General features: G+C 34.3%; 35 protein-coding genes (1 of these 35 running past the window's edge). 19 read left to right on the top strand and 16 right to left on the bottom strand.

Going from position 1 to position 57671, the window contains the following annotated elements; all coding sequences use genetic code 11:
- From HNS38_RS05890 to HNS38_RS05850, 9 genes are all read right to left on the bottom strand, one after another.
- Window positions 1-443: the 5' portion of an outer membrane lipoprotein carrier protein LolA gene (locus HNS38_RS05890; protein ID WP_172280436.1), read on the bottom strand. The gene continues 199 nt to the left of window position 1, outside the view; only the first 443 of its 642 coding nucleotides appear in the window; the start codon lies at window positions 441-443; its stop codon lies beyond the left edge, outside the window.
- 57 nt (window positions 444-500) lie between these two features.
- A complete protein-coding gene (locus tag HNS38_RS05885) occupies window positions 501-3083 on the bottom strand; it encodes a DNA translocase FtsK (protein ID WP_172280438.1) in 2583 nt (860 codons plus the stop codon).
- Window positions 3084-3370: 287 nt separating this feature from the next.
- The gene (locus HNS38_RS05880) at window positions 3371-4681 is read right to left on the bottom strand and encodes a T9SS type A sorting domain-containing protein (protein WP_172280440.1); all 1311 of its coding nucleotides are present in this window, start codon (window positions 4679-4681) and stop codon (window positions 3371-3373) included.
- Between the two features lie 660 nt (window positions 4682-5341).
- The gene (locus tag HNS38_RS05875) at window positions 5342-5776 is read right to left on the bottom strand and encodes a peptidylprolyl isomerase (protein ID WP_172280442.1); all 435 of its coding nucleotides are present in this window, start codon (window positions 5774-5776) and stop codon (window positions 5342-5344) included.
- An 8-nt stretch (window positions 5777-5784) separates the two neighbouring features.
- On the bottom strand, window positions 5785-7338 hold the full coding sequence (lepB, locus tag HNS38_RS05870) for a signal peptidase I (protein ID WP_216663647.1): 1554 nt from the start codon (window positions 7336-7338) through the stop codon (window positions 5785-5787).
- A gap of 100 nt (window positions 7339-7438) precedes the next feature.
- Window positions 7439-8680 (bottom strand): DEAD/DEAH box helicase, encoded by a 1242-nt coding sequence (locus HNS38_RS05865; RefSeq protein WP_172280444.1) that lies wholly within the window; start codon window positions 8678-8680, stop codon window positions 7439-7441.
- A gap of 9 nt (window positions 8681-8689) precedes the next feature.
- On the bottom strand, window positions 8690-10645 hold the full coding sequence (locus HNS38_RS05860) for a dihydrofolate reductase (protein WP_172280447.1): 1956 nt from the start codon (window positions 10643-10645) through the stop codon (window positions 8690-8692).
- 107 nt (window positions 10646-10752) lie between these two features.
- Window positions 10753-11478 (bottom strand): 2-phosphosulfolactate phosphatase, encoded by a 726-nt coding sequence (locus HNS38_RS05855; protein WP_172280449.1) that lies wholly within the window; start codon window positions 11476-11478, stop codon window positions 10753-10755.
- Window positions 11479-11592: 114 nt separating this feature from the next.
- Entirely contained in the window at window positions 11593-13431 is a 1839-nt protein-coding gene (locus HNS38_RS05850) for an asparagine synthetase B (protein ID WP_172280451.1), read from the bottom strand.
- 78 nt (window positions 13432-13509) lie between these two features.
- Between HNS38_RS05850 and HNS38_RS05845 the strand changes: the two genes are divergently transcribed.
- The 5 genes from HNS38_RS05845 (at window position 13510) to glgP (ending at window position 23854) form a co-directional block, all read left to right on the top strand.
- On the top strand, window positions 13510-14436 hold the full coding sequence (locus HNS38_RS05845) for a glycosyltransferase family 2 protein (RefSeq protein ID WP_172280453.1): 927 nt from the start codon (window positions 13510-13512) through the stop codon (window positions 14434-14436).
- A gap of 329 nt (window positions 14437-14765) precedes the next feature.
- Window positions 14766-16718: an amylo-alpha-1,6-glucosidase gene (locus HNS38_RS05840; protein WP_172280455.1), complete on the top strand. Its 1953-nt coding sequence runs from the start codon at window positions 14766-14768 to the stop codon at window positions 16716-16718.
- Between the two features lie 17 nt (window positions 16719-16735).
- On the top strand, window positions 16736-18022 hold the full coding sequence (locus HNS38_RS05835) for a glycosyltransferase family 4 protein (protein ID WP_172280457.1): 1287 nt from the start codon (window positions 16736-16738) through the stop codon (window positions 18020-18022).
- Window positions 18023-18042: 20 nt separating this feature from the next.
- The gene (locus tag HNS38_RS05830) at window positions 18043-19509 is read left to right on the top strand and encodes a glycoside hydrolase family 57 protein (RefSeq protein WP_172280459.1); all 1467 of its coding nucleotides are present in this window, start codon (window positions 18043-18045) and stop codon (window positions 19507-19509) included.
- Window positions 19510-19618: 109 nt separating this feature from the next.
- Window positions 19619-23854, top strand: a complete 4236-nt coding sequence (glgP, locus tag HNS38_RS05825) for an alpha-glucan family phosphorylase (protein WP_172346141.1) — start codon at window positions 19619-19621, stop codon at window positions 23852-23854.
- A gap of 70 nt (window positions 23855-23924) precedes the next feature.
- Here the strand turns inward: glgP and ftcD are convergent, their stop codons facing one another.
- Window positions 23925-25619 (bottom strand): glutamate formimidoyltransferase, encoded by a 1695-nt coding sequence (gene ftcD, locus HNS38_RS05820; RefSeq protein ID WP_172280463.1) that lies wholly within the window; start codon window positions 25617-25619, stop codon window positions 23925-23927.
- Entirely contained in the window at window positions 25616-26755 is a 1140-nt protein-coding gene (locus HNS38_RS05815) for a 1-acyl-sn-glycerol-3-phosphate acyltransferase (RefSeq protein WP_172280465.1), read from the bottom strand. The genes ftcD and HNS38_RS05815 overlap by 4 nt, the downstream gene beginning before the upstream one ends.
- Before the next feature lie 282 nt (window positions 26756-27037).
- Here HNS38_RS05815 and HNS38_RS05810 point away from each other — a divergent pair, with 282 nt between their 5' ends.
- From HNS38_RS05810 to HNS38_RS05800, 3 genes are read left to right on the top strand one after another with little or no spacing between them, the layout of a single operon-like run.
- Window positions 27038-27877 (top strand): universal stress protein, encoded by an 840-nt coding sequence (locus HNS38_RS05810; protein WP_172280467.1) that lies wholly within the window; start codon window positions 27038-27040, stop codon window positions 27875-27877.
- Complete coding sequence (locus HNS38_RS05805; RefSeq protein ID WP_172280469.1) at window positions 27874-28275, top strand: SPOR domain-containing protein; 402 nt, start codon at window positions 27874-27876, stop codon at window positions 28273-28275. Before HNS38_RS05810 ends, HNS38_RS05805 begins: the two co-directional genes overlap by 4 nt.
- A gap of 42 nt (window positions 28276-28317) precedes the next feature.
- Window positions 28318-29163, top strand: coding sequence for a universal stress protein (locus tag HNS38_RS05800; protein ID WP_172280471.1), 846 nt, complete (start codon window positions 28318-28320; stop codon window positions 29161-29163).
- A 73-nt stretch (window positions 29164-29236) separates the two neighbouring features.
- Here the strand turns inward: HNS38_RS05800 and HNS38_RS05795 are convergent, their stop codons facing one another.
- Both HNS38_RS05795 and fbaA read right to left on the bottom strand, forming a co-directional pair.
- On the bottom strand, window positions 29237-29629 hold the full coding sequence (locus HNS38_RS05795; protein WP_172280473.1) for a response regulator: 393 nt from the start codon (window positions 29627-29629) through the stop codon (window positions 29237-29239).
- Between the two features lie 182 nt (window positions 29630-29811).
- Complete coding sequence (gene fbaA / locus HNS38_RS05790; protein WP_172280475.1) at window positions 29812-30891, bottom strand: class II fructose-bisphosphate aldolase; 1080 nt, start codon at window positions 30889-30891, stop codon at window positions 29812-29814.
- A gap of 162 nt (window positions 30892-31053) precedes the next feature.
- Between fbaA and HNS38_RS05785 the strand changes: the two genes are divergently transcribed.
- The 4 genes from HNS38_RS05785 (at window position 31054) to HNS38_RS05770 (ending at window position 35623) form a co-directional block, all read left to right on the top strand.
- Window positions 31054-33099, top strand: coding sequence for a histidine kinase (locus tag HNS38_RS05785; protein ID WP_172280478.1), 2046 nt, complete (start codon window positions 31054-31056; stop codon window positions 33097-33099).
- Between the two features lies 1 nt (window position 33100).
- Window positions 33101-33409 carry an MTH1187 family thiamine-binding protein gene (locus HNS38_RS05780; protein ID WP_172280480.1) on the top strand — a complete coding sequence of 103 codons (309 nt, stop codon included), beginning with the start codon at window positions 33101-33103 and terminating at the stop codon, window positions 33407-33409.
- Entirely contained in the window at window positions 33409-34305 is an 897-nt protein-coding gene (gene era, locus HNS38_RS05775; RefSeq protein ID WP_172280483.1) for a GTPase Era, read from the top strand. The genes HNS38_RS05780 and era overlap by 1 nt, the downstream gene beginning before the upstream one ends.
- 145 nt (window positions 34306-34450) lie before the next feature.
- A complete protein-coding gene (locus HNS38_RS05770) occupies window positions 34451-35623 on the top strand; it encodes a glycosyltransferase family 1 protein (RefSeq protein ID WP_172280485.1) in 1173 nt (390 codons plus the stop codon).
- Here HNS38_RS05770 and HNS38_RS05765 read toward each other — a convergent pair.
- A complete protein-coding gene (locus tag HNS38_RS05765) occupies window positions 35620-36471 on the bottom strand; it encodes a sulfite exporter TauE/SafE family protein (protein ID WP_172280487.1) in 852 nt (283 codons plus the stop codon). The genes HNS38_RS05770 and HNS38_RS05765 overlap by 4 nt on opposite strands.
- A gap of 81 nt (window positions 36472-36552) precedes the next feature.
- On the opposite strand from HNS38_RS05765, the gene HNS38_RS05760 reads away from it, so the two are divergent.
- From HNS38_RS05760 to HNS38_RS05750, 3 genes are read left to right on the top strand one after another with little or no spacing between them, the layout of a single operon-like run.
- Window positions 36553-39384: a TIM-barrel domain-containing protein gene (locus tag HNS38_RS05760; RefSeq protein ID WP_172280489.1), complete on the top strand. Its 2832-nt coding sequence runs from the start codon at window positions 36553-36555 to the stop codon at window positions 39382-39384.
- Between the two features lie 42 nt (window positions 39385-39426).
- Complete coding sequence (locus HNS38_RS05755) at window positions 39427-39882, top strand: methylglyoxal synthase (protein WP_172280491.1); 456 nt, start codon at window positions 39427-39429, stop codon at window positions 39880-39882.
- 13 nt (window positions 39883-39895) lie between these two features.
- Window positions 39896-41251 (top strand): alpha-amylase family glycosyl hydrolase, encoded by a 1356-nt coding sequence (locus HNS38_RS05750; RefSeq protein ID WP_172280493.1) that lies wholly within the window; start codon window positions 39896-39898, stop codon window positions 41249-41251.
- A 72-nt stretch (window positions 41252-41323) separates the two neighbouring features.
- Here the strand turns inward: HNS38_RS05750 and HNS38_RS05745 are convergent, their stop codons facing one another.
- Window positions 41324-42418: a response regulator gene (locus HNS38_RS05745; protein ID WP_172346140.1), complete on the bottom strand. Its 1095-nt coding sequence runs from the start codon at window positions 42416-42418 to the stop codon at window positions 41324-41326.
- Window positions 42419-42536: 118 nt separating this feature from the next.
- The gene (locus HNS38_RS05740) at window positions 42537-43301 is read right to left on the bottom strand and encodes a LytTR family DNA-binding domain-containing protein (RefSeq protein WP_172346139.1); all 765 of its coding nucleotides are present in this window, start codon (window positions 43299-43301) and stop codon (window positions 42537-42539) included.
- Between the two features lie 345 nt (window positions 43302-43646).
- On the opposite strand from HNS38_RS05740, the gene HNS38_RS05735 reads away from it, so the two are divergent.
- The 4 genes from HNS38_RS05735 to HNS38_RS05720 all read left to right on the top strand — a co-directional run.
- Entirely contained in the window at window positions 43647-51536 is a 7890-nt protein-coding gene (locus tag HNS38_RS05735; RefSeq protein WP_172346138.1) for a T9SS type A sorting domain-containing protein, read from the top strand.
- 116 nt (window positions 51537-51652) lie between these two features.
- Entirely contained in the window at window positions 51653-52492 is an 840-nt protein-coding gene (locus HNS38_RS05730; RefSeq protein WP_172280314.1) for a protein-glutamate O-methyltransferase CheR, read from the top strand.
- Window positions 52493-52519: 27 nt separating this feature from the next.
- Entirely contained in the window at window positions 52520-56587 is a 4068-nt protein-coding gene (locus tag HNS38_RS05725; RefSeq protein ID WP_172346137.1) for a response regulator, read from the top strand.
- 122 nt (window positions 56588-56709) lie between these two features.
- A partial coding sequence (locus HNS38_RS05720; RefSeq protein WP_172346136.1) for a PAS domain S-box protein occupies window positions 56710-57671 on the top strand: 962 nt, incomplete at its 3' end.

The raw sequence follows: 57671 nt of genomic DNA, 5'->3' as shown, positions 1-57671 counted from the left end.
TTATCTTTTGGTTTAAGATTTAATTGATAAAAAGATACGCCTTCTTTAATAATGTCATCTCCTAGTTTTGAGGTATAGTCATCATTATAGCTCGATAATAGTTTAGTAGGGCTGAAGCCTTCGTCATCACTAACTTCATTGACTTGTACTTCTTCGCTGTCTGCTAGATAAGTCCAAAGGGTTTCTCCGTCGCATATAACTTCTTGTCCGGCTATATTTAAATGGTATTTGTTACCTGCTACAATTAATGTTCCATTGGTAGTCTCGTCAATCTCCGCTTCTAAATTCACCATTTTATAAGCAAAACTGGTTTTAATATTTTTATAGGAGTTAGTTTTTGTACTAAGCTCCTCAAGAATATCTTCTGCTTTTTGAGCAAAACTCATGTTCATGAAACTTAAGCTAATGGCAAGTATGATCATGTATTGAATACCTTTTTTCATTGTAATAGTATTAGGATAATTTATTAAATAGCGAGCAAAAGTACAATAATTCAATTATTATTCTAGCTCTTTAGCATAAAGGTCTTTCAAAAACTGTTCCAAAGCCATTTCATTGGCCACACGAACTTCTCTTGCTTTACTTCCTTCAAACTGTCCTACAATGCCAACGGACTCTAATTGATCTATAATTCTGCCTGCCCTATTATATCCCAGTTTAAGTTTCCTTTGAATTAAAGAAGTTGAACCTTGTTGAGCATTTACTATTACTCTTGCAGCATCTTCAAATAATTCATCTCTATCGGCAATGGTAATTTCAGAACCTTGGTCTCCTATGTCACTTTCGCTTTCTGGCAGAATATATGCTGAAGTATAGGCTCTTTGGCTTCCAATAAATTCAGTAATGCTATCAACTTCAGGCGTATCAATAAAGGCACATTGTATTCTGACCATATCGTTACCAGTTGACATTAACATATCTCCACGACCAATTAATTGATCTGCTCCTCCTGAATCAAGGATAGTTCGAGAATCGATTCTTGATGTTACTCTAAAAGCAATGCGAGCTGGGAAGTTGGCTTTAATAATACCAGTAATAACATTTACTGATGGACGTTGAGTGGCAATGATTAAGTGAATTCCGATGGCACGAGCCAACTGGGCCAAACGAGCAATTGGTCCTTCAACTTCCTTACCTGCCGTCATCATTAAATCAGCAAACTCATCCACAACCAATACTATATATGGCATGTATTTGTGGCCGTTATTTGGATTTAATCGACGAGCAATAAACTTGGCATTATATTCTTTAATATTTCTTACTTGAGCATCTTTTAATAAATCATAGCGGTTATCCATTTCCTTCACTAAGGAGTATAGTGTTTGAACAACAGCTTGTGTATCTGTTATGATTGCCTCTTCGCTATCCGGAAGTTTGGCTAAGAAATGCCTTTCAATTTTGCTAAATAAAGTAAGTTCTACTTTTTTAGGATCAACCATAACAAATTTTAATTGTGCTGGATGTTTTTTATAAAGTAGTGAGGTAATGATAGCATTTAAGCCTACAGATTTACCTTGCCCTGTAGCACCCGCCATAAGAAGGTGAGGCATTTTGGCTAGATCGAAAATGTAACTTTCATTGCTAATGGTTTTTCCCATTACTACTGGTAGTTCATAAGTTGAATCCTGAAATATTTTGGATTGAATGACAGCACGCATGGGAACAATTTCGGGTTTGCTATTTGGTACTTCAATTCCAATGGAACCTTTTCCAGGAATTGGAGCAATAATTCTAATTCCGAGAGCAGAAAGACTCAAAGCAATATCATCCTCTAAGTTTCTGATTTTAGAAATCCTAACTCCTGGTGCAGGAACAATTTCATAGAGGGTGACTGTTGGTCCAACAGTAGCTTTTATCTTTTGAATCTTAATATTATAGTGATTCAAAGTCTCAACAATTCTGTTTTTGTTGGCTTCTAATTCTTCTTTATAAATATTAATTTTATCCGAACCATGATCTTCAAGAATATCAATCTGAGGGAGTTGATAGTCAGATAAATCCTCAGTAGGATCATAAGGTGTATCAATACTGTGAGATTTGGTTTCCTCAACCACTTCTTCTTTCCCGATGGACACATTCATGCCTGTTACACTTTCTGTTTCAATATCACTAATAGACTCAGATATATGTGATGAAGATTCAGTTATTGTATTTTCAATTATATCAATTGGCATTGACTCGTCTAATTCCAAATCTAAATTGGGGTTGTTCTTCTTTTTTAGTTTTGTTTCCTCTTCGTGAACAAGGGTTATTGGCCCAGAGTTATCTTCTTCCTTTATAATGACGGGTTCTGGTGTTGGAACAGAATCCTGCCATTCCTTGTCATCTTCTGTTTTTTCTATTTCCTTTACAGCATATTCGTTGGTATTGTATTTGTCGCCATTATTATTTTCATCAAAATTGGTAGTCGTTTCATCCTTATCCTGGATGTTGTTTTTGCTTTTTTGAGCATAAAATCTATTAAACCATTTCATAGGAAAGTTAAAATGGACAATAAGAAACGAAATGAGGCTAAATGCAAGAATGATTATTAGTCCTGTCATGCCCATAAGACCTTGAATCCATGAAGAAACTTGATGTCCGAAAGTGCCTCCTAAAATAGCTAAAGCGGAATGGTGGAAAATACTTCCAAAGAAAACAGCAGACCAAAGCATGGTTACAAATGAAATTTTGAGTGTTTTCTTGAAAGGAAGAAAACTTATTCTAAGGGTAAGATTGCTTCCCATTAAAAAGAAGATAAGGATGAAAAGAAAGGAAGCGATACCAAACATTTTGTAAATAAAAAGATGTCCCAGCCAAGCCCCTAAATATCCTCCCCAATTATTTACAGGGACGGTCCCACTTAAATCGGACCATTCAAAATTATAAACTTTATCGTAGTCGGCCGTCCAATAAAATAAATAAGACAGAAAAGAAAAAGTCATGTAAATGGAAAGAAGAAGAAGAAATATTCCCAGACTCAACTTGAATTTATCCGATTGAATAAATGACAGGGAAGGAGCTTTTATTGAGCTTTTCTTCTTGGTTTTTGTTGAGCTTTTTTTAGGGCTTTCTGGTTTTGTTTTGTTTGTCTTCTTTGCCATCCGGATATACTATGTTTAATACAAAAATAGGGTAAAATTAGGAGGAGGGTAGAAGGATGCCGTAAAGTTGTTAAAAGGGAATTGTGCACAAAATATCCATTTCTACCACATGTTCTGATAAGATAATTAGGAGATTGAGGTTGGGTTTATTGCATGTGAAGTCATTTTCTAGGTTTTAAACCCAAAATAATGGTGCTATTTTTGGATGGTAAGGCTTCAAAAATAAAGAGACTAAATCCAATAAAGGAAATAGCCTCTTTTCAAAGTGAAATGAATGAGATGTGTTTTTATTGTTTCACAACTTTTACAGAATGCTGAGCATTTAAAGTTTCTACTTCTACAAAGTAAACACCGTTTTTTAGGCCTGCCATTTCAATGGTCATATAAGCATCTGTTCCTTGAATTCTATTTACTATCTGACCAACAAAATTAAGAATACGAACTTCTTTAATTTGCTCTTGAGATTGCACTTGTAATAAATTGTTAGTAGGGTTTGGGAAGCATGTAATGTTTTGTTTTGCATCCATTTCCTCTACTTTCACATAGGTCCCATTATACTTGTAAATACCACCGCTACCATCTGCACCGGTGAATCCACCGCTCCATCCTTGGTGGTTTTCATTAAGAGCTATAAAAGTGTGTTGGTCAACATCTCCATCATTTACATTCCATGTGATACCTCCATCTTGTGTCCAGGCAGAACCTGAGTTATCAGTAGCAGCACCAGTGGCTACAGCAAACAAAGTTCCATCAACGAAATCTAAACCACTCATAAAAATAGTTCCTGTAGTATTTAACTCAGTCCATGTTTCTCCACCATTTTCAGTGTTCCATACACTTCCAGTATTGTTGATGAGTAAACCATAGTTATTATCTGAAAAAGCAATGTTTCCACTTGATGTTGCACTACCGAAATCTGAAATGGGACTCTGGAAAGCTTCCCAGTTGAAACCTTTGTCAGTCGATCTGAAAATTCTTCCTTTATTTGTTGTATACCAAATAGAATTTGCTGTACTATAAATTTGGCCGACATAACCATATTCACCAGAAATGGGAGTAGGAATATTAGCTTCAGGAACACGTGTCCAATTAGCACCATAGTCATTAGTTGTATAGTTTTCATAGTAGCCATCAATTGGGTCACCTTGACAAAAACCATTACCATCAATATCCATCCAAACAACGTTTGAGAAAGAAGATGCTGCAGTGTAAGAAGCCGATTCCTGACGTGCCCAAGTTACTCCTCCATCAGAAGTATGGAAAATGCCACCTTGCCCTGAGGTGTTAGGGTATCCAACAGCCCATGCTTTATCTACGTCAATGGCTGTAATCATTGCAATATCTACGGTTGAAGATCCAACATCAATCATACCAGCAGTCCATGTGGTACCACCATCAATAGTTTTGCTGAAATTTTGTCGATGTTCGCTAGATGCAGAACCATCATAAGCAGAGATCCATACAATATCATCGTTAACAATGCTGATGTGTTTTACTCCTGTTGATTCATCAGGGAAATTTGGACTTTGAATCATCCATTGTGCTTGCACACTAATAGTAAGTACAAGACTCATTAAAAAAAGTAATGTTTTTTTCATAGAAATATTTTTAAATTATTAAAATCTGTGTACTTCAAATTTAGATAATAGTTAAGTTCTATTTTATGAATGTTTCTAAGTGATTTTCACGAATGGCATGCTTTATTGGATATTCAGAAACAAAAATTAGGATATTTACATATGTAGTAACATGCCGTTTAGCTTGAGGTGGAAATTGTTTATTGCTTATTTAATTTAATTGATCAGCCATTAATGCTCCATATTGGGATTGGATTGTTATTTTTCGGATTCACCCAGTCGAAGTGTAAAAATTAGATTAAGAATGGTTTATGAATCTCTAAACATCAGTGAAGGCAGTTGTTTGCAGATAATTTTGCATGTCTTTTGTTTTTGTGTTGGTATCATGGAATTCCAAGGTATTAATAGAAAGGAGATATTTAGTGGCCAATAGAAGAATAATTAGGTTCCTATTGAAAAACTATAAATGGGCTGAGATTAATAATTATTAGGTGTTTTTCTGAAGGTTACTGTTGTTATGTAGGGCTAATGTTTGTAGGCTTTGTAGGGGATTATACTTAGGGTTGGTTTTTTGATAAATCTGATTTATAGCCATCATGTAAATATATGGATGATATAAACATAAAAAAGCCTTAAATCATATGATGAAATAAGGCTTTCTTGTATTGTAAAAATGTATGGTTAGTCGATAATTATAACTTCTTCCATTTTATCACCAGCTTGAATTTGATCAACGATATCAACGTTTTCAATTACTTTTCCAAAGCAAGTATGGTTTCGATCTAAATGAGCAGTGTTTTCACGGCTGTGGCAAATGAAAAACTGAGATCCACCAGTATTTCTTCCTGCGTGAGCCATACTTAATACACCACGATCGTGACGTTGGTTTTCTCCACTTAATTCACAATTGATTGTGTAACCAGGTCCACCCATTCCTGTTCCATCAGGGCATCCGCCTTGAACTACGAAATCAGGAATGACTCTATGGAAGGTTAATCCGTTATAATAGCCATCTTTAGCTAATTTGATAAAATTTTCTACAGTTTTTGGGGCATCGTTTTCGTAAAACTCCACCTTCATAACACCATGTTTGGTTTTAATTTCTGCTGTTGCCATTTCTATGATTATTTTATTGTTCTAAATATTTTATTCCATCTAATTTTGCCATCACTTAAACTTTTGTTGGGGTCTAATGATAACCAAACAAATACTGCTTTGCCCACTACATGATCCTCAGGAACAAATCCCCAGTATCTTGAATCTGCTGAATTGTGGCGGTTGTCGCCCATCATCCAATAATAATCTTGTTTAAAAGTATATGTTGTAGCCAATTCTCCATTAATATAGATTTTATCACCTTTTATTTCAAAATCATTATCCTCATACTTCATGATGATTTTTTTGTAAAGTGCAATATTGTTGAGGCTTATATTTATATTTTCTCCTGCTTTAGGAATGGTTAATGGACCAAAGTTATCTTGGTTCCATTGGAAGTTCTTAGTGTCGTGTGGGAAAATAGGGGAGTAGATTTCTCCTTTTGCTTGAATTCTTGGAGTAATCTTCTTTACATTTGGATATTTCTCTAAGACTTTTAATTTATCCTCACTCAATGGCAATACATAATGACTATTATTCATTCTTCCACCTTCTGTAATGTCTAATTTGTCAATGGTTTTTTTGTTAAAACCAGTTCCATTTGTGTAAACATCATACATGAATTGCATATTCTCTGGATTATCAGCCATTTCACCATTTACAAATAATTGGCGGTCTTTTATTTCGATAACATCACCCGCAATGGCTACACAGCGTTTGATATAATTCTCTCTTTTATCAACGGGTCTATCTGTAACGTGATAAGCTTTCCAGATGGCTTTTCTTCCCATTCCTGGTTTGTATTTGTCGCCATATCTTTCTGCTAATTCAAGTTCTTTATCTCTAACTATTTGATAGTAATCTTCGTTTTGTCTTTCTAGAACCACAGTATCACCACTTGGATAATTGAAAACCACTACATCATTATTTTTTACCACATCAAATCCTGGATATCTGTGATAAGGCAGTTCCAACCATTCAACATAGGACTTGGTGATTTTGGTCATTGGGAGCGTGTGGTGAACAAACGGAAAAGCAATTGGAGTTTGTGGGGATTTTGGCCCGAAAGCCATTTTGCTTACAAATAGATAATCTCCAACCAATAAGCTTTTTTCCATAGAAGAAGTAGGTATTGTATAGGCTTCCATAAGGAATATTCTGATGATACTTGCTGCGATAACTGCAAAAACAATGGCATCTGTCCATTCTCTAATAGTAGACTTTTTAATCTTAGGACGATCTTCTGGGGCAATCCATTTTAGTTCATTTTTAGTTCCTAGCCAGGGCATATATACAAAAGGGAACAGGGCTACTAAAACCTGATCTAATGGTTTGTTTTTCTCAAATCCTTTAATGAGTTCAATGCATAATAGCATGAATGTGAATACATTGATAAATGGTATGATCAACCATAGGTACCACCAATAAGATTTCTCAACTAACTTTACCCAAATAAAGAAATTATAAAAGGGGATCAGTGCTTTCCAACCTGGTATTCCTGCTTTCTCAAATAAAGGATATGCAAAAGCTGCTGGAATAGTTAGCAAAACTGGAATACTCAGAACAAAGAATAATAAACTCATGTGGTTTTAGATTAATTTTATGCAAATGTGCTTTTTTCAAAGATGAAATAAAAATTTTTGGACTTAAAATTTGTTAAGCTTTTAGGTCATTTAAATTTCTTTAATCTTTTTTAATATTAGGCTTCTTATTGAATTTTTTGTTTCCAGGTTTCTTATTGAATTTACCTTTGGGTGAAAATTTCCGGCCTCCTCCTTTTGATGTGTATTCAGGCCCTGCTGGAAAATCTGCTGGTAATGGTATCTTATGAATAACTCTATCGATGAGTTTTTCTATTTGTTGAAATTTGTAAACATCATCAGAGTTGATCAAGCTGATGGCTAAACCAGACCTTTTTGCTCTGGCGGTTCGTCCCACTCTATGCACATAATCTTCAGCATCGCTAGGGGACTCAAAATTTAATATCAGGTCAATATCATCAACATCAATTCCCCTACTTACAATATCCGTAGCAATGAGGACTTTGGTTTTTCCACTTCTAAAATTGAGCATGATTTCTTCACGATCTTTTTGATCAAATCCACTGTGAAAGGCTTGTACTCCAAGTTTTAAATCTTTTAGGTTTTTTGCAATATTGTCTACTGTAATTTTACTTCCAGCAAACACAATCATCTTTTGCTCCGTTTTATCTTTGAGCAAATGTTTAAGGAGTCTGATTTTTTCAGAATCATGGACTAGATATGCTGCTTGGATAACTCCTTCAGCAGGTTTGGACATGGCGATGTTAATCTCTTTGGGATTGTTTAAAAGAGATTTGGCCAGGGTTCTAATTTTGGGATTCATTGTAGCTGAAAACAATAGGTTTTGCTGTTTACCAGATAACTGTTTTTTAATCTCTAGGATATCAGGAAGGAATCCCATATCTAACATTTTATCTGCTTCATCAAGAACTAGAAATTCTAATTTTGACAAATCTACGTATCCCATTTTTAAGTGGCTTAGGAATCTTCCAGGAGTGGCAATAATAATGCTGGCCCCTCTCTCTAATGCCTTTTTTTCTTGGCTAAAATCTTTTCCGTCGCCTCCTCCATATATAGCTAAAGAATCAATTGGAGTGTAATAGGCCATACCTTGTAACTGCTGGTCTATTTGTCCAGCAAGTTCACGAGTTGGTGCAATGATGAGGGCTTTAGTATAGGCTTCATCGGCATAATCCAGGAGGATGTCCACCATGGGAAGTAGAAAAGCAGCTGTTTTTCCTGTTCCTGTTTGAGCAAATGCCATCAGGTCAGAACCTTCTAGAATAATGGGGATGCTTTGTTCCTGAATTGGAGTGGCGTCTTTATAACCCATTGCATCTATTGCATCGAGAATATCACCAGATAGTTTTAAATCTTTGAACATATTTTTCTTTTAAAGGGCGCTATAGTTTTGCCCGTAATATAGCATTTGTTTGGTGAAATTGTCAGGGTATCTAATAATAACATCCTCTATTTTTCCATCTTTTTCTAATAAATCATATTGAGGATTGATGAAACCTGCATAGGGTGCAATTTTTAGTTTCTCCCAGCGGTGTAACACTTCTTTATGAATCACTGTATCAACTTTTACACCATAGTTTTCCACTAGGTTTTGTGCAGCTTCATAATCTCCTTCTGACTTTATCCTCTGGACTTCTTTTAGGAGTTGTCCAAAGATTTTCTGAAGGCCAAGATAATCATTTATCACAAAATAGGTTTTATTATTTTTTTGGACCTTCTCTACAATCTTTTTATCTTTTCCTTGCTCAAATGCCCATTTGGCAATGAGTTGACGATTTCTCATATGAGACTCCTCAATAACTTTACCTTCTTCTACTCTAACCAACTGTGTCATTAGGCCTCCACGTATATAACTATTGTATTCACAATAGCCTACTTCAATACTTGGCATTAAGCCCCATTTTATTAATTGTTCGTCCAATGCAAAATATAGTGCTACCAAATCGGCTCTTGCTTCTTCTATTGTTGAAGCATAGCTTTTTAAAGTCTCAGAAGGATCTGAAACTCCCTCAGCCAATTTCCCGCTTCCATGGCCTACAATTTCGTGTAAGTCAACATGAAGCTTGGAGGCAATGCCACTATATTTATTATGGATTTCAATTTCTTTCTCATTGAAAGCAAATTCATTGATACTACCATTCCCTTTTGAAGCTTCGTCATAAGCATCTATAATATTGGAGATGGTAACCGATTTAGAACCGTATTCTGCTCTTATCCAATCTGCATTGGGGAGGTTGATTCCAATGGGAGTAGCAGGGGAGCAGTCACCAGCTTCCATCACAACATGTACAGCTCTTGCATTTACTCCTTTTACTTCTTTTTTCTTGAAGGCTTGGTCTGTACTACTGTTGTGCTCAAACCAACTGGCATTATCGCTTATGGTTTTTGCTCTTTTAGAAGCCTCCTCGTCAATAATGGAAATAAGTGATTCGTAGCTGGCTTTTTTTCCTAAAGGGTCGCCATATACTTCAATAAACCCATGAATGATATCTACAGTGGAGTTGATGTCTTTTAGCCAAAGAATACAATAATCATCAAAAGTTTGAAGGTCTCCAGTTTCATAATACTGGATTAATTTATCAAGAGCTTGCTTTTGTTCTTCGTTTTCGCCTAAAGAAACCGCTTTTTTTAGCCAAAAAATCATTTTCTCAATAACATCAGAATATTTACCACCCAACTTCCAGACTTCTTCTTTTACTTGTCCGTCCTTTTTAATCAAAGTAGAGTTTATACCCCATGATAATTTTGAATTACCTTTTTGTAGTTTAGAATAAAAAGATTCGGCCTCTGCTTGATTTACGTTATCGTAGTAGTGACAAGCACTATCTTCTACTAAATCACCAGAAGTATCCAAACTCACCCTTTTTTGAAATTCTAATTTATCATATATAATATTTGTAATATCATAGCTGAACTGCTGTAAAGACTGATTCATGTTTATAGGGAATCCTTCTTTATTGGAGTTCTCAATTAAAGACTCGAAATAAGCTCTATCACAAAGTGGAAAGAATTTGTCCATAGAATAATGATGATGAATTCCATTGGAGAAAAATACCTTTTTTGCATAGTCTTCAAATTCTTGAAACTGATTAGAGCTTTTATCACCTTTATAAGTTGAAATGATATGCTCCAAAGTTTTTCGAATTTTTATGTTGTGTTTGAAATTCTGATCCCAAATAAGGTCTCGTCCCCAAAGAGCAGCTTGAGATAAATAATAGATGAGTAGTTTTTTATTTAGAGTTAAATTTTCGAAACCTGGTACTTGGTATCTGAGGATTCTAATGTCTGCAAATTGTTCAGTTTGTATCTTAAAATTATCGATAATCATTTATATGAAAATGTATTTTGTTTAGTAATCATTTTTGCAAAAATACTATATTTATGCTAGGTTATGACTATGCTTTATTCATAAGAGAAAATGAAGTGAATCGACTTCTATTTATAGGAGATGGCAGTGATGTGATTGAAATGTAGGGTAGGTATAGATTGAGAAGAGTCTAGAGTAAATGTATAGTCCATGACTTTTTGATTGATTAAATTTGGATTGTTCTTGAGTTGGTTGAGCTTTTTAATATAGCTGAATAAGTCATTTTTGGCTTCATTCCAAACACTCATACTTGATATTAAACTGTCACAAGAATGATCAAACTGCCCAGATTCCATTAATTTTTCTCCCAAAGCTCCTGCAAAAAGTTGATCTTCTAGTGCCATCATATTCTTTTCACCTGCACACACAAGTACGACGTTTTTGTTTTGTTCAACTAGGAATTTAGATAATACACTTAAATTCGGGAAACCACCGATAACAACTTTGTCAGATTCTTCTCTTGTAAGGCGAAATGCTTTAGTTCCATTTCCCGTACTGTAGACAATCTCCTTTCCGATAATGTCATCCCTCCAGAATTCATCAGCAGAATTTCCAAAATCAGCAAAATCAAATTTTCGTCCATCTTCTTCACCGGCTAATAAATATCCTTCATGTTTCATGACTTCTGCTTCGGCTTTTGAGCTCACGGGAATAATACTTTTAACGCCATGATCTAATGCGGCTATAATAGAAGTGGTAGAACGAAGTATATCAATAACGACAGCTATACTGTTCTTCCTCACCAATCGGTGATGAAAAAGGGGCATACTTAATACTACTTCAATTTCCTTCATATAGTCTTCATTTCTTGAGGCAAAGAATCTGATGGTAAAAGTACATTATCTTTTACCGCTCTGATTAGTCTTTACGAATAATTATTCTCCGAAGATTGTTAATAAATTGAGCTCTTACCCAGTATAATCAGATAGTTTCTCTTTATAGTTATTATTCATAAATACTTCCCACCAAATACTGAGGACTAGTAGGTTAATAAGTCTGTTGGCCATGGTTTGTTTATACCAAAACCAATATTCTCCTTTAAGACTTTTGTCATAAGCTTCCAAGAATTTTTGAAGATGCTTTTTATTAAGATAGGTTTTGCTGATGTCGCTTCTTAATACGAACTCATACATTTTTCTTCTTTTTAAATCATCACTAAAGAAAATCTGTAGTGGAGAGAATCCGCCTTGTTTCTTTCTGCTGGTTACGGCTTCTGGTAATTTGGGCTTAATGAGTGCTTTTAGTAAATATTTGCTAATTCCTTTTCCAGCAGCTAAATCATCCACATTTCCTTTAGCTTTTAGTTGCCTTGGCAATGCTTTTACAAATTTTACAATGTCTTCGTCAATATAGGTGAAAGCAAGATTTACTCCATATAATTGAGAGATTCTACTGGCTTTAAATAAGATGACTTCAGTAGAGTTTTGTTTAATATCTACAAAGAAATTTCTGGTATTGAATAATTCATCGAAATTTTTAAAACTTTTTGGAATAGCATCTAAGGCTGGATGAGGATTAAAATGAGTTCCCATTAATTCCTTCACCTGATATTTTCTAAATCCAAAATGGTCAGGAGCTAGGATGTTTAAAATTTTATCATTATGGAAACGGGCTTTAAAGAGGAGGTTGTCGTTTTCGAACATGCTGTTTTCGGCCATTGCCCCAAATATTTTTTGCGCAGGAGCTAACATTTTCTTCTTAAATTTATACCTATAAGCAATCTCTCTTAGTGCAGCAGTAAATAACTGGTCGCTACCATCACCACCTAAAACTACAGGCAGGTTTTTATCATGAACTAATTTCATGGCTGAATTATTGAGCATCCAACCCGACTCCGAGAACGGATCTCCCAAGTTTCTAACTAAAAAGGGGAGGTCTTCAATTTCACTGCCATCCATAAGGTATTCGTTATGTTGGGCTCCATTTTCTTCCGCCATCATTCTGGCATATGGTAGCTCTGAAAAGGGGTTGTCTTTAAAACCAATACTATACGATTTTATAGGGCCTTTAAAGACATCAGGAATAGTACATATATTTCCGCCTGAATCGTACCCACCAGATAATAATGCTCCCACAGTTTCGTGATCGCCAATTCTTCTTTTTATAGATTGTTTGAATAGTCTGTCATATTCTTCTAAGGCCTCATGTTCATCAATTTGCATCCTCTCCTCGGTGAACTCTTCAAATGTAAACAAGTTTTCGGTTTTTATTCCATTTTGAGTTTTTATTAAAACATCACCGCCATGTAGTTTGCTTACCCCAACTGTAGAAGTAAGAGGGGAGGGAATATAGCTATACATGAGGTAGTTTCCTAAGGCATCTGTATTAGGTTGGTATTCGAAACCCTTAAAATTTTTTAACTGCCAAAATTGATTGGTAAAAACCTCATTATTATAGAAAAACATAGGTCCTTGGCCGTATCTATCTCGAGCCACAATTAATTCATTATCCCTTTGAACAAGGATTAAAAACTTACCATTTATCCTTTTAAATCCTTGGTAGGATTCCTTTCGGAAAATATCTAAAAGGATTTCGGGGTCTGTGGCTTGCTTTAAACCAGTAAAATCTAATAATTCTTTTCTATTATAAATAATACCATTAAACACCAAAGCGGAGTCGGATGTATTAATATATTCGAAATTTGAAAAAGCAAGGTTTTTAATATTTCCACTTTCTATTTGAATGTTGAGTTCGTTTGTGATTTCATTATTGGATTTAAAAGTTCCATAAAGATAGGTTTCAAACATGGCTGTTGTTTTAATAATTAATTTCTATTATAAAGATAATAAAAAAAATTAAATTTGTGCAAGGATTAAGACACAACAATGACAAAATTAGATTATTACCCCTTGGTTTCAATTATTACAGTGAATTATAATCATTCTGAAACTACATTAGAGTTGCTGGAATCAATTTCTAAAATCAGCTATTCAAACATTGAGATTATTGTAGTAGATAACGCCTCCCCAAATGATAATCCTCAGCTTATTAAGGAGAAATATCCTTCAGTTATTCTGATTGAAAGTGTCATCAATTATGGTTTTGCTGGGGGTAATAATTTGGGTATCATGAGAGCTCGAGGTGATTATATTTTATTATTGAATAATGACGTAATCGTTCCTGAAGATTTTTTAGAGCCTTTAGTGTTGAAGTTCCAAAAAAATCCAGATTATGGAGCTATTAGCCCTAAAATCATGTACTATCATACCATCAATACCATTCAATATGCCGGTTTTACAAATATTGATACCAAGACTGTAAGAAATAAAACCATTGGAAAAGGTGAAATAGACAATGGGCAATACGATGAAGATTATGAAACGGCTTATGCTCATGGAGCTGCTATGATGGTACCCATGGAAGTAGTGAAGCATGTGGGGATGATGAGTTATGAATTTTTCTTGTATTATGAGGAAGCAGATTGGTGTAATCGTATTCGAAATCATGGTTATAAAATTGGCTATGTTCATAATTCTAAAGTATTTCATAAAGAGTCTGTAACTACCGGTAAGATAAGTGTGTTAAAAGTATATTACCTCACTAGAAATAGGTTGGTTTATATGAGAAGAAATATTCATGGAAAAGATTTTGTCATTAGTATGATTTATCAAATTTTTGTGGCTATTGGAAAGAATGCAATATCATTTCTTTTAAGGGGTAACCTTAAAATGTTTTGGGCTTATGTAGATGGTTTGTTTTGGAATGTAAAAAATGCATTCAATGTTGAGATTCATGATAATCCATATCTCTAAATATTTTGTTTTGAAAATGTATTTACGCATTTCGAATCCTCATTTTTCATATTTTATAATGATGTTCATAAGATATGATTAGATTGTGAATGTGAAATAGTAATATTATGTTTTCGTTCCTGTTTTAAGATTTTGATATTCAGTGGTATGCATATGTCGTTATTTGCAAATTAAAGAATTGTTAAGACCTCTTAATTTTCCTTGTTCATTGATAGAAATTGGAATATCTTTGTTGCGTTATTTACTGAGGATAAATAAGTCCAATACGTATTGTGATAAATGAACATGTAAATGATTTTAGAACCAAATAATAACTTCATTAAATACATATGAGTTATATAGAAATAGATAAAGGTCAATTGACCAATTTAGAGTATGCCTTAAAGTTAGAGTTGATGAGAACCAATAGAGGAGGTTCATATGCTAGTTCTACTATTATAGGCTGTAATACTAGAAAATACCATGGATTATTAGTGGTTCCTCAAGAAAATTTTGGCGGAATAAATCATGTTTTGTTGGCAAATGCTGATGTAACTGTGATGCAACGAGATGCTGAATTCAATTTAGGAATCCACAAATATAAAGGAGGTGGATATTCACCTAAAGGCCATAAGTATATTAGAAGTTTTCAATCTGATCCTATTCCAAAACTAACTTACAGAGTTGGCGGAGTTTTATTATCAGTGGAAAGAATCTTCAGTGAATCATTGGCACGTATCTTTATCAGATATACTTTGGAAGATGCCCATTCTCCAACTACTTTAAAAGTTCGTCCATTTTTAGCTTTCAGAAGTATACATGAGTTAACCAAAGAGAATTCTCATGCAAATACCGATTGCAATCCAGCCAAGAATGGTGTAATGATGAATCTTTATCCTGGTTTCACTCCACTTTATATGCAGTTTAGTAAAAAGGTGAAATATAAGCATGATCCTGTTTGGCATAAAGACATAGAGTATATGAAAGAAGCTAGCCGAGGATATGAAGCGAATGAAGATTTGCTGGTTTCAGGTCATTTTGAATTCACTATTAAGAAAGGTGAGTCTGTTATTTTTCAAGCTGCTATTGAAGAAGGTAACCCTGGTACCTTCCTAAGAAGTTTTAATAATGAGATTTCTAAAAGGATTCCCAGAGATAGTTTTGAGCATAACTTAGCCAATGCTGCACAGCAGTTTGTGATTAAAAAAGGTAGGAATACAGAATTAGCATCTGGATTACCTTGGTTTGGTAGATGGGGAAGGGATACTTTAATTAGTTTGGCTGGTATTACACTTATACAAGGTGATGTTGCGCTATACAAATCGGTCCTCGATACTCTAATTAAAGAAATGGAAGATAACCTGTTTCCCAATAAGGGAACAGGAAAGGATAAAAACTTTTTGTCATCAGATACTTCACTATGGTTTTTCCGATCCTTGCAACAGTATATTGAATTTACTGGTGACGAAGAATGGGTTTGGAAGAAGCATGGTAAATTGATGAAAGATATCCTAAACCGCTATCGTAATGGCATTGAAGAATTAGGTCTATATGTAGATGAGAAAGGTTTGGTTTATGCTGAAAAAGAGAATACTCCATTAACTTGGATGGATGCTGTACTTCATGGAAAACCAGTAACACAGCGGCCTGGATTCGCTGTAGAGGTAAATGCACTTTGGTATAATGCTGTAGCTTTCGTTATGAATTTAGCCACGAAAAACAAGGACGTTCAATTTGTGATAGGATGGAACCCCGTTCAAAGAACTATAGATTCGGCTTTTTTAGAGAAATTTACACATCCAGAAAAAGCATTAATTTGTGATTATGTTGCCAAAGACCATTGTAATTGGGATGTTAGACCCAATATGTTATTTGCTGCATCTTTACCCTATTCTCCACTTAATAACGAGCAAAAGAAAAAAATTCTAGATATAGTAAGAAAAGAATTATTAACCCCAAGAGGAATTAGAACTCTATCACCTAAAAATGCCTATTATAAATCGGTGTATGAGGGTAATATTGAAGCGAGAGATTCTGCTTATCATCAAGGTACAGCATGGCCATGGCTTTTAGGAGCTTATGCCGAAGCTTATTTGAAACTTCATGGTAAATCAGGATTGGCAGAGATTAAGAACTTAGTGAAAGGCTTCGAGGAGGAAATGAAACTTCATGGTTTAGGTACTATCTCTGAGCTGTATAATGGAGACCCTCCTCACCATGGTAAAGGAGCTATTTCACAAGCTTGGAGTGTGGCCGAGATGAGAAGAATCATTTGGTTGATAGAGAAAACAGAAAAAGATTAATAAAAAACGCAAAACGAATGAAAGTATTGATGTTTGGTTGGGAGTTTCCTCCTCATATCACTGGCGGATTAGGTACTGCATCTTATGGTCTTACTAAAGGATTAGTAAAACATAATGTGGATATCATTTTCGTGGTTCCCAAAGCTTATGGCGATGAGGATCAGAGGGCTGCTAGAATTGTAAATGCCAGCGAAATTCCAGTAAATTATAAGAGCAAAGAAATTCAAGAGTTTTATCATAGAATGACTTATCTAGAAGTAGGAAGCAGTATTATGCCTTATATTGACCCTTTAGAGTTTGAAAATCTTCATCAAGAGGAAGGAAAACTTCTTAAAGAGAAAGAACATTTAGTATTAGGCGAAAAATATGACTTCTCGGGTAAATATGGTTCAAACCTAATGGAAGAGGTAGCTCGATATGCTTTAGTTGGAGCCAGCATTGCCAAACAATTCGATTTTGACGTTATCCATGCACACGATTGGTTGACCTATTCCGCTGGTGTTGCAGCCAAAGAATTAACAGGAAAGCCTCTAGTAGTTCATATGCATGCCACAGAGTATGATAGAAGTGGTGAAGGACGTGTGAATTCCAATGTTTTCGATTTGGAGAAAATGGGAATGGAAAAAGCAGATTTGGTTATTCCTGTGAGTAACCTTACTAGAAAGACTGTGATAAATAAATATGGTATAGATCCTGCAAAAGTTATCACTGTGCATAATGCTATTGAACCAGTTGAACAAGCTGATTTAAAAGTGAAAAAAGCAGTAAAAGAAAAAGTCGTTACCTTTTTGGGGAGATTAACATTCCAAAAAGGGCCAGAGTATTTTGTGGAAGCGGCTAAAAAAATCTTGGAGAAAGATAATAATGTCCGTTTTGTAATGGCAGGAAATGGCGATATGATGAATCAATTGATTCGTCGGGTAGCGCAATTGAAAATTGCAGATCGTTTTCATTTTACAGGCTTCCTAAAAGGGGAGGATGTAGACAAAATGTTTTTGTTAAGTGATGTTTTCGTAATGCCTTCAGTATCGGAACCCTTTGGTTTGGTTCCACTAGAAGCCATGAGAAGTAATGTTCCAGTTGTGATAAGTAAACAATCTGGTGTAGCAGAAGTTCTAAAGCATGCCTTGAAAGTTGATTTTTGGGATGTGGATGGAATGGCAGATGCTATCTATGGATTATTACACTACGAGTCTTTATCCAATATGTTTAAAGTAGAAGGAAAAGAAGAAGTAGAGAATCTGAAGTGGGAACATGCTGCAGAAAAAATCAAAGAATTATACCAAAAGGTAATATCAAATTAGAAATCTTAAAAAAAATATATATGCGCTCCATTTGTTTTTATTTTCAGGTACATCAGCCTTATCGCATAAAGGATTATCGTTTTTTTAACATGGGAAACGACCATTATTATGATGATGAATACCTAAATAAATCTATTGTAGAAAGAGTAGCTCAAAAGAGTTATTTACCCATGAATAATTTGTTGCTCGATTTAATCGGGAAACACGGCGAAGACTTTAAAGTTAGTTTTTCGATTTCAGGATTAGCTTTAGATCAGTTTGAGCAATATACTCCAGAAGTATTAGAGAGTTTTAAGAAATTAGCAGCTACTGGTCAGGTCGAGTTTTTGGCGGAAACCTATGCCCATTCATTAGTATCTTTGAAAAATGATGTTGAATTCAAGCGTCAGGTTGAAATGCATAAAAGCAAGATTAAAGAGTTATTTGGAATAGAGCCTGTGACTTTTCGAAATACGGAGCTTATTTATTCTGACGAGGTTGGAACTAAAGTAGCTGAACTTGGCTTCGAGACTATGTTAACAGAAGGAGCTAAACATGTTTTAGGTTGGAAAAGCCCAAATTATCTTTACCATCACCCAGAGCATAAAAACTTGAAGTTATTATTAAAGAACTTTCGTTTGAGTGATGATGTAGCTTTCCGTTTCTCTTCTCAATCATGGTCTGAATGGCCATTAACTACTGATAAATATTTGCATTGGTTGAAGCAAGTAGAGAAGGACGAGCAAGTGGTCAATCTATTTATGGATTATGAAACTTTTGGTGAGCATCAATGGGCTGAGAGTGGAATATTTGAGTTTATGAGAATCTTACCAACTAAGATTATTGAGGATGGTGAATTTGATTTTAAAACACCTTCGGAAATTGCAAAAGAAGCAAAAGTCGTATCTGAGTTGCACGTGCCTTACCCTATTTCTTGGGCAGATGAAGAGCGTGATGTTACAGCTTGGTTAGGTAATGAAATGCAAGATGAAGCTTTCGATAAACTTTATGCTCTGGCAGATAAAATGAAAGGGGCCACAGACCCAAAATTACAAACCGATTGGTTGAAACTACAAGCCTCAGATCATTTTTATTATATGTGTACCAAATGGTTTGCTGATAGCGATGTTCATGAATATTTTAATCCATATCCATCACCCTATGAAGCCTTCATCAATTATATGAATGTGCTTTCAGATTTCCAAATCCGGGTAAACGAAATGGTGGAGCAAAAGGGAGATGTTGTTCAATTAGAGGAGGGTAAACTAAGCATTGATTTCTCTGAATTGCAAAAAATGACTGCCGCTCAATTAAAGAAGTTTTTAGCTGAAATAGATGTAGAAGATTTAGCCAAAGTACGAGCAATTGTGAGTAATGACCTAAACGAGAAAATAGAGAAGTATTTAGGCAAAAGAAAACAAAAAGCTTTAGCCGATTTAGAGGATGTAAAATCCTTCTCTAAAGATCAATTAGATAAAACCAAGAAATTAATTCAGCGCTTTTTATAAGCAGCTGATTTAATGATAAATGATTATAGTATTTGGGTTTGTTATTGTATGTCATGATTTTTCATTTTCATTCACTAACAAACCTTCACTTATTTTAAAATGATAAGAAATGCAAACAAAAGTTAAACCAGATTATATTTTTGAAGTATCGTGGGAAGTGTGTAATAAAGTTGGAGGAATCCATACTGTTATTGCTACCAAATTGAAAAGCATTCAACCTGAATATGGCGATAAGTATATGTTTATCGGACCCGAGTTGAATAAGGATACACAGGGGAATACTGAATTTATTGAAGATAAAAACCTAATGGCCGATTGGAAAGACCAAATGGCTATGGAAGGTGTTATTATAAGAATTGGTAGGTGGAAGATTGAAGGTTCTCCCATAGCAATCCTTATCGATTTTACAGCTTTATTCCCTAAGAAGAACGAGATATTAGCAGAGCTATGGGAGCGCTACCAGCTAGATAGTTTAAGTGGGCAATGGGATTATGTAGAACCTGCTTTGTTTGGCTATGCAGCTGGTAAAGTTATAGAATCCTATTATAGTTATTTCCTGAACTTTGGATCTCGAGTTGCCGCTCACTTCCATGAATGGATGACAGGTGCTGGAGTTCTATACCTTGAATCTAATGCACCACAGATTGCAAGGGCATTCACAACACATGCTACTGTTTTAGGTCGTTCCATTGCAGGTAATGGATTGAATCTTTACGACGATATGGAAGCCTATAATCCCGAAGTAGTTTCTACAGAATTTAATTTGCGATCCAAATATTCTTTAGAAAAAAAAGCAGCTGAACATGCACATGTATTTACAACCGTAAGTGATGTTACTTCTCGCGAGTGTGAAGTTTTTATTGGAAAAAAACCAGATATCATTACTCCAAATGGATTCGACGACACTTTGGTTCCGAAAGGAAAGTCTTATCATACCATAAGAGAAAAAGCCAGAAAAAAAATGATTTCTGTTGCAGCGGCTCTCAGTGGAAAGGATTTAAAAGATGATACATTTATCACTATTACAAGTGGTAGATATGAATATAGAAATAAAGGGCTTGATATTTATTTAGAGACACTCAAAACGCTAAAACCTCAAATAGAACAAGGAAAAAATGTTTTGGCATTCATTACCGTTCCAACGGCTCACTTTGGTCCTGATGTAAACCTTGTGAAAAGATTAGAAGGAAAGACTACAGAAATTACAGATGCTAGGTTGACACATAATCTGATAGATTATGATCAAGATCCAATTATAGAATTTTGTAATCAGCATGGTTTAAATAATCTTGGGGGCAGTGGATTAACCGTAGTTTTTGTTCCTGCTTATCTAAGAGGGGATGATGGGGTATTTAATATGGATTATTATGATCTTCTTATGGGGTGTGATTTGAGTATCTTCCCTTCGTATTACGAACCATGGGGCTACACCCCTCTTGAAAGTTTGGCTTTTGCAATTCCTACCGTTACTACTGATTTGGCTGGTTTTGGCAAATGGGTACAAAAGGAATCTAAACCATCAGCAAATGGAATTACTGTTTTAGAAAGAAATGACGAGAATAGTGATGAGGTTGAAGCTCAATTGATGGATTTGATACTGAAAATGTCTCATGCATCTGCAACTGATAAAGATAAATCATCAAAAGAAGCTAAAAAGATTAGTAAGACAGCACAATGGGAGAATCTTGTAAAATATTATTTTGAAGCTTACGAATTTGCTTTTGCAAAGGTTTCTACAAGTTCTGATGAGATGAGCCCAGTGATTAAAACAATCTTAAAGAAGACAAACAATTTGACTATCCAACAGAAGCCAGATTGGAAAAAGGTTTTAATAAAGCCTGTATTACCAAAAGAAATTAAAGGATTAGATGTTCTTGCCAAAAATATGTGGTGGACTTGGAATATTGATGCTCGTGAACTATTCTGTTCAATTGACCCTGAATTATGGAATCAAATGGAGCAAAACCCAATTTCTTTATTGGAGGAAATCTCCTCTGATCGTCTTCAAAAATTAGTGAAAGATCCTCAATTTATGGTTGCCTATCATTCAGTTATTGATAAATTCAATACATACATGGCTGAGCCTACTCAAAACAAAGAAGATCTGACAGCATACTTCAGTATGGAGTTTGGTATTGATGATACTTTGAAGATATTTAGTGGAGGTCTTGGTATATTGGCAGGTGATTATTTAAAACAAGCTAGTGATAGTAATGTGAGTATGGTGGGTATTGGATTGCTCTATCGTTATGGTTATTTCAAGCAGCAAATTTCAGGTTTTGGAGTCCAAATAGACAAGTATTATCCACAGAAATTCTCTCATCTTCCAATTCGCCCTGTCCGTGATGCAAATGGCGATTGGCAAAAAGTTTCTATCTCTTTGCCTGGTAGAAATATGACTGCAAAAATATGGCGTGTTGATGTAGGAAGAATCCCATTGTATTTAATGGATACAGATATTGAAGAAAATCAACATCAAGATAGAGAGGTTACACATAAGTTATATGGTGGTGATTGGGAAAATCGATTAAAGCAGGAGTTGTTATTAGGAGTTGGAGGAATCAGGCTACTAAATACAATTGGTGTTAAGCCTTCAATATTTCATGCTAATGAAGGGCACGCTGCTTTTAATAGCATTGAACGCTTGAATAATTTGATGAACGTTTATAAACTCAACTTCGATGATGCGGTTGAGGTAGTTCGTTCAACAACTCTATTTACTACGCATACACCTGTTCCTGCTGGTCACGATAGCTTTGACGAAGAATTAATGAGAAGATATATCCCTCATTATCCTCATCGTTTACATATTAGTTGGGAGCGTTTTATGAACCTAGGTCGTTGGGTAGAAAACCAAGGGAATCAGAAGTTCTCTATGAGTGTTTTGGCAGCTAAGCTTTCACAGGAAATGAATGGTGTGAGTCAGATTCATGGTAAAGTATCTCAAGATATGTTCAAAGGGCTTTATCCTGGTTATTATCCCGATGAATTGCATATAAATTATGTAACCAATGGAGTTCATTATCCAACATGGGCTGCTAAAGAGTGGCAAGATTTTCATTATGAAATTTTCGGGAAGGACTTCTTAAGTAAGCAAGATGATTTTGATGTTTGGAAAAAGATTTTTGATGTGCCAGATAAGAAAATCTGGGAGCTTCATAATATTCAGAAAAAGAGATTGTTCGATTACTTAAAGAAGAGGTTGACTAGTGAAATGACTTCTCGTCAAGAAGATCCTGCTCACATATTTAATGTGTTGCAAAGTATGGACGAAAAAGCATTAACTATAGGTTTTGCTCGCCGTTTTGCTACATATAAAAGAGCACATTTACTGTTCTCTAATATCGACAGGTTGAAGAGGTTGCTAGCTAAGGTTGATAGACCTGTACAATTTATCTTTGCAGGTAAAGCACATCCACATGATAAAGCTGGACAGGACTTAATTAAGCGAATTGTGGAAATATCTAGAATGCCTGATTTTGTTGGTAAAGTGATGTTTATTGAGAATTATGATATTCACTTAGCTAAGCATTTAATTAGTGGTGTAGATGTATGGTTAAATACTCCAACACGACCATTAGAAGCTTCTGGAACTAGCGGTGAGAAAGCTATAATGAACGGAGTGATGAATTTTAGTGTTCTTGATGGTTGGTGGGCAGAAGGTTATAAACCTGGTGCTGGTTGGGCCATTGATGAGCAAAGAACATATGAGAATCAAGGTTTACAGGATATGCTGGATGCCGAAGTTATTTATAATACGCTGGAAAATGATATTACCAATTCCTACTATACAGTAGATGAGTCTGGAGTTTCAGAGTCTTGGGTAAAGCATATTAAAAATACTTTTGCTCAAATTGCTCCTAACTTCACTATGAAGAGAATGTTGGACGATTATTATAGAAAGTTCTATAATTCATTATTTGTTAGAGCTGGAAAAGTTAGAGCCAATGATTATGAATATGCTGGAAAAGTAACAGCATGGAAACGCGATATTTTGGCGCAATGGAATAATATTAAAGTGGTTTCTGAAACCCTACCCCAAACAAATCAGGAAAATAGTTTAAATACCAATGATACTTTTGAAGCTAAAATTGAATTGGATTTAAATGGATTGGCTCCTGAAGAAATTGGAGTAGAGATTTTGTTCGCTAAAAAGTATGATAATGAAGTGAAATCTATTGTTCATAAACAAGAACTTACAGTGACCTCATCAGGTGACTTACATATCTATGAATGTAATATTCCAATATATAGGGCTGGAGTTCACGATTATGTATTTAGAATTTATCCTAAATCAGATTTGATAGTTCATCCTAACTCTTTCCCATTGATTAAATGGATATAGTTTATTCTATAAAATAGAAAAACCGGAATCACATTGTGATTCCGGTTTTTTTTACTCTTGAAAATAAGAACTATTTGTTAATTTTTTCGTTTGTGATCTTTAATATTTCTTGCTCTAATTCATTGGCTTTTCTTTCAATTTCAGCACCTCTATTGAGGATGTCATCCACATAAGTTTTGTCTTCTAAATCAGCAGCATTAATTTTTACATTTAAATAGGCTCCCATAACAGCTGTACGAGCACAAAGAGCCCCAACTCCAGCATCTGAAACAGAATTTGGGTTACCATATTCAGCCATAGCTTTAATTACGTCCATGCTAGCTAATGATTTCTCCATCACCATAAATGGAACTTCAATGGCGTATTTAGAGGCCTCTTCAATCGCTTGTAAGCGTGCAGCTTTTTCAGTATCGCTTCCTTTTGGTAGTCTAATGGCATCCATAATTTTGTTAAAAGCATTAGTATCCTCATCCACTAAATGAACCAATTGATCTTTTAATTTCTGACCTTTCTCGGCTTGCTCAGAAAACTTCTCCCACTGATCTTCCCAGTTTGCACCAGGTTTGTGTGCAGAAAGATTAGCCACCATTGTTCCCAATGAAATTCCTAAAGCACCAACATAGGCAGAAATACTACCACCACCTGGAGCAGGAGACTCGCTCGCTGTTTCGTCTGCAAATGCTGCTAAATCCATGTCGATCAATTTCTTTTCATTACCATCCTCAATTAGATATTCGATGATATTCTTTCTTGGATCAAATGGTTTTAAATCGTCTAGTCCCATGGACTTCACCGCTACCTTAATCAATTCTTCGTGACTTACACCTAATGAACGATTTTGCTTGGCTAAAAAATACCTTCCAGCTTTAAGCATGGCATCCAAAGGAATAACTCCTACTAATTCAGAACCTGAAACTCTAATTCCTCTCTCTAGTGATTTTTTGAATACTTCATCATAAGCTTCGTGAACCGATGTAATTGAAATATCAGTTAAGTTCATAGAAATTTGAGCAATGCCATATTCTTCAATAAACCAACCTATGGCTTTTACAGATTTCAATGAGCCAGGAATCATAATTTGTTCACCATTCTCATCTATAGCCGGTTTCCCAGTAATAGGGTGTCCGGTTCTTTTAACGCGACCTCTTTCTCTAACATCAAATGCAATAGCATTAGCTCTGCGAGTAGAGGTGGTGTTTAGGTTTACGTTAAAAGCGACCAAGAAATTTCTGGCACTAATAGCTGTAGCACCCGATTTAGGGCAGAATCTAGCCGGACCAAAATCAGGTTTCCATTGTTTTTCTTTTAACTTATTTTCTAAAGCTTCATATTCACCAGAGCGGACATGAGCTAAATTTTTTCTTTCTGGGCTCAGTGCAGCAAATTCGTAACAATAGATTGGGTAATCTAACTCTTCACCAGCCCTTTTGGCTAGTTGACGTGCATATTCCACGGTTTCTTCCATAGTAATGTTAGCCACAGGTACTAAAGGACATACATCAGTAGCTCCAAAACGAGGGTGTGCACCATGGTGTTTCGACATGTCAATCAGTTCTTTAGCTTTCTTCATTCCTAAGATGGCAGCATCCATAACTGGTTCTGGCTCACCAACAATGGTAACCACCGTACGGTTCGTAGCTGCACCTGGATCTACATCTAAAAGCTTAACACCATCAACGCTTTCAATAGCATCTGTAATTTGCTTAATAATGTCCATATTACGTCCTTCGCTAAAATTGGGAACGCATTCAATTAATTTTCTCATAAAATATTTTTTTCAACTTGGTTGACTACAGGGTTTGCATATATATTGAGTAAAATTCTTTTAAAAATATCGAAGCCATCTTTATCTTTTCTGGTATTTAAAATTCCATTGATGTGCTCCATAAATTTCCCTTCTTCCCAGGCATTGTATTTGTCGCTAAACTGATTGCTTTGGTTTACCAAATCATAAGCAATATAGTTTCCTGGAAATAATTTAAAATCTTTATGTATTTGAAGATCGATATGATCTGCTAATTCTTTAAAATGGTTCTGTATTTTATCAGAGCTTAAATCTAAATCATCTTTCTTAATAGGTTGACCAAATGCTAAATGAACTCTTCCTTTTTGTTGAGTGATTCCAGTGATGATGCTTTTCATATCCTCAGTGCCATCTTTCTCGTATTTACCATTAAGCTCTATTTCAGCCAATTCGTTGGCTTTTAACAAGTCGCAGCTTTCAAATTCATATGAAATACTTACAGGTACGATTTTCAAGTTTAGCAAATAATCTATTTTATTTGCATCAGCATCCATGGCAATCATTTTAAGGACACCAGGATTGGTTTTGTCATTGCCATCTTTGGTTCGTCCTTCTCTATGACTTATACAGATAGATTGTTCTTTTTCTTGTAAGACATGACCAATATACTTAGATAATAGTTTAGAGTTATTGATCATTTCTCTTGTTGGAAGATTACGGTTGACAATGAAATTCTGATTTAGTTTAACAATATCTGTTACTATCTCAGAGCTGAGGAGGTTATTCCCAATAGCTGTTTCACCTGTTTTAAATTCGTTTTGATATAGAACATAGAACAGTAAGGAACTATCCAGTACAATGTCTCTATGGTTCGAAATGAAAAGATAATTCTCGTCTCTTTTTATATTTTCGTAACCACTAACCGTAAAATTATCCATGCTTCTATCTATCCCGGCTTTGGTAGCTGGATAAATAAACTGTTCTTTGAAAGCATTAACAGTTTTTATTTTACTTAATTTCTTTGGTAGTATATCATCTTCCCAACTAGGATAAACATGATTTACAAGCTTATGAAAAACTGAGTTGTCCAAGTATTTTTGTAAAATACTATTAACTTCAGAATCTTTATATGGTCTTATTGATTGAAAAATGTCCACAAATATTTTTATTGCAAATTACGTAAAAAATATCAATACATATTTATTTAGCTTGTAGATTAATTATAAATGCTTTACAAATTTTTATAAATACGGGATTCACGTAATTGCGTGGGGTTTTGGATATATGTTGTATTTAAAAATGAATAAATGATACGAGAATAGTATTTTGTATGTATTGGTTTAATGGTCAAATGAATACTGGATATTATTAATTATATAATTAATCCTAAAGCATGCAAAAAAAATTATTATTTTAGCATCACAATAAAACAAAATGATTTGAAAAAAATTGCTGTAGGAATGGATTTTTCTCAAGGAGCTTTAAATGCCCTTGAATATGCTGTGGATGTGGCGGTTAATACGGATTCGGAAATCACACTTTTATGGGTGGAGCCGAGCTCTAGAGATAAAGTATTGCCTGGTGAAAGGAATGAGATTCGCTATGACGCAAAAGTAGAACTTGAAAATTTAGTTGAAAAGATTATACTTAAACAACCAGGACTGAAAGTGAACTTTAAGCAGAAAAGAGGTAAGGTTTATCAAGAAGTAGCTTCTTTTGCTTATCATAACCAATCCGATATTGTTATTATTGGCACTCATGGTATCAATGGTGCCGAGGAATTTTGGGTTGAAAGTAACGCTTATAAAATAATAAGTTATTGCCCTTGCCCAGTGATTAGCGTAAGAACCGATTATAGACTAGGAGGAAATATTAACAGGATTATTTTACCTATTGACGATTCATTGGATACTACAAAGAAAGTACCAATGGTTGTTGATATGGCAAAAGAGTTTGATGCTGAAATAAGAATATTGGGGGTTTACAATAGTGATTTAGCTTTTATTCGTAAGCGTACAGATAAATTTGTTAGAGAAACTCAAAAATATTTGGCTGAAAATGAGGTGAATCACAAATTTATTCATTGTACATCAAATAATATTTCTGCTTCACTCGTTAAGTATGCAGAGAATGATAAAGCGGATTTGATGGTAATCATGACAGATCAAAATAAAGCTACTTCCGATATGCTCATGGGAAGAGTAGCACAACAGATTATTAATCAATCACCAATTCCTGTTTTAAGTGTTAAACCTGATAAAATGATTTTTAATACATGATAAAATTTAAGTTGTTAGTCTCGATATTGTTTTTTTGCCCACTGTATTTATTGGCACAAACCCAGTTTATTCAGCAGGACAGTAAATTAGATAGCTTGATTATCTTGCACAAAAGAATTAATAGTTTAGATAGTTTGGTGCCTGGTTATCGGGTGCAAATATTTTTTGAAAGTGGAAATTATAGCAAAGATTTAGCTATGGCAACAGCGGAGAAGTTCCAGGAAAATTATCCAGAAATTAGATATTATCTCTCTTTTAGCGAACCTTATTATAGAATACGCGTAGGAGATTTTAGAACTATAATAGAAGCTAAAGGTTTCTTGAAGGATATTATTGATGATTATCCTGCTGCTTTTGAAGTAAAAGATAAGATCTATAATCCACCTTTGTTCGAATAAAAAAAAATTGTATATTTACGCTATCATCAAAGTACCTCATTTATGAAATCAATTGTTGTAGGAATAGATTTTCAAAACCAATCATATGCTGCCATGAAATTTGCAGTGAATATGGCAATTAAAGTAAATTGCTATGTGATGTTGGTTTTTGTGAATAAGCCAGATAAATCTAAAGATATATTTCAGCGTCCTAAAAGTAAAATTTATGAGGAGGTTGAAGCTAGATTCATTAATTTAGTTGAAAAGTACTCTGATATTTTGGATAAAAACCGTTTTAGCTATAAGATCCGTGAAGGAAAAATTCCTGAAGAACTAGATAGACAAGCTGTAGAAAGTAGAGCGGAGATGATTGTTGTTGGAACACATGGAAATACAGGTATAAAATTATTTAGTAGCTCTTTGGCTTTTGAAATTGTAGAAAAGAGTGCCATTCCAGTAGTTACTATTAAGGATGGTGCACATATTAATACAGAAATAAAAACCATTTTGGTTCCTATAGATGCAACTTTAGAGAGTCGTCAAAAGGTGCCTTTTACAGTAAGGCTCGCAAAAATTTATAATGCAGAAGTACATATGTTAGCTATGTATCATAGTAAAGTGAAAATGGTGAAGGAAAATATTATTTCTTATACTCGTCAAGCTGCAGAATATCTAGAAAGACAGCAGGTTAATTTTATTGTGAAATCTGTTGAAACAGATGATATTGTTCAGACTACTATTGATTATTCCGAAGATATTAATGCAGATTTGATTTCAAGTATGACGGTACAGGTATCTTCAGCTTCTAACCTTTGGAAAGGTACATTTGCAGAGCAATTAATAACGAAATCACATATTCCAGTTTTAAATATTCAACCTAAAGAACTTATAATGACTATGAGTCGTTAGTGACAAGTAAAAGCATAATAAAAAGGCTCTTTCAAATATTTGAAAGAGCCTTTTATGTTATATCTGTATCTATTTACTTTAAATGCTTAGCCATCACTTCTAAAAGTTCAGAAGTTCTAATTGGTTTTAGGATATAGTCATCGCTCCCGGCAGCAAAACTTTTTTCCTTCTCTCCAGCAAAAGCATAGGCAGTTTGTGTAATTATTGGAATATTCTTGCCTAGGTTTTTAATCAATCTTATCGATTTATAGCCATTCATGATAGGCATATTGATATCCATCAACACAAGATCGATTTGGGTATCAGTTTTACATGCTTCATATGCTTCTTTACCATTTTTAGCCCATAGGATACTTACTTGAGTACCTTTTATGGCATGAACAATAAACTTATAATTGTGATTTACATCCTCAACAATTAAAACCGTTTTACCTTTCCAATCGTAATTCATATTGCTATCTGTCATATCGAATATCTTTTCCTACTATTAATCTATCAAATTTAAGTATATTTTTTCAATTTGTCAATAAAAAAAACAATCAATCTTGATTTTGATTAATTCAAATATTTATAGGCCTTATCTTTTCTAAGAATAGAAAAAGAAAAAGGAGCTAAAAAAGCTCCTTTTAAATATATCATTAATTCATATTAGTTTCTGTTCATAGCATTTAAATCATCGAATGCTCTTAGAAGTCTAATTACAAAAGCCTCTTCAGCAGCTCTTAACACTTTACGAGGATCGTAATATTTTTTATTAGGAATATCGTCACCATCAGGGTTTCCAATTTGAGCTTGTAAATAATCATGATGCTTAGCTTCATATGCTCTTAAACCATCCCAAAATGCCCATTGTGTATCGGTATCAATATTCATTTTGATAACACCATAAGATATAGCTTCTCTAATTTCTTCTTGGCTTGAACCAGAACCACCATGGAAAACGAAATCAACGGGTTGTTTAGCAGTATTAAATTTCTCTTCTATAAATTTCTGAGAGTTTAATAGTATTTTCGGAGTAAGCTTAACGTTACCTGGCTTGTATACACCATGAACATTTCCAAAAGATGCAGCAATAGTGAAATTAGGGCTCACTTTTAAAAGTTCTTCATAGGCATAAGAAACTTCTTCTGGCTGGGTATAGAGTTTTGAAGTGTCTACATCAGTATTGTCTACACCATCTTCTTCACCACCTGTGATCCCAAGTTCAATTTCTAAAGTCATTCCCATTTTACTCATTCGAGCTAAATAGTCTTTACAAATGGCAATGTTTTCTTCCAAAGATTCTTCAGATAAATCAAGCATGTGAGAGCTAAATAAAGGCTTCCCATTCATTTCGAAGAAGTCTTCGCCTGCATCTAATAAACCATCAATCCAAGGTAATAATTTTTTAGCAGCATGATCTGTATGAAGGATAACGGGAACTCCATAATGTTCAGCCATCTCGTGAACATGATAAGCTGCAGCAACAGCTCCAGAAATAGCGGCCTGTTGGCCATCGTTTGATAAAGCTTTACCTGCGTAAAAACTAGCTCCACCGTTGCTCAATTGGATGATAACAGGAGAGTTTGCTTTTTTTGCAGCCTCTAAAACACCGTTAACTGAACTTGTTCCAACTACATTTACAGCTGGTAAAGCAAATTGATTCTTTTTTGCTAATTCAAATAATTTTTTGACATCCTCACCGAAAATAACACCCGGTTCCATATGATCTAAAATTTGGTCTGACATATCTCTAAATTTTTATGTTTGGTTCTCATTTTAAAGATCCAAAGATACAAATATTGGTATTTGCAAACCATATAATTATGACTATCTTTGAGATAAATTAAAAAAAAGTCCTGGAGTTGTATTTTATATTCGATAAATAGCAGGACTAACTTGATATTCTTCATGAAACGAATCATATTGAGAAATTATAATAGATATTTGGGGAAATCAATTTTATGGTTTGCCCTATGTTTTTTATTTCCCTACCCTAGCTTTTCGCAATTCATAGATATTCATTCTTTTGAATTAGATGAAGAAAAGCAGGAGTTGTTAGATAAAGCTGATAGTTTAGCACAAAATGATTTCAACCTAAGTTTATCTCTTTGTTTGGATGAAATTAATAAGCTTAAATTCTATGATAAACCTGGAATGTATAGCTCTTTATTGTCAAGAGCTGGAAGGGCTGCTTTTCATATCGGTAATCTGAGTTTGTCTGATAGTATTCATGATGTTCTAATTAATATTCCAATTAAGAATCTTCACCCTTTTGTGAAGGCTGAAATATTAAAAGACAAATATTTTATTTCCAAAGTTTACAATGAGAATTTAGCAGCACTAGAATATGCAAAGCAAGCTTACTTAATCTATCAACAAAGTGGATTTATTGATGGTCAGTTAGAACTACTTCATAAAGCATTGGTTATCAGTACGGATAATGGGGATTTGGAAAAAGCTACTAATTATGAGACCGATATCTTATCATTGATTGATGATTGTGGAAAGCCGAAAACTCAATTCTATTTGTGGTTATCCATTTCAAGATTAAATATAAAAACTCATAATTTCGGGAAAGCACTTATTTATTTAACTAAGGCAAAAGATTTAGCAAAAACTATAAACGATAATGGTGTAAATGCTCATGTTTTAGTTGCTCAAGGCCTCTTTTATTTTCACCAAAAAAACTTAAATAAAGCAAACGAATTGTTTAACGAAGCTATAATAAATTTGAGACAAACTCATGATAGAATATCTGAAAGTCATGTGACAACGCTTCAGGCCGCAGTGTCAATGAGGCAGGAACATTATAAAGATGCCTTAGGTTATAACAGAAGAGCATTGAATTTACGTAAGCGATTGGGTTCTCTTTACCTTGTTGCAAGTTCCTATACTAATATGGCAAATACATTGATTCAGATGCAACAATATGACAGTGCTCTTTATTATACAGAGTTGGGTGCAGTAAATTATATTAATTATCCTATAAAAAGAAATATTACTCGTGGACTTGAGGTAAAGCAGGAAATATTTTTAAAAAGAAATGAATTTGATAAGGCTTATCAAGCCTTGGAAGCTATTATTGAGATTGAAGATAGTATTTATTTGATGTTGAATAAGCAAAAGTTAGATCAGTTAGAGACCAATATCGAATTGGAAAAATATATGCAGCAAAAGAAAGAAATACGTGCAGAAACTTTGTTGCAAAAAAGCTTGAAAGATAGGAATATGATCATCATCAAATTTATTCTAGCTTCATTAATTCTAGTAGTAATCTCTAGTTATTTACTTTTCTTATACAATAAGAGTAAGAGTAGAAGAAGGCTAATTGGTATCTCACAAAAAATGATTTTCATACAGATGAACTCACATTTTGTGTTTAATGCATTAACAGCCATTCAAAGTCTGATTTATCAAAACCAAATTGAAACAGCTATTCATTATTTAACTGTGTTTTCTAGCTTAATTACTAAAGTACTCACCATAACTCATAAAAAATATATCACCCTTCAGGCTGAAATAAGTTTTGTTATGGAGTTTATGCAGATACAGCAGTTGCGATTTGGTGATGATATGAAGTTCATTATTGATATTAATCCTGATTTAGATTTAGTTAAAGAGAAAGTTCCGCCTATGTTGATTTATCCTTTTTTGGAATATGCAGCAGAGGAGTGTGTTCAGCAATCAGATGAAGACAATAGGATTGAAATTAATATATATAAAGAAAACTCTTTTATTATTTATGAAATCATTGATATTGGACTTGGTTTCTCTGATGAAGGGAAGTGCTATATCAAAAGATATGGAGGACAAGAGATTATTTGTGAGCAGTTGACAAAAGAAAGAATCTCATTATACAATAATATATTCCATACTAAGCTTATCTTTGTGCGCTCAAAAGTAGAACGGGATGGACAAGAATATAATGCCATACAATTTAAAATAAAGAGTTAAAATGTCAGTTTTAGTAAATTTTGCCATGTTTCCTACAGATAGCGGAACAAGTGTTAGTAAATATGTGAGTCAAATCATTAAAATGATAGATTCATCTGGTGTTTCTTATAAATTGAACCCTATGGGAACCAGTTTTGAAACTGAAACCATGCCAGAAGCATTAAAAATTATTGAGGATTCTTATGAAATGATAAAAGAACATGATAGGATATATTGTGCGGTGAATTTTGATATTCAGAAAAATAAGTCAAATAGAATAGATTCGAAAATTAAAAGTATAGAAGATAAAATTGGAGAGGTAAGCAAATAATGATTGATACAAAAGATAAGAAACATAAAGCCGGTTTTGTTAATATTATTGGTAATGCCAATGTAGGGAAATCGACTCTTATGAATGCGTTGGTAGGAGAGAAATTGAGTATTATTACCTCTAAAGCGCAAACTACACGTCACAGAATAATGGGTATCGTTAGCGGGGAGGATTTTCAGATAGTATATTCCGATACCCCTGGTGTAATAAGTCCAAGCTATAAATTGCAAGAGGGAATGATGGGTTTTGTAGATACTGCAATTATTGATGCAGATATCTTTTTATATTTAGTTGAAAGAAAAGCGGAGCTGAAAAATGAGAATTTTACTAAACGTTTAAAAACCACTTCTCAACCTCTTATTATAGCCGTTAATAAAATTGATTTGGCAAATCAAGAACTTGTAATGGATTGCATGCAATATTGGCAAAACGAATTTCCAAATGCTATTGTAATTCCAATTTCAGCCCTAGAGAAATTTAATATTGAAAAAGTTCTTGAAGTGATAGTAGAAAAGCTTCCTGAATCTCCTGCCTATTTTGATAAAGAAGATATGTCCGATAAGACAGAACGATTTTTTGTCAGCGAAATTATTAGAGAGAAAATATTGCTAAACTATCAAAAGGAGGTGCCTTATTCCACTGAAGTAGAAGTGGAAGCTTTTGTGGAGAGTGCAGGTTTAATAAAAGTAGATACCGTTATATATGTTGCTCGTCAAAGCCAAAAAGGTATTCTAATTGGTCATGAGGGAAAGATGCTGAAAAAAGTAGGTACAGAAGCTAGAAAAGACATGGAGGCTTTTTTTGGAAAGAAAATCTTTCTTAACCTTTATGTTAAAGTGATGAAAGATTGGCGAGATAATGAAAACGAGTTGAAAAAGTTTGGCTACCTAAGCTAATTCTTAAAAATTCCATTTTGTTATTTTTCTTTTATCCATTAAATAATCATTGTAATTAGTAGAAAGCTTAAGCGATTTTAAGTAAATAACATTATTAATAATGCCATATTTTTATTATATTTACAATAAATAAAATAAAAACAACATGCGAATAGGAATTGAAGGACAACGATTATTTCGAAAGGAGAAACATGGCATGGATATCGTTGCAATGGAACTCATTAAGTCTCTTCAGCTTCTGGATAGTGCGAATGAGTATTTTATTTTTGTAAAGGACGGGGATGATGACACTTGGTTTGAACCCACCAAGAACTTTCATATTATTCGTCTAAAAAAACGGCCCTATCATCTATGGGAGCAATTTACTTTGCCCAGAGCCGTGCTAAAACATAAAGTTGATATTCTTCATTGCACCAGTAATACGGCTCCGATGTTTATTACTGTTCCTTTAGTGCTAACGCTTCATGATATTATTTATCTTGAGAACTTTAAATTTATTTCTTATAAATCAACCTTATATCAATTGATCGGGAATTTTTACCGAAGATGGGTAGTCCCTAGAATATTAAAACAGTCAAAAAGAATTATTACAGTTAGTAATACTGAAAGAAGTACTATTGTTCAAAAATACCCTAAACTACGAGATAAATTGAGGGTCATTTATAACAGTTATGGGGAGTCTTTTAAAAGTAGCAAGCAAAATAATTTTAAGGCGGTAAAGGAAAAATATCAACTGCCCGATAAATATTTCTTTTGTTTGGGAAATACCAGCCCAAAGAAGAATTTAACTAATATATTGAAAGCTTATTATACATATTTAGACAATTCTGATGAAAAGGTACCATTGGTTTTAGCAGATCATTCTCCAGGAGATTTGTTTTTGTTTTTAAATTCGGCAAACTCAGATTATAAGGACTATCTAAAGTTTATAGGTTATGTAAGTAACTGGGAAATTCCATCGATTTACAAAAATAGTCAGCTTTTTATTTACCCAAGTATTCGAGAGTCCTTTGGGATTCCCATTTTGGAGGGAATGGTGATGGGAACACCAGTTATTACTTCTAATATATCTTGTATGCCAGAAATAGCAGGTGAAGGAGCTTGCTTTGTAGATCCTTTTGACTCCGACTCAATTGCGGAAGGAATAATGAAATACTCAGTGGATTCAGTAGAAAGAGACAATTTGATAGAGGCTGGATACAGGCAAGCTGAAAAATACAGTTGGCTTAAGTCAGCAAAAATGTTAAAAGCATTATATGAAGATGTTTTTCAATTAGAGATTGTTGAAAAAGGAAAAAAGCCTAAGCTTTCATTTTAAAAAATAAAATATGTGCTTTTTTCAATAAGGATAATTGTGACAAATGCAATAAAGATTTTATTTATTGTATTGTCTTTCATTTTACTACTCCATGTAATACCAAGCGGACCACCAATCACCACCCCAAAAACAATAGGAATAGCAATTGATGGGAGAATATATCCTATCTGACTTAGCCCCTCCGATTTTAAATTCGTTTCCGATAACAGGTTTTGAATACTTAATAAGAGCGAAGACAAAAATATTATAGTTAAAGAAATTAGTTTTGACTTTTTTAGGCTTTGTTTAAATTTGATTTGGAGTAATGGGATAATGATAATTCCTCCTCCAAGCCCACTTATTGCTGATATTAAGCCAGATATGCTTCCTCCAATAGCTGCTGGTAATAATGGAATTAATGAATCAGATTGTGATATCTCAGTTGTTTTTCTTGTTTTGACTATCATTTGAATAAGAATGAAAATCATTAATAAAACCACAAAACCATTGAATAATTCTTTTGAAAACCATTCGCTATGTACGATAAAATGAGTAGTGAGAAGAGAAATAATGATTGCTGGAATTCCAATCATTAAGCTTTCCTTAATATATATTTTTAATTTCTTAAATGCCGTGACCATTGAGCTTCCAGAAGCAATACAGATACCAAGTAGAGAATTAGCCACAACAAAAGCAGAGGAGTCCTCAGCAGAAATGCCATACCATTGAATGACAAATGGCAAGACCATAATATAAAATATGCCACCGCCTAAACCCAATAATCCCGCTATTAATCCCCCAACGATTCCTGAAAGGAAAAGAATGAAATATTCCATATCCAAATATAAATAATATTCATATGATGTCATTTGTTTTTTTAATTTTGCCAGAAGTATTATTTTTGTTGATGCTTAACCATTTACGAACCAATCAGTTTAATATTTGCTAAGATGAAAAACATATTTTCAATTCTTGTGCTTCTATTTGTAATTGTATTTACAACAGAAGGCCAAATTCTCACCAGCCCGCCTCAGCCAAATTTTGATGAGGAATTTGAAATCATATTCGATGCTGGAAAGGGAAATAAAGCCTTGTTTGGATATGAGGATGATGTTTTTTTTCATGCAGGATTAATCACCTCTACTTCTCAATCAGCCTCCGATTGGAAATTTGTTATTGGGGATTGGGGCAAGCCAGATCCTGAGCTAAAAATGGAAAGTTTGGGCGGAGATAAATATCGAATACAAATAAATTGGGCGGAGAGATTTGGACTTGAACCAGATATCGAAGTTCAGCAATTAGCATTAGTATTTCGAGATGTCAAAGGAGAATTGGTTGCAAAAACTGATAAAGACTCAGATTTTTTAATCCCCTTAAATGGGTTTAAACCTAAAGTTCCTATTACTGATCCATATAAATATCAAAGTAGAACCTACAGAGGGCATCAATTAAAAGACAATTACTTGTTATTATTGACCTCAGAAGGAGACTATAAATTCCAATTTTATGCTGAAGATATTATCAAAGTTACTTTTATTCCAGAAGGAGTTCAAATAAAGGATACCTCTATTTCTGTTGTTATGGAGCCTAATGTATATGTTCCAGATTTAAGATTGAATGGTGAGCATCTTATATGGACTAATGGTGATATGAGTTTGAATATTCAGAAGGAGCCCTTAGTGATTAGTTATTCCTATGCCAATCAATTATTGTTGAAAGAGGAATTGGGTTTCTTTGAAAAAGAGAATAGCATCGGAGTAAGGTTTGAACTTTCATATGATGAAATGATTTATGGTGCTGGTGAGCGCTCAGTTCCTATGAATAGAAGAGGTTATAAACTGGATTTGTTCAACAGACCAGATTATAATTATGGTATCAATGCCCGTGAACTTAATTATGGTTTGCCTGTATTGCTCTCAAATAGAAAATATTTGCTTTTCGTTGATAATCCTCAAAAAGGGTATTTAGATATAGGTGAAAAAGAAAATGATATTTTAGAATTCGGTGCCATAGGTGGTGAAATGAAATATTTCATCGTGGCCGGAAAATCCCATAGCCAAATTAGTTCTTCTTTTACTCAATTAGTGGGTCGTCAACCCATACCTCCACGTTGGGCTCTTGGTAATCTTCAATCGAGGATGGCTTATAGAACCCAATCTGAGTTGGAAGGGATTGTAGACAAGATGATTGAGAGTGATTATCCTTTAGATGCTGTTATTATTGACTTTTATTGGTTTGGCGATAGCATAAAAGGTGGCCTTGGAAATTTAAAGTGGTACGAGAAAAATTGGCCTAACCCAGAGAAAATGATTAGTGATTTTAAAAAGAAAGGGGTGAAAACAATTTTAATTACAGAGCCATTTGTAATAGATACTAGCTATTGGTTTACTCATTGCGATACTAGTCAATTATTGGCCACCAAGAAGAATGGCGATACTTATGTGATGAAAGAATTCTATTTTGGAAATGCTGGATTGATGGATATGTTCAAATCCACTACTAAGGATTGGTTTTGGGAGCAGTATCAAAAGCAAATAGAGATAGGCATAGCCGGTTGGTGGGGTGATTTAGGTGAGCCTGAAACACATCCCGAAGATATGTTCCACATTAATGGAAAAGCCTTTGAAGTTCATAATATGTATGCCCACGAATGGGAGTCAATGGTTTTTCATAAATATAAAGAGCATTACCCCGAAACAAGGTTGTTCCATTTGAATCGTTCTGGAGCAACAGGAAGTCAGCGTTTCTCCATATTTCCATGGTCAGGCGATGTGAGTAGAAGTTGGAGTGGATTGCAAGCGCAACTTCCCTTAATGCTGAATATGAGCTTATGTGGTTTGGGTTATATTTCAAGTGATTTGGGTGGATTTGCCTTAGGTGAAAAAGATGAAGAATTATATACACGTTGGTTACAAATGGGAGTATTTAATCCTGTATTCAGACCGCATGGTTCTGGAATTCCTTCGGAGCCTATTTTCTTTTCTGATAAAACTCAAGAAATTGTTAGAGCCTCCATTAAGCTTCGTTACCGACTTATGCCCTATATTTATAATGCATCTTATCAAAATACGGCATTTGGTAAGCCTATTGTGAAACCTTTGTTTTATTATCACGATCAGAATGCTTTATTGACTGATTATTCTTCGGCCTACTATTATGGTGATCAACTGATAGTTGCACCTGTTGTCAATAGAGGAGTATCTGAGAAAGACATCATTTTGCCGGAAGGAATTTGGTTTGACTTTTATACAGGAGAGAAAATGGAAGGTGGAGTATTAAAAGCTTTTCCTATTAGTATGACAGAAATTCCAGTTTTCGTTAAGTCTGGTTCTTTCATTCCAATGCTCGATGATTATCAAACAACTGATAAGTACCCAGATCAAAAAATTTATATGCATTATTATCCTGCTGAGGAAGGGAGAACCTCTTCATATGACCTTTTTGAAGATGATGGTGAAAATGCAAAGAACCTAGAGAATCAACAATATCAAATCAATCATTTCTGGTCGACTAACACTGAAGAGAGTTTGGAAATTTCAGTTGAAAAAGAGGAGTCAGATTTTGAATACCATAAAGGCAGCAGAAGGATTGTTTGGATTATTCATGATCTAGTTGATTTTCCTGAGTCTTTATTGATTGATGGAGAAGAACAGTATGTCTATAATGTTCTGCAAAAACCTGTCATAAAAAATATAGATGCTAAGTATAATAGCAAAACAAAGACACTCTCCATAAATATGCCATGGGAGAAGAATAGTTTTTCCATTGAAATTATCAAATAATTATTTTAGGAACGTACCACTATCAAATCGAAAAATGAAAATATGAAAGAAAAGAAACGAATAGCTATAGTAGCTCATGACAATAGAAAGAAAGACCTTCGGGAATGGGTGGTCTTCAATAAGATGGAATTGCGTAAGCATTTGATTACTTGCACAGGAACTACTGGGAGAATGGTTCAGGATGAATTAAATACAGATGTTCGTGGGCATGCTGTGGAAGTCCATCGTTTGTTATCAGGCCCACTTGGAGGTGATCAGCAATTAGGCGCCTTAATAGCAGAAGGGAAAATTGATTTTGTAATTTTCTTTTGGGATCCTATGGCTGCACAACCTCACGATGTTGATGTGAAAGCTCTGCTAAGATTGACAGTCCTCTATAATGTGGTGACCGCTTCTAATAGATCAACAGCCGACTTCGTTATTACTTCACCCTTATTTCATGAAGAATATGAAATGAAAATCAAAGATTATACAGAATATTTAAATCGAAAAATTTAACACACAAAAAAACATGAAAAAGAAGATTTTAAGTTTAATTGGAGTTTTTGGACTGCTTATTTTTATGAGTTGTAATAATTCAACTAATGAAAAAATGAAATTAGATCCAGATTTACTTCCTGTTAGTTGGAGCAAAAATGCTAATATCTATGAGGTTAATATTCGTCAGTATACTGAAGAAGGTACTTTTAATGCTTTTGCAAAAGAATTACCAAGGCTTAAAAAAATGGGAGTTGATATTCTTTGGATTATGCCAATTCATCCAATAGGTGAAAAAAATAGAAAAGGAAGCTTAGGTTCTTATTATTCAATTAAAGACTATAAAGCAGTAAATCCAGAATTCGGAGATTTTCAAGACTTTAAGAATTTGGTTGATAAAGCACATCAACAAGGAATGCATGTCATTATTGATTGGGTAGCCAATCATACTGCTTGGGATCACCATTGGATGAAGAGTAATCCTGAGTATTATGAATTGAATGAGCAGGGAGAGATGTTTGCACCTTATGATTGGTCCGATGTGGTTTCTTTAGAGTATAATAATAAAGAAATGAGAGCTGAAATGATAGATGCTCTTAAATATTGGGTTCGCGAAGCTGATATTGATGGTTATCGTTGTGATGTGGCTTCTGAAGTACCAACAGATTTTTGGAATGAAGTAAGAACAGAATTAGATAAAATCAAACCTGTTTTTATGTTAGCAGAATCTGAGGAATCTGATTTGCTAGAATATGCATTTGATATGAATTATGGTTGGGAATTTCATCACCTTATGAATTCTATTGCTAAGGGTGAAAAAGGAAAGAAAGAGCTTTTAGAGTATATAGATAAAGAAAAAGAGAATACTCCCCAAAGGGCATACAAAATGTATTTTATTACTAATCATGATGAAAATTCATGGAATGGTACCATTGAAGAAAGATTGGGAAGTGCACAAGATGCCCTAGCTGTTCTTACCTTTACACTGGGAGATATGCCTTTGATATATTCTGGTCAAGAGTCTTCTAATGCTAAAAGACTTGATTTCTTTGAAAAAGATTTAATCGATTGGGGAAGTTATCCAAAGTCAAGGTTGTACAAAAATTTAATTTCCATAAAGCATGATAATCCAGCATTATGGAACGGTGAGTTTGGAGGAGAGTTTAAACATATCGACACAAAAAATAAGAATGTTTTTTGTTTTACAAGAGAAAAAGATGGAAGAGAAGTATTGGTGATTATCAACTTAAGTACAAGAACCTTCGAAAATGAGGACTTAGGGGTTGATTTCTCTAAGTATGGTGTCCTTCTAACTAACAAAGTTAGAGAGAATAATGATGCAAATCTATTGAGTTTAAAACCTTGGGGTTATACAATACTTGCTAGATAAGCTTAGGCATTGCTAATAAAAAAAGGGACTCCACATGTGGAGTCCCTTTTTTTATCATTCTCTATTAGAATATTATTTCGAAACAGGGAAGCTGAAACGAACAGTGGTATCCATTCCCAAACTAGACTTGATGAGGAAACTTCCTCCGAATAACTCAACAACTTTCTTGCTATTATTTAATCCTAAACCAACACCAGATTTTCCTTCTAAGTCGTCTTGGAATTTCTGATATGCTCCAATTTTTGAGATTTGCTCCTGAGTCATACCAAGGCCTTCATCTCTTACTGTGATGATGTACTGATCACCATCTTTACCTCCAATTACCCTAACGGCAGTTCTTTTCGGCGAGTAAAGGAAGGCATTTTCAACAATTTCAGTTATTACAGCAAGAAAATAGTCAGCTGGAACTTGAAGATTGGTATCCTCCAAACTAATAATGATGTCATCAGTTCTTCTCATATCGTTTGCTACTTCTGCAACTCTGTTTTCAGCCAATGATTTGATATTCAAGGAAGACTCCTTCATTTTCTCAGCCATCTTTATTTTATCTAAAGCAAGGGCTTCTAACTGATAATATAGAAATGATTTACCAACGATACTATTCAATTTCATTCCTGCTTTATATATCAGCTGGTTGAATTCTGCCATTTCAAATTTCTCCATATTGGAGTATTCTGTCATAAGCATTTTGGAGAATCCAACAATGGCTTTAAGGGGCTCGTTAATGACTTCCGTAATTGGAGTTCCCATGTTTTTGGTAAGTTCATTGAGCTTTTCTTCTGACTTTTGAATGAATTCTTCTGATCTTTTTAATCTCATTGATACTGCTCCTAGCAATTCTTCCATAGTGAATGGCTTTGGAATATAATCATCAGCACCTAATTCCATGCCTGCTCTTTGATCTTGACGGGTATTTTTAGCTGTAAGAAAAATAAAAGGAGTTGTAGAAGTAGACACGTTTTCACGCATTTGTTTCAGCGTTTCATAACCATCCATTTCTGGCATCATAATATCACATAATACCAAGTCAGGCTGAATGTTAGCTGCAACTTCTAAACCGATTCTTCCATTCTCGGCACCATGAACTTCATAATCCTCAGTTTCTAATATCTCAATAATGTTTTCTCTAACATTTTCTGTATCCTCAATTACTAGTATCTTTTTCATGATATAATTTGTTTTAGGGGCTTTCTTTTTTCAAAGATAATCATTTATTTATAAAATAAAATCTCATCAAAAATGGATTTTAACATTGGTTTGTTAAAATAAAGGAGGTTATTATGCACTATTTCAGGCTTCTAGCGTAGTCTTTTAATTTATTCATAAAGTCCATTTTCTTTCTCACGCTAACCTCTACTTCATTGCCATTTTCCATAATCACATATCCTCCTTTACCCTTCACATATTGAATGAGGTAGCGAAGATTGATGAGGTGTTTACTATGTATTCTAATGAAATTGATATCGGATAGAAGCTTTTCGTAATTATTTAATGACTTGCTTGCAATGAGTTTTTTACCATTTTCCATAAAGAAAAGAGTGTAAACATCAGAGGCTTCACACCTGACAATATTATTTATTTTTACAATATGTAAGCCTTCAGAACTTGGGATGATTAATTTGGGTTCGTCTTGAATTAATGCATCCTTAATCTTTGTGATCTTAAGAGATACCTCATCGTCAATGTGTGTGTGTAAGAATCGATCAACAGCATCGAAAACTTCATTGGGTAAAATAGGTTTCTTTAAATAATGGATAGCACTATATTCAAATGCTTTCATGGCAAACTGGTCGTGTGAAGTGATAAATATTACTTCATAATCCAGATGATTTGTTTTATCAATAATGCTAAATCCATCTCCATCAGGAAATCCAATATCCATAAATACCAAATCGGGTTGTGTTTTCTCTATCATTTCTATGCTAGAGCTTACACTTTCTGCCATTCCTACCAAGTCTAATTGTGGGATGTTCTTTGTGATAAGGTTTTCAAGAAGAATTCTGATTTGTTTATCATCATCTAAGATGAGTGTTTTAAATTTCTTTTCCATGCGAATTAATTCTACACTAAAGATACAATTATTTTTTCAAACCTAATGGGCAAGTTTTTTTAATTATTAACCTAGAAATATTAATTACTGATATGAAAGTAGTAGATGAATACTAATAATAACTGATGAGCAGCAGTTTTGGCTTCAATGGAAACGAATATCAAAGTATGGCTATTAATTGTATGAAAATCACGGGTATAGTTCGGAAATTCGTATATTTGAAGCACACATCCCCTTTTGACCTTTTTTCACGCATTATCAAAGCATATCTCTGTATTTATTGTGTTTTTATTTTATAGGAAGGATGTTTTATCCTCCCTTATTGTGTTATTAAAGCGAAATATGATGAGAAAACCAGCTGCATTTCTTCTGCCTTTGTTAATCCTTTCTTTTATTAATATCCAAGCCCAGGTCATTTTTGAGGATGGCTTTGAATCAGGAACGCTGTCAAAATGGATAGCAAATGGTGATACATTAGTGAGCACAATATCCCCATCTGAAGGTTCTTATTGTTTTCAAGGGACAAATTCCTATCAAATGCAAAAAACAATATCCCCAATTTCTGATGATATTATTATTGAATTTGCCATGAAAGCTGCTCAAGATAATAAAGAATGTGTAGATTTTTTAGTTTATGACGAATCAAGTAATGCGCTTGCGAGGATCTATTTTGCCAATATGGGTTATATCTATTCCAAAAATGGGGTAAATGATGTGGCTTTGAAAGTTTATACTTGGGAGGTATGGTATCAAACTAAGATTATTATAGATCAGGTAAATAGAAAATACGATATAGTAATAGACGGAGACACTCTAGGACAAAATTTTGATTTTGTGGAGGGAGCAGCCTCATTTGCTAGTCGATTTTACTTTAGTGGAAGTGAATCAGAGAGCAGTGTTGGATATATTGATGATGTGAGTATATATACAGAAGCAGCAGGTGGAGGCACAGAAAGAGATGCTTTAATGGCCTTATACAACGCAACTGGTGGAGATAACTGGACTGATAATACAAATTGGAATTCGGAGGCTCCTCTAGGAGATTGGTATGGAGTGATTACTGATAATGATGGACAGGTTATAGATTTATCATTGTATGATAATAATCTCACTGGCTATCTTCCCACTGAAATTGGAGATTTATCATTTCTTGCAAAATTGGGCTTGGGAGGTAATTCCATAGGAGGCGATTTCCCAGCGAGTATTGCAAATTTAATCAATTTAGAAGATTTAATTCTAGATGAAAGTTCTATAACTGGAACCCTTTTTACCGAGATGCAAAATATGACCAACTTAAAACGTATTGGATTAACTGGTAATAATTTTAGTGGCGAAATACCAGATTGGATTGGGAATTTAACAGCATTAGAAGAATTGGGACTATCCACAAATAATTTCTCCGGTTCTATTCCAAATTCAATTGGAAATCTAAGTCAATTAGTTAAGTTAAAGTTGGATGAAAATAGTTTAACTGGTATCATTCCTACAGAAATTGGAAATTTAATAAATCTGCAAATAATAGAGTTGTATGACAATCAGTTATCTGGTGGTATTCCTATTTCTATAGGTGATATGGTTAGCCTTACTGAGTTAAATTTGAGTTCGAATCAGTTAACTGGTGAAATTCCAACAGAAATAAGTGGTTTAACAAATCTTCAAGGAATCATTTTGGTTAACAATCAATTAAGTGGATCTATTCCGGTAAGTATAGGGAATATAAGTGGTTTGTTATACTTCATGCTTTCACAGAATCAGTTCTCAGGATTTATTCCAACAGAAATTGGAAATTTGACTAACTTACAATATTTATGGTTAGATGATAACCAATTTATTGGTGAGCTGCCTGCCAGTATTGCTGGATTACAAAGTTTGGCGGAGTTTCGAGTGAACTCAAATTATATTGATGTGATTCCTTCAGCTTTTTCTTCACTACAAATTGAGTCCTCAGATTTCTCATCTAATGACTTAACTTTTGAAGATATTGAAAATCTTCCAGCTAATGCTGGATATAACCCTCAAAATACTTTTCATGCCCACGATACTACTTATCTAGAAACTGGGATCACAGGTTTAATTCAATTGGATTTTGATGGGGAAGTTATAGGTAGTGAGTATAATTGGTATAGAGAAGGTGTATATGCAGCAACTACTTCTGGAAATAGTATTCTGGCAACAGAAGGTCCCGGGATTACCTATTTTTCACTAGAAATTACAAATACAGCATATCCAGATTTTATATTAAATGTTGATTCTATAGTCGTTATAACGGAATCCCCCGATGTGGAAAAAGCGGCTTTAATGGCTTTGTATAATGCCACAGATGGAGACAACTGGACTGTAAACACCAACTGGAATTCTACTAGCCCATTATATGAATGGTATGGCGTAAGTACAGATATTGATGGACATGTGATGGAGATATTCTTAACAAATAATAATTTAACAGGGGAGCTACCAGTAGAAATTGGCGACTTAACATATTTAAAGAATCTTTACCTCTATGAAAATACAGTGGGTGGTATAATTCCTGCAGAAATTGGAAACTTAATTAACCTAGAGTTCTTTAATATGTATTTGAATACTATTGCTGGACCATTGCCAGCTGAATTAGGAAGCTTAACTTCATTAAAGGAATTAGTATTAAATCAAAATAACATTGATGGTATTATACCTCCAGAATTAGGAAACCTAAATGTTTTAGAAAAAATTTGGCTTCAGGAAAATGAATTAACAGGTAGTATTCCAATAGAATTAGGAAATATAGATTCTTTGAATTATTTAAACCTTTCCTATAACCAATTAGTTGGTGAATTACCATCTGAATTAGGTGGTTTATCTAAAATGGAAAACTTTATGTTGTCAGAGAATGGTTTTTACGGTGTTATTCCTGATGAATATGGAAACCTAAGTTTGCTGCATGATTTTCGTATTGATGGAAATAGTATTACAGGCGATATCCCTGCAACTTTTGAAAATTTGAGTAACCTTTCTTTGTTCTATTTTAATTCAAATGATATTATCAATATACCCTCTTCTATTTCAACTCTAAATATTATAGATGGAAATTCCTCAGAGAATCAACTCACATTTGAAGATGTTCAAAATTTACCAGATAATATTTATTATGCACCTCAAAAAAGGGTGTCCATAAAAGATACTATTCAATTAGTTTTTGATGAAGAGTATGAATATGTCTTAAACTTTGATCAGGGAGTTGCTGGTAATGATTATAATTGGTACCGAGATGGTGATTTTTATGAAAATAATTCTACGGGTATTATTATTATATCTGAACAGTCAAACGGATTGACTCATTATTATCATGTGAATATTAGTAATAGCATTTATCCAGATTTATATCTTGAAACAGATTCCTTGATGGTTAAAGAGGCATCTTGTAACCTATCCTTATCAGTTGAACATACAAATGTGACTTGTACTGGTTTGAATGATGGTAGTATTAATATTTCTCCTTCTAATGGCTTAGAACCATATGAGTATAGTATTGATAATGGGGATACTTGGTTTACAGATAATCTATTTAATGATCTCTTAGCAGGAGATTATCAAGTCAAGGTCCGTGATGCCAATAATTGTGAACTTACTGAATTAGTTACGGTTAGTGAGCCTAGTTCAGGAGTGGATTTTACAGAGGATGTCACAAATATTCTGTGTTTTGGAGATAATAATGGAGCAATAGTGATAACTGGAACTGGAGGAACGCCCGATTATCAATACTCCATAGATGATGGTGAAAATTTCCAAAGTTTTAATGAATTTAATGGTTTATTAGCAGGAGAATATGTTGTAGTCATACGCGATGCGAATGCTTGTAGCAATTCACATATGGTCACCATAACAGAACCATTAGCCTTTTCATTCACTACAAATACTATGGATGCCACCTGTTTTGGAGAAGCCAGCGGAAGTATGGAGTTTATCCCAGATGGCGGAGTAGGTCCATATGAGTATAGTATTGATAATGGAGATACTTGGTTTACAGATAATCTATTTAATGATCTCTTAGCAGGAGATTATCAAGTCAAGGTCCGTGATGCCAATAATTGTGAACTTACTGAATTAGTTACGGTTAGTGAGCCTAGTTCAGGAGTGGATTTTACAGAGGATGTCACAAATATTCTGTGTTTTGGAGATAATAATGGAGCAATAGTGATAACTGGAACTGGAGGAACGCCCGATTATCAATACTCCATAGATGATGGTGAAAATTTCCAAAGTTTTAATGAATTTAATGGTTTATCAGCAGGAGAATATGTTGTAGTCATACGCGATGCGAATAATTGCACCAACCAACATGAAGTAACGATTACTGAGCCAGAAAGTGGAGTTGATTTCACAGAGATAGTAACAGACGTATCCTGTTTTGGTGAATCTACTGGTTCAATTCAATTAATAGCAAGTGGAGGGCTTAGTCCTTACAAATACAGTTTGACAGGGTCGGCACCTTGGCAGTTTTCTTCTTACTTTGGAGATTTAGCTGTTGGCGAATATCAAATGGCAGTAAGAGATGTTAACTTATGTGTTAGTACTCATGTTGTTAGTGTTTTTGAGCCTGAAAATGCCTTGACATTGGTTGTTAATAGTACCAATGTTCAGTGTTTTGGAGGCGATGATGGTGAGATAGAAATGATAGCTAATGGTGGAGTTATTCCCTATGAATACAGTATTGATAATGGAACAATTTGGCAAGGTTCATCTGTTTTTGATAACTTAGAACAAGGGAATTATAATGTAATGGTTAGAGATGCAAACCTGTGTCAGCAATCTTATGATGTTTTTATTAGTCAGCCTTCATCTTTACCAGAAGTGTTTTTTACTGGTTTAGATGCTGAATATTGTGAAGATATAGTAGAAGTTATTTTAACAGGAAACCAAGCTCCTGTTGGTGAATTTGAAGGGCTAGGTATTACTGATTTAGGTAATGGAACAGCAGTGTTTAATCCGTCTGAAGCTGGAGTTGGGGGACCGTTTGAAATTATTTATTCTTATTCCGATGCTTCAGGTTGCTTGAACTCTGAAAGTCAATTTACTTTGGTAAACGAAGTATTGACAGTTGATTTTACAGGGCTCAGTGCAGAATATTGTATTGATGCTTCGGTTTCTGTTTTAATTGGTAGTGAGGCTCCAGAAGGAAGTTTCTCTGGTCCAGGAATTACCGATAATGGAAATGGTACTGCTACTTTTAATCCTTTTGCTGCAGGAGAAGGCGGTCCGTTTGATATCCTTTATGAGTTTAATAGTGTAAGTTCTTGTTCCTCTCAAACAACTCACCAAACTATCGTTAATCCTCTTCCTGCAGTCTATTTTACAGGACTCGAAGATGCCAATTGTATAGGTGACCCTCCTCAAGTTTTAACTGGAAATCAGGCGCCAGGTGGAATGTTTACCGGTCCAGGAATAGTTGATAATGGAGATGGGACCGCTACATTCGATCCCAATATTGTTGGGTTAGGTGGTCCATACACTATATTTTATGAATACTCTGATGCAGTAGGGTGTTCTAACTCTTCAAGCCAGTCTACTACGGTTTATAATATTCCAAACGTAAGCTTTACGGGTTTAGCATCTGATTATTGCGAGGGAGCTTCTGAAATATTAATTACTGGGAACCAAGCCCCAAATGGTGAATTTAATGGTCCTGGTATAGTTGACCAAAATGATGGGACAGCCTACTTCTATCCTGTTCTTGCAGGAGTTGGAGGACCTTATCATATTACATATATCTACCAGAACAGTAATGGTTGTTCGGCCATTGATGAACAAGAAACAAATGTTGTTGAGCTTCCTGTTGTTACTTTTAGTGGTTTAGAATCTTCCTATTGTATTAATAATACAATGGTTGATTTAGTAGGGAATTTTGCTCCTGATGGGGAATTCTCTGGTCCAGGTATTCTTGATAATGGAGATGGTACTGCTGTTTTTGATCCTGCTATAGCAGGAGTAGGTGGAGTCTATGAAATCAAATATGAATACTCCAGTCCACAGGGCTGTTATGGTGAAGAGATACAGAATGTAGAAGTATTTGATATAGATGTATTAGAAATCATAGGGCTCAATGTCAATTATTGTTCACAGGATCCTCTTGCTGAACTCATTGGAAATATGGCCCCTTTTGGATCATTTACTGGTTCTGGTATAATAGATAATGGTGATGGAACCGCTAATTTTAGTCCTTTGCTAGCAGGGGCAGGAGGGCCTTATGATATTATGTATTTCTATACAAATGAAAATAACTGCTATTCAGAAACAACGGAATCAACTATTGTTGACTTGACTCCTCAGATTAGTTTTACTGGATTAGGGAGCGTTTATTGTATTGATTCTGATCCCATTACAATAACTGGAGATCAGCCAGATGGAATTTATTCTGGACCTGGGATATTAGATAATGAAGATGGTACGGCAATATTTAATCCTTCAGATGCTGGAGCAGGTGAAAACCATGAAATTATTTATAGTGTCACCTCAAGTGAGGGGTGTTATGCAGAGGATCTTCAACAAGTTAATGTGGAAGGGTTGCAAGAATTGAGTTTCGATGGGTTGGAATCAGATTATTGTTTTACCAATCCCGCATCAATTATTACTGGCAATATGGCTCCATTAGGAACATTTATAGGACAAGGAATTATTGATAATGAAGATGGTACTGCTATATTCGATCCTCAAGTAGCAGGAATAGGAGGGCCATATATCATTACTTATGAGTATCAAACAGGAGTATGTGAGAATATTTATGAGCAAGAAGTGACTGTTTTTAGTTCAACAGCTGTAAGTTTTACTGGGCTTGATGAAACCTATTGTAAGGTTAATACTGAATTTATTTTAACAGGAAGCCAGGCGCCAAGTGGATATTTTACTGGCGAAGGAATTATCGATTATGGTGATGGAACTGCCTCTTTCAACCCCTCTATTTTAGGTTCAGGTGGGCCATTCGGTATTAGTTATCATTTTGAAAATGAAAATGGATGTATTAGCTATGTGGAAGAATTTACAAATATTGTAGATGGTCCAATTGCTTCTTTCGATTATTCACTAGGAGGATGTGTTGAGGATGCCATCTTTGTTGATCAGTCTACTTCAACGAATGGTGATATTATTAATTGGAGCTGGGATTTTGATGACCCAGATAGTGAAGGTTCTGATGTTTCTGATATTCAAAATCCATTGCATCAATTTGTCAGTAATAAATCTTCCTTTAATATTAAGTTAATTGTTGGAGATGAACAAGGTTGTTTAGATTCTATTGTACAACTTATTGAGCCTTTCTCCACTTCAACAATAAGGGGGCATGTTTATTCAAGTGATGGAACAGATATTACTGATGGATATGTCTTGGTTTATCTTCTTTCTGATGGCATTATTTCAACACAAGTTGATTCGGTTGGAATCGCAGATGATGGAAGTTTTGCTTGTGATGAAATGGCCACTTGTGTTGATTATATATTCCGTGCGTATGCTAATAGATCTGAGTATCCAGATGTAATGCCCCGTTGGCATATTGATGCTTATTTTTGGCTGGATGCAATTCCTGTTTCTCCAAATTGGGATGATATATTAGTGGATAATATTGATATCAATTTGTATCAAGTACCACTGCCTCCAGAAGGAACTTCAGGAATTGGCGGAGGAGTATATTATACCGGAGGAAAAGGCGAACCCGTTAAAAATGTGGATGTGGTATTGGAATTTGATGCTGCCGATGACAAAGGTGATGAAGTGGTTGGCTATAAGCCTACCGATGAATTAGGACATTGGGAGTTTGACAAGCTGGGGGAGGGGACTTTTAAAATCAGTCTCGATATTCCAGGTTTAAATATAGATTCTGTTTATACGGTAAGCATTTCTGCTCCAAATACTAATATTACCAACTTGGACTATTATATTGATCCTGAGCATGGAATATATATGGCTCCAACAGGATTAGATGAATTAGATGATCTAGGTTTTGGTAGTATCGGATTATTTCCAAACCCAAATTCTGGGCAATTTTATTTGGAGATCTTAAAGTCTGAAAATATTTCTAGGTTGGACATTAATTCCATTGAACTCTGGGATATGGAAGGAAGACTAATCAAAGATCTAGGTATTAAATTTAAAGGAGACCACTATTTAGCTCAACTCAATCTTTCAGATATTGAACCCGGCATGTATTTCATCAAAGTAAAAAACAAAGAGGAATTTGGTGTCGTGAAGTTTGTAATTCAGAGAAAATAAGAACATCATTCTATTCAGAAGCATATTGTCATTTTATGATGATATGCTTCTTTTAATTTCCGCGATTGCTTAGTTGTAATATTTTTGTATCTTTAATTGAACAAGAAAAAGCCTAGATGCTCAATACAGAACTAAAGAAAATTGTAGATTTTCTACATCAGGAAAAAGGGATTGATTTTTCGGGATACCGAGAAGCTATGCTGGAGCGAAGAACCCAAAAAAGATTACTCAATACGAAATGCAAGAATTATCATGAATATTTAAATCTTCTTATTCAAAACCCTCAAGAGCTTGACTTATTGATTGACGTCTACACCATTAATGTGAGTAGTTTTTTTAGAAATCCATTGAGTTTTGAAATACTAAGAAAAGAAATATTTCCTACCATTATCGAGCAAAAACAAGAAGAGTCTAAGTCGAATATTCGTGTTTGGTCAGCAGGATGTGCAAAAGGAGAGGAAGCCTATTCGGTGGCCATATTATTAAACGAAATTCAGGATAGAAAGAAAATATTTAACTCCATTTATTTTATTGCAACAGACCTAGATCCCAATGCTTTAAAAGCTGCAAAGCAAGCTGTATATACTGAAAGTAGTATAGAAAAGATCAAGCATGGTTTAGTAAAAAAGTATTTTCATGAGAAAGGAAATGCTTTTCGATTAGTTCCTATCATAAGAGATATGGTTCAGTTTTCGTCTTATAATCTGTTGAATATAAGGCAAAAACTACCACCAGAATGTATTTATGGTGATTTTGATATCGTCTTGTGCCGGAATGTTTTGATATACATGAATGAGAAGGAGCAGCATGTGATTTTTGAGAAGCTTTATCGTTCCTTAAGGCCCAATGGTTATTTAATTCTAGGAGAAGCAGAACTACCAATTGTTGAGTTTAAACATAAGTTTAGAAGACTAGGTCGTCATTGTAAGATATTTAAAAAGGTTCCTTTTTTATAGAATTAAGGAATGATAAAAACCTGATATATGAATAAGATTGTATTTAGAACTATAGGTGGTAGATTAACATTTTGGTTTCTATTTTTAGCACTGATTCCATTACTAGTTGGAATTCTAATTGCTTATAATATGCAAAGTAAAACTATTGAAAGAGAGACTTTCAATAAGTTGACTGCCGTTCGCGATTTAAAAGTTCGTGAATTAAATGCTTGGCTCGATGAAAGGTTAGGGGATGTCCATATTATTGCTGAGGATTTTGAAATTAGAGGGCTAGGCATAGCTTTTAATGCAAAGGAGACGAGTTTTGCTGATATTGAGAAAATGGAAAATGCATCTTCTATATTGAAAAGATACTTAGTGGCATTTAAGGATTATGAAGAAATATTTCTCATTAACGCTGAAACTGGTATCATTGAGGTTTCAACGAATCCTCAATTTATAGGCCTTAATAAAAGGACCAATAGTTATTTCACAAAACCATTAGAAACAGAGGGAATCTTTATCAAGGACATTCACTATTATGATCATTTGAATAAACCACAAATGTGTATTTCTATACCCGTTTATGATAAAGAATTCAAAACCCAAGTTTTAGCTGTATTGGTTGTCCGAATAGATTTAGAAAAATCCCTTTATCATTTATTAGAAAACAATACAGGGATGGGTGAAACAGGGGAGACGCTAATTGTAAATAAGAATGTTATTGCGCTCAATGATTTAAAATATGCAAACGATGCCATTCTGAAAATTAAAATTGATGCAGAACCTGCTGTTAATGCTGCCGCTGGTCATACAGGTATTACCAAGACTTTAGATTATAGAGGAGAAGAAGTACTTGCAGCTTATACCTATATTCCAAAGACAATGTGGGGGTTTATCTCTAAGCAAGATATGGTGGAATTAAACATGCCTATTAAAACTCTTGGACAGAACTATATTCTTCTTTTCTTTATTTCTGCATTAACTATTCTTCTTGTTGTTTTTTGGTTGAGTAAAAGAATATCTCAGCCCATTTCAAATATGTATAATGTATCAAAAAAAATAAAGGACGGTGATTATTCAGCTAGAAATACCATAACATCAGTTGATGAAATTGGTGCTTTAGGAACCGCGATCAATGAAATGTCAGATGCGATTGCCTCAAAAAATACAATTCAAAATGCAATTTCAAAGATAACAAGAGTGATGATCGGAAATAATTCTTTTGAAGAATTTACTGAACGACTGCTGGAACAATTATTGGAAATCACAAAATCGCAAATTTGCATAGTATATTCTTTTGATAGAGAGAGTTTTGAGTATAGGTATTTTACATCAATAGGTGCTAAAAAAGAATTGTTTAAACCATTTACAGTAGACGCTGCTGAAGGTGAATTTCATTCTGCGATTAAAAAGAAAAGTATAGTTTATCTCAATAATATTCCTGAAGAAACAAATTTTAAATATGTGACCAGCTTTGGACATGCACAGGTAAAAGGAATTATTACTATTCCTATAATTATTGATAAGGAAGTGATAGGGATTATCTCTTTGTCAAGCATATATGCTTATACACCAGTAGTTTATGAGATTCTCGAAACTTCTTGGCAGAGTATAAATATAGCTTATTCCAATCTATTGGCCAATCAAAAAACGCAGGTTTTAGCTCAAAGCTTATATAAGACCAATCAACAACTAGAGGCCCAAACTGAGGAATTACAAGACCAGACAGAGGAGCTTCATGATCATGCTAATGAATTACAAAGATCAGCCCAAGAGCTACATGAGCAAAATGTAGAACTCGAAGCGCAAAGGAAACAAGTGGAGTCTGCCAATCAGTTAAAAAGCGAATTTCTATCAAATATGAGTCATGAACTCAGGACTCCTCTAAACTCAATAATGGCACTCTCTCGCGTACTCATTATGCAGGCAAAAGATAAACTTAATACAGAAGAAAATAGTTATCTGGAAATAGTGGAACGAAATGGAAAGCGACTACTAGATTTAATTAATAACATCCTCGATTTATCAAAAATAGAATCAGGGAAAATGGATATAGCAGTATCCTCTATTTCACTCAAGACCCTTATACAGATGATAGTGGAAAACATTCAAGGCTTGAGTGAAGAAAAAGGGATAGCTATTGCTTTGAACATCTCAGAAAATTTCCCAATGGTAGAAACTGATGAAGCAAGGTTACATCAGGTATTACTTAATATTGTCGGAAATGCGGTGAAATTTACAAATGAAGGAAGCATAGGGATTCATGTAATTGAAGAATCGGGTAGAGCTTGTATAGCAGTTAGTGATACAGGAGTTGGCATACCAAAGGAAATACTTCCTCACGTGTTTGATGAGTTTAGGCAAGCAGATGGAACTTCTTCTCGGCAGTTCCAAGGTACTGGTTTAGGTCTAGCCATTGCTCAAAAATTAACGGGTATTCTAGGTGGAGAGATAAAAGTAGAAAGTGTTTTAGGTAGTGGATCCATCTTTACCATTTGTATACCTATTAAATGGGATAATATAGAAATGGTTCAGCCTGTCGAAAAACTAAACTTAGAAGTATTTGAGGAGGCTAAAAAAACAATACTGGTGGTTGATGATGAACCTAAAACAATAGCTGAGATATCAAATTCTTTACAGCAAAGTGGATATGATGTCATATCTACAACTTCTGGAAAAGAAGCTATTCGTTTGGCAAAAGAGTATCAGCCTTTCGCCATTACCCTAGATGTAGTGATGCCAGAGATGGATGGTTGGGAGGTCTTACAAGAATTGAAGAATGATTTTTTAACAAAAGATATTCCCGTTATTATTGCTTCCGTCTCTAATGATCAGGAAACAGGTTTTGCTCTGGGTGCAATAGGGTATTTAAATAAACCAGTTAATAAAGCAGCGCTAATATCTGAGATTTATAAATCTCATCATTATCCTAAAACCATTATGATTGTCGATGATAATGAATTTGAGTCAGAGCAATTGAAAAAGATGATTGAGAAGGAAGGTTTGAGTACAATCTTGGCATCAAGTGGTCCTAACTGCTTAAAAAGTTTAGAATTTAGCAGTCCTGATGTGATTATATTAGATTTGTTAATGCCAGAAATGGATGGCTTCGAAGTTTTAAATAAGATAAGAGCAAATAAAAAAACAAAAGACATCCCTGTTATCATTGTATCAGCTAAAGATTTAACGGCTCAAGACAAAGCTGATCTTAGTGGAAAGATTGAGAAGGTTTTCACTAAAGGCGAAGCTTCACAATCTGAATTACTAACTGAAATAAATAGAATTATAAATCAATTAGGAAAAAGCAATATTTCTACATCAACAAATACAAGTCAAAAAAGCATTTTGATAGTGGAGGATAATATTGAAGCCATTGCTCAAGTAAAAACGGTCTTGAAATCAGAAAATTATAAGGTAGAAATAGCGGTAGGTGGTCAAGAAGCTATAGAATTTTTAAAAGATAATACTCCTGATGGTATTATTTTAGATTTGATGATGCCTAAGGTTGATGGCTTTAAGGTGATGAGTTCGATTAGAGCAAACCTACAATCGAAAAGCATCCCTATTATTATTTTAACTGCCAAGGATTTAAAACCTGAAGACTTGGCTATCATTAATGACCACCAAGTAGCGCAAATTATACAGAAAGGAGATATTAATATTGAAGGGCTATTAGCAACAGTTAAAAAGATGATATATCCTATGAGTCATGACAGTCAAGTGACTCAAAAATATGAGTTGGTAGAAACAAATGGGAAGCCTCATGTATTGATTATTGAAGATCACTTAGATAATATGATAAGCATAAAAGCAATTCTTGGAAACAGATATCATATTTCTGAGGCTGTGGATGGAGCTAGAGGAGTGGAGATGATAAAATCATTGAAACCTGATATGGTTTTATTAGATATGTCTTTGCCCATAAAAAGTGGTCAGGAGGTGTTAGCAGAAATTCGAGCTGATGCAAAGACGATAGATATCCCAATTATTGCAGTCACAGCAATGGCCATGAAAGGAGATAAAGAGCGATTTATAGAGATGGGTTGTAGCGGCTATGTTTCAAAACCAATTGATGGAGAAAAGCTTCTACTCGAAATTAAAAAATATATATAAAGTGGGTGAATTATCATCAATAATTCTTTGGGTAAAAAAAAAATGTGTATATTTATATATCGTGCAAAACCATTAAAAAAAATTTAGAGTAGTTTTTGAGAGCGCTCAATTAAAATAGACTGATGAAAAAGATTCTAGCCATAGATGACCAACATGATAATCTCGTGATTATTAAAGCGGTAATTGTGAATAATATACCAGGATGTGAGGTATACACTGCTTTGTCAGGTCATGACGGAATTGAATTAGCAAAAGAAATCCAACCCGATGTTATATTGCTAGATATCATTATGCCAGTATTGGATGGTTATGCCACTTGCGAAATTCTTAAAAGATCTGAAGAAACTAAACATATCCCTGTGATTATGATTACTGCTATTCGAACCGATTCTAAAAGTAGGATTAGAGGTTTGAATATGGGAGCAGATGCGTTTCTGTCTAAGCCTATTGATGCCATAGAATTTACTGCCCAAGTGAATGTGATGCTTAGAATAAAAGCAGCCGAGGATAGATTAAGAGATAAAAATAAAGATTTAGAAAAAATCATTGAGAAGCGTACTTTTGAGCTGGTAGAAAGCGAAAGAAAATATCGTTCTCTATATGATTATGCCCCCCTCCCATATCAATCTTTAAATGAGGATGGTACCCTTTGCGATGTAAATCCAGCCTGGTTAAGTACTTTAGGATATACCCGCGATGAAGTGTTAGGTAAAAGTTATGCAGACTTTTTAGATCCTATTACTCGCAAAACATTTGAAAGTAGCTTCTCAGCATTAAAAAGTAGAGGTTGGGCAAGTGGTGTTCATTTTAAATTACAACATAAAGATCAATCCTTTATCGATGTTTCTTTAGAAGGAAGTGTAGCCTATAATAAAGATGGGAGTTTTAAACAAACTTATGGTGTTTTTCAAGATATCAGTCAAAGGATGAAGGCAGAGAAGGAGAATGCTAAGCTGAATGCAGCTGTTAGGCAAAGCCCTTCTATTATAGTTATAACTGATACTGAAGGGAAAATAGAATATGTAAATCCTAAATTTTCTGAATTAACTGGTTATTCTTTGGAAGAATGCATAGGGGAATTACC

The sequence above is a fragment of the Lentimicrobium sp. L6 genome (assembly GCF_013166655.1).
Classification (GTDB): Bacteria; Bacteroidota; Bacteroidia; order Bacteroidales; family UBA12170; genus UBA12170.
Note: the sequence above shows the minus strand (reverse complement) of the source record. Positions and strands in the feature narration are given on the sequence as shown.

Bases quoted from the DNA above. Each gene is read 5' to 3' on its own strand.
- HNS38_RS05885 (WP_172280438.1), bottom strand. From the start codon at position 3,083: ATGGCAAAGAAGACAAACAAAACAAAACCAGAAAGCCCTAAAAAAAGC.
- HNS38_RS05880 (WP_172280440.1), bottom strand. From the start codon at position 4,681: ATGAAAAAAACATTACTTTTTTTAATGAGTCTTGTACTTACTATTAGT.
- HNS38_RS05875 (WP_172280442.1), bottom strand. From the start codon at position 5,776: ATGGCAACAGCAGAAATTAAAACCAAACATGGTGTTATGAAGGTGGAG.
- lepB (WP_216663647.1), bottom strand. From the start codon at position 7,338: ATGAGTTTATTATTCTTTGTTCTGAGTATTCCAGTTTTGCTAACTATT.
- HNS38_RS05865 (WP_172280444.1), bottom strand. From the start codon at position 8,680: ATGTTCAAAGATTTAAAACTATCTGGTGATATTCTCGATGCAATAGAT.
- HNS38_RS05860 (WP_172280447.1), bottom strand. From the start codon at position 10,645: ATGATTATCGATAATTTTAAGATACAAACTGAACAATTTGCAGACATT.
- HNS38_RS05855 (WP_172280449.1), bottom strand. From the start codon at position 11,478: ATGAAGGAAATTGAAGTAGTATTAAGTATGCCCCTTTTTCATCACCGA.
- HNS38_RS05850 (WP_172280451.1), bottom strand. From the start codon at position 13,431: ATGTTTGAAACCTATCTTTATGGAACTTTTAAATCCAATAATGAAATC.
- HNS38_RS05845 (WP_172280453.1), top strand. From the start codon at position 13,510: ATGACAAAATTAGATTATTACCCCTTGGTTTCAATTATTACAGTGAAT.
- HNS38_RS05840 (WP_172280455.1), top strand. From the start codon at position 14,766: ATGAGTTATATAGAAATAGATAAAGGTCAATTGACCAATTTAGAGTAT.
- HNS38_RS05835 (WP_172280457.1), top strand. From the start codon at position 16,736: ATGAAAGTATTGATGTTTGGTTGGGAGTTTCCTCCTCATATCACTGGC.
- HNS38_RS05830 (WP_172280459.1), top strand. From the start codon at position 18,043: ATGCGCTCCATTTGTTTTTATTTTCAGGTACATCAGCCTTATCGCATA.
- glgP (WP_172346141.1), top strand. From the start codon at position 19,619: ATGCAAACAAAAGTTAAACCAGATTATATTTTTGAAGTATCGTGGGAA.
- ftcD (WP_172280463.1), bottom strand. From the start codon at position 25,619: ATGAGAAAATTAATTGAATGCGTTCCCAATTTTAGCGAAGGACGTAAT.
- HNS38_RS05805 (WP_172280469.1), top strand. From the start codon at position 27,874: ATGATAAAATTTAAGTTGTTAGTCTCGATATTGTTTTTTTGCCCACTG.
- HNS38_RS05800 (WP_172280471.1), top strand. From the start codon at position 28,318: ATGAAATCAATTGTTGTAGGAATAGATTTTCAAAACCAATCATATGCT.
- HNS38_RS05795 (WP_172280473.1), bottom strand. From the start codon at position 29,629: ATGACAGATAGCAATATGAATTACGATTGGAAAGGTAAAACGGTTTTA.
- fbaA (WP_172280475.1), bottom strand. From the start codon at position 30,891: ATGTCAGACCAAATTTTAGATCATATGGAACCGGGTGTTATTTTCGGT.
- HNS38_RS05785 (WP_172280478.1), top strand. From the start codon at position 31,054: ATGAAACGAATCATATTGAGAAATTATAATAGATATTTGGGGAAATCA.
- HNS38_RS05780 (WP_172280480.1), top strand. From the start codon at position 33,101: ATGTCAGTTTTAGTAAATTTTGCCATGTTTCCTACAGATAGCGGAACA.
- era (WP_172280483.1), top strand. From the start codon at position 33,409: ATGATTGATACAAAAGATAAGAAACATAAAGCCGGTTTTGTTAATATT.
- HNS38_RS05770 (WP_172280485.1), top strand. From the start codon at position 34,451: ATGCGAATAGGAATTGAAGGACAACGATTATTTCGAAAGGAGAAACAT.
- HNS38_RS05765 (WP_172280487.1), bottom strand. From the start codon at position 36,471: ATGACATCATATGAATATTATTTATATTTGGATATGGAATATTTCATT.
- HNS38_RS05760 (WP_172280489.1), top strand. From the start codon at position 36,553: ATGAAAAACATATTTTCAATTCTTGTGCTTCTATTTGTAATTGTATTT.
- HNS38_RS05755 (WP_172280491.1), top strand. From the start codon at position 39,427: ATGAAAGAAAAGAAACGAATAGCTATAGTAGCTCATGACAATAGAAAG.
- HNS38_RS05750 (WP_172280493.1), top strand. From the start codon at position 39,896: ATGAAAAAGAAGATTTTAAGTTTAATTGGAGTTTTTGGACTGCTTATT.
- HNS38_RS05745 (WP_172346140.1), bottom strand. From the start codon at position 42,418: ATGAAAAAGATACTAGTAATTGAGGATACAGAAAATGTTAGAGAAAAC.
- HNS38_RS05740 (WP_172346139.1), bottom strand. From the start codon at position 43,301: ATGGAAAAGAAATTTAAAACACTCATCTTAGATGATGATAAACAAATC.
- HNS38_RS05735 (WP_172346138.1), top strand. From the start codon at position 43,647: ATGAGAAAACCAGCTGCATTTCTTCTGCCTTTGTTAATCCTTTCTTTT.
- HNS38_RS05730 (WP_172280314.1), top strand. From the start codon at position 51,653: ATGCTCAATACAGAACTAAAGAAAATTGTAGATTTTCTACATCAGGAA.
- HNS38_RS05725 (WP_172346137.1), top strand. From the start codon at position 52,520: ATGAATAAGATTGTATTTAGAACTATAGGTGGTAGATTAACATTTTGG.